Here is a 57,671-nt window from a genome sequence, read left to right as displayed (position 1 = left end):
GGGAGCGTCAATATCATGGGCGACTCTCAGGCCCGACGACAAGGGAGCCTTCTCGTTGACCGACGACACCACGTCCATGACGCTCCTGGATCGCGCCCGAGCCTCGGATTCCGAGGCCTGGTCGCGGCTGGTCTACCTTTACAGCCCGCTCGTCCGGCACTGGTGCGTCCGCTGGGGGTGCCCCGGCGCGGACGTCGACGACCTTGCGCAGGAGATCTTCCTGGCCGTGGCGCAGGGGCTGCCGTCGTTCCGCCGTGATCGAGCCGGCGACGGCTTCCGCGCCTGGCTGCGAACGATCGCCCGGAACAAGCGGCTGGACGCTCTCCGTCGCGGCGGCCGCACCCCGGTCGCCGAGGGGGGCACCCAGGCCGCCGTCCGGATGGCCCAGGCCCCCGATCCCAGCACCGACCTTGACGAGGACGACCCCGCCGATCAGGTCTCCGCCCTCTATCACCGAGCCCTCGAACTGGTCCGCGGCGAGTTTGAGGAGAAGACCTGGAAGACCTTCTGGAGGACGGCCGTCGATGGAATGCCCGTCGACGCCGTCGCACGCGAGATGGGCGTCGGCCCCACCGCCGTCCGTCAGGCGAAGTCGCGGATCCTCCGCCGCCTCAAGCAAGAGATCGGCGACCTGATCGATTAGGCCGCCCATCCCGCCGCGGAAAAAATCTCCTGTCACACTCCCGGAGTTAAGTGGGGAGTCGGTTGCAAACCGGTCTCTCCACACACCAGGGCGATCCGCCGCCGGGAGCGTTTATGATGTCGCCGCTCAAAGGCCTTTTCTCGTCTCCTCGCACCTCGCGTCGAGCTTCCTCGAATCGTCGCGTCCGGCTCGAAATCGAGCCCCTTGGCGAGCGCGTTCTGCTCTCGGTCACGGCGAGCCTCGACCCAACGGGCCGGCTCTCGATCGTCGGCGGCGCCGGCAACGACGACGCCCTGATCTACCCCAGCGGCGGGCTGATCTTCGTCGTCGACCGCTCTGCCGATGCCGCCCCCTACACCCCGTCGTTCTCGAACGTCACGTCGATCGATTTTCAAGGGGGCGTGGGGGACGACGCGTTCCGGAACCTAACGAGTCTCCCCTCGACGTTCACCGGCGGTCCCGGCGCCGACTTCTACATGAGCGGCACGGGCGACAACGTCCTCACCGACCACGACTCTGGCGACACGTTCCAGAACCGGGGCGCGGCCTACGCGATCAACGACCGCACGACCGGGACGCTGACGATCCAGGGCTTCACCGGGAACGACACGGCCGCGGTGAACCTCGCGGGCTGGAACGCCTATCGTCTCGACCTGAACAACGTCCGCGCCGCCGGGCTGTCCGGCTTCAACCGGATCGTCTTCAACGGCGGCGACGGCAACGACTCCTTCACCAACGCGACGAGCCTCCCGGCGACGATGAACGGCGGGCCGGGCGACGACCGGCTGATCGGCGGCGGCGGGAACGACGTCTTCCTGGGGAGCCCCGGCAGTGACGTGTACGACTCCAGCAGCCGGTCGGGCGGCTCCGACGTTTTGATCCGCAACGGCTTCCACGGCGTTCTGAACGGGGCGGGGCAGACGGTGGGGCTGGTCTCGGGGAGCCTCTCGCCGCAGGAGCTGGCGGCGAAGGGGGACTTGACGGTCTCGCGCAGCGGCGATTATCTCACCTTCAACGGACCCAGCGGGGCCGGCTTCCGGATGCGGGCGACCTGGAGTTCGTACACGGTCGGGGGCCAAAACGTCTACTACAGCATTGGACCCGTCTATCTCCAGACGGCGGCGGGGGAGATCCCGATGAGCCCCGGGATGGTCTACGTCGTCACGAACGCCTCGGCCGTGCCGGACGTCGGGGCTTATCAGGCCGCCTGGTGGCCCGGCATGGGGATCGACACGACGAGCCCCTCAAGTCCGCTCCGCACGATCGCCGACGCCACCGGCCTGGGAATCCAGCTCAACCCAGCAGGCGGGTCGATCGTCCTGGGCCTGGGATCGACGCTCAAGGCGAGCGGTCTGGATGCCCCACTCAACGACGCCGTGCCCTACTTCAGCTTCCGCGTGAGCACCGCGGCAGGCGTCCAGTTCGGCGGGACGACCGTCAAGGCGCCCGGGAACAGCATCGGCGTGCAGGCCGCCTTCGATCCCTCCGACCCCTTCCTGTTCGTCCGGATCGATCCCGAGGTCGGCAAGAACCCTCTGGAGGAGGCGGCGTTCGGCTGGTCCTCGGCCGGGCGGATCCCCTTTACTCCGAAGACGGCGGGGAGCACGATCGTCGACCCGATCTTCGGCAACGTCTACGCGATGGCCGGGATCAAGCTGGGGAACTACCCCATCAAGATCCAGGGCGAGACCGTCCTAGACCTGGACGCGAACGACGACGGCCGCATGCTGGAACTCTCCGCCGCCGACCTGGGCCGCGTGCTGCGAGGCGACCTCGACCTGGGGACGATCGCCGGCGCCCTGAGCGACGTCCGCATCGGCCTCAACGGCAAGTCGTCGCTCAGCCTGGCGCCCAAGAACAGCAACGGAAACGAACTGGCGAAGCTCTCGCTGGATCTCTCCCAGGGGTCGGTCGTCGTCACGCCTTACATGATCTACTTCCAGGCCGGCGGGTCCGATTTTTTCAAGGGGACGCCGCTCCAGGGCAAGGTCAACCTGTCGAACTACAGCGTCGAGGGGCGGGTCAACCTCCGGAGCGGCATCTGGTTCTTCGACGCCTCGTCGTCGACGGCCGGGATCAACGGGTACTCCTTCGGCCAGGTCACGCTCTCGGGGGACAGCCTGTCGAACACGATTTCCGCCAGCGCCCGGTTCTCGCCGCCGATGGGCTTGACCACGCTCGCCATGAACGGGTTCATCAACTACACCAACGGCGACTTCAGCCTGTACGCGAAAGCCTCGCTCGACATCGACGCCCAGGTCACGAAGCTGCACGCCTCGATCGAGCTGCTGGTGTGCCAGTCGGCGGGGAACTTCCGCTTCTACGCGGGGCTCTACGCGACGTTCCACCAGGACCTGGGGATCGGCTCGATCGACGGCAGTCTCTCCGCGATCATCGATCTGGGCGTCAGTTCGAGCGGGATCAAGCTCTACGGCAGTGGCTCCGTCGGGGGGTCGGCCGCCATCGACGGCCTGGGCCGCGTGGGGATCGGGTCGAGCTTCACCGTCAGCACGAAGGGCTTCACCGTCGCCCTCCCCGGCAAGCTGCCGTCGCTGTCGGTTAGCTGGTGACCTTCCCGAAGGGCGAGGCCGTCCGGCGGAGCGGCCTCGCCTGCCTTCTTTCGCATCCGGCGGTCCGCTAGACTCGGGCCGAGGCAGACTCGTCGAACCGCCGAGGAGACCGACGCATGGCCCACATCTCGCTCCCCGAGGGCGTCCCGGGCATCCGGGGCCTGATGGCCGCCTATCCCGAGGCCCAGAAGCCGCTCTGCGACATCGCCGAGGCCCTGTTGCGGGGCCCGTCGTCGCTCACGCCCGGCGAGCGCGAGACGATCGCGGCGTACGTCTCGGCCGGCAACCAGTGCAACTACTGCTGCCAGAGCCACGCCGCGGCCGCCCGCGCGCACCTGGGCGACCAGGCGGGGACCGTCGACCAGGTGATCGCCGACGCCGCCTCCGCGGAGGTCTCGCCGAAGCTGAATGCCCTGCTCGCCATCGCCGACAAGGTCCGCCGCGACGGCAAGCTGGTCACCGCCGAGGACGTCGAAAAGGCCCGCGCCGAGGGCGCCGACGACAAGGCGATCCACGACACCGTCCTGATCGCCGCCGCCTTCTGCATGTTCAACCGCTACGTCGACGGCCTGGGAACCTCATCCTCCCGCGATCCGGCCGATTACGTCGAGGGGGGCAAACGCCTCGCCCAGCAAGGTTACCACGCCCTCGACTACGCCAAGATCCGCGGGGACTGGCAGCGGCCGTCGTGACGGGGAAAGCCTGTCGAAAGTCCAACTCCCGATGAGCACCTACTCCGATGGGTGGCATGGCCACGCTCGCGTGGCCATGGATCGGCGAGGCTCATGAAGGGCTGCCGGGCTCTCGCCAGGGAGTGTGATGCAGGCTGTCCAACGGACCGTCGATCGCTTCGTCCGTCGGAATCGGCTGGCAGTCGATGTGGTAGCACTGGAAGGACCATTCCGTGGGCGGGCGGGGCGTATCGCTGTAGTAACGATCGTCGATGTGATCGAACGGAACAATCCACTCATAGCGATATGAGCAGAAATCAAGCGTCGCGACGGCGTTGTACCAGCAGAGGCGGCCCAACAAGGCCTCGAACTTCCTCACCCAGTCCGCTTCAAGGCGATACATGTTCTTGTAATCGCCCGCGAAATGGATCACGTGGTTCTCGTACTGAGCTATGCGTCGGTCCCTGGTCGCCCGAAGCGGCAGAGCCGAGAACATGTCGCGGGTGATGAACGGCCAGTCTGGATCGGACGCGGGCAGGCTCAGGATCGCGCGCCGGTTGGCCCTATAGATCCTCTTGCCCGCCGGCGAGCCCGCGTAGCCGGGCCATTCGATGTAGCCGCAAACGATAACGCCGATGCCCATCTGTGGAACCTTCGTTCGAGGGTGGCTCGGATGGAACGCCAAGCCCACTCCGACGTGGACATGATCCGGTCCCATATGTTCGCGCGGCCGTCGCCGATCGCATGCCCACGCAAGCGTGGGCATGGCACCCAGGATGGGAGTATTCCCGAGGAAGACGCCTTCGCCCGAGGTCCGGATTCAGGGCGCGGGCTTCGTTTCGACAGGCTTCTTGACCGGGTTGGAGAACGTCCAGACGTCGCTGGCGGTCTCCTTAAGGATCATGGTCGTCGAGGGGTCGGTCGGGAGGAGTCCCGACTTGCCGCGGGCGGTCACCTTCAGGGTGTGGGGGCCCGACGAGGTGGGGGTCTTCACCTTGATCGCGCAGAAGTAGCGGCGGGTGTCGCCGATGCGGGTCAGCTTCACGGGGGACTCGGTGAACTGACCGGCGCTCGCCCTGTCGGAGTCTCGGACGAAATCAACGTCGATGCGGTGGGGCGGTTCGGCGCCTTCGAGGATCACAAGACCGACGCGGACGAACATCTCCGTCCCCTTGACGATCCGGTCTCCCGGGTTGGGATCGTTCAGCTTCAGGAAGACTCCCGGAGCGTCTTCAGCCCTGGCCGCAAAGCCGCCGGCGACCGACAGGAGGATGCAGGCGATCATACGCGTCATGGGTGTCTTCCTCCGTCCGACGGATCGAGCTTGCCGATTCACGGAAGATAACTCGAAGGAAGCGCCGTCGGAACGCCGGTCTTTGACAAGTCTTCCACGCTTCGACTCGCCTTGGTTAATCGTCCCAATACATCTTGACGACTCGACGAATTTCACCTGACTTGAAATAGACCCACCGCATCTCAAAGTCGCAAGTGTCGTCGTCCCGATCGCTGTAGGTCCACAGCATCCCGCCATCGGCCTGCGGAACCTTCTGCAAGGGTCGTCCGAGAATCGCCTCCACCTCGTCGGCGCTCATTCCCTCTCGCAGCGAGGCGAATTTGGCCTCGCTGAATCCCGGCGCGTAGTAGGTCGGACCGCAGCGAAGGAAGAGAAACCAGAAGACGAAAAGCGCGGGGAGGAACGGGATCAATGCGACGACCAGAACGAATGAGCTCGACGTCCGAGGGGCAGTCCGAGTCGGCTGCTCAAGGTTCGACATTCCAGCGTCCCCACCCGTGGCCTTGTGCAAGACCGTCGCCGATCGCATATCCACGCAAGCGTGGACTTGACGACCAAACAAGATAACGCGCGGAACCTCGCCGTCGGAACGCCGGTCTTTGACAAGTCAAGGAAATTCGTTACTATGTCGGATTCAATCCGCCGACGAGGGCGTCGCGGCCCGGGTCAGGCAGGGTTTTGGCTAGGTAGGTTGGTTGGGTAAGCGGACGGAACATGGAGATGATGCGGCCATGACTGAGATGATGACCACGGACGTCCGCGCGATCATGGATCGCACGCCATTCGACGTGTCGGCCGTCGCCGACCTGCGCGAGCTGCTCAACCGCGACCCCTCGCGTTACCGGACGCTCCGCGACGCCGTCACCACGATCCGGGACCGCGAGAAGAAGGCCAGCCCCACGCCGGAGGGGAGCCTGCGGCTGGGCGTCGGCGAGGTGCTGCTGGGCCGTTACGCGGCCGGTCTGGACAACCTGAAGCGGGCGGGCGAGCAGGGCATGGCCCTGTATTTCCAGGGGCTCGCCTACGAGAACCTCCAGAAGTACCAGGAAGCGGCCGACGCCTTCGGCCAGTCGGCCAAGCTGGGCTACGACGCCAAGAATTCGGAGCTGCGCCGCGCCGGCGCCCTGCGTCGCCTGGGCCAGCTCGACGAGGCCAACGGCAAGTCCGAGGAAGGTGCCTCCAAGATCGCCGAGGCCAAGAAGCTGCTCGCCGGTCTGGAAAAGACGGTCGGCTCGTCCGCCGAGTACCACTTCCAGCGCGGGGCGATCCTGGCCGCCGAGGGCGAGCTGGAACTGGCCTCCGCCGAACTGGAGAAGGCCCTCAGCCTGGACCGCGACCACAACGGGGCCCTCTTTGAGCTGGCCTACATCAACGACCTGTACGGCAACGACGACGCCGCCGTCGACTTCTACAAGCGATGCACCGAGCGTCCTCCCGTCCCGCTGGCCGCCTGGATCAACCTGGGCGTCCTGTACGAGGACGAGATGAAGTTCCGCGACGCCGAGCAGTGCTACCGGCACGTCCTGGAATACGAGCCCAACCACCCCCGCGCCCGGCTGTTCGTCAAGGACTGCCAGGCCAGCAAGGGGATGTACTACGACGAGGAAGCCGAAAAGGGCTACACCGTCCTCAAGCAGTTGCTGGAGATCCCGGTCACCGACTTCGAGCTGTCGGTCCGCAGCCGCAACTGCCTCCGCAAGATGAACATCCGGACGCTCGGCGACCTCACCCGGACGACCGAGGCGGCGCTGCTGGCCTCCAAGAATTTCGGCGAAACCTCGCTGTCCGAAATCAAGGAGATGATGCGGTCCAAGGGCGTCCGCCTGGGCATGGCCCTGGAAGGCCCCGAGCGCGGCGGCCACGGCGGCGACCCCCGCAACGAGCCCGCCCAGGAAGTCTCGCCCGAACTGCAGGCGATGCTCAACAAACCGATCAGCGAGCTGAGCCTCTCCGTCCGGGCCCGCAAGTGCATGAGCAAGCTGAATCTCCAGACCGTCGGCGATCTCGCCAAGCGGTCCGGCGACGACCTGCTGGAATGCAAGAACTTCGGCGTCACCTCGCTCAACGAGGTCCGCGACAAGCTCTCCGCCCTGGGCCTGAAGCTCAAAAACGACTGACGGAGGCTTTCTGTGGGCTGGGGCCTCGAACCCAGCCCACGTTTCTCCGATTCCGGGGCCGTAACGGCCTTCCCCCCTCGCGGGGGAAGGTGCCCCGAAGGGGCGGATGAGGGGGGAGGTCCAGGGGCCTGCGGCACCCAAACCTCCTCGCCAACCGACGCCGGCCGCCCCTCATTCGGTCTGCGGCTGCCTCCCCGCTCAAGGGGAGGAAAAGGCCGATTCGCATCGACTTCCATGAGCTGTCCGACGACCAGCGCGTCCGACGCCGGTCGCCCCCTCATCCGGCCCTTCGGGCCACCTTCCCCCGCGACGGGGGAAGTCCGTTAAGGTCTCGGATGTGAAACTGCGAGATTCCCCGTTGACCCCCGACCCCGCCCTGCAAGCCCCGCCGCGTCCCGTCCGGTACACGGCGGAAGCGCGCGACGCCGGTTCGGCCGCGAGGGCGGGGAGGCTCGACACGCCACACGGGTCGGTTGAGACGCCCGTCTTCATGCCGGTCGGGACGCTGGCCTCGATCAAGGGGCTCACGCCCGACCAGGTCCGGGCGACGGGCTCACGGATGATCCTCGCCAACACGTACCACCTGGCCCTCCGGCCCGGCGAGGAGACCGTCGCCGCGCTCGGCGGCCTGCACAAGTTCATGGCCTGGGACGGCCCGATTCTGACCGACTCCGGCGGCTTCCAGGTCTTCAGCCTGGCCGACCGCGCCAAGATCACCGACAAGGGCGCCTCGTTCCGATCCCACCTCGACGGCCGCCTGCTGGAACTCACCCCCGAACGCGCCGTGGCCATCCAGGAGGCCCTCGGCGCGGACGTCGCCATGTGCCTCGACCAGTGCCCGGCCCTGCCGGCGGAAAAGGTCGACATCGAGCGGGCCGTGAATCGCACGATCGCCTGGGCCGCCCGCTGCAAGGCGGCGAAGACTCGACCCGATCAGGCGCTCTTCGGCATCGTCCAGGGGGGCTCGCACGAAGACCTGCGGGCCCGATGCGCGGCCGAGCTGGTCGCGATGGACTTCGACGGCTATGCGGTCGGCGGCGTGAGCGTCGGCGAGAGCCGAGATGAGGTCCGCCGGGCGCTCGACGTCTCGGTCCACCGGCTGCCGGAAGACCGCCCTCGCTACCTGATGGGCGTCGGCCGGCCGCAGGACCTGCTGGACGCGGTCCTTGCCGGGATCGACATGTTCGACTGCGTGATGCCGACCCGCAACGGCCGCAACGCCACCTGCTTCACGGACGCCGGGCAGGTCAAGCTCCGCAACGCGGCCCACGCCCGCGACCCCCGGCCGCTGGAGGAAGGGTGCGACTGCCTGGCCTGCACGAAGTTCTCGCGGGCCTACCTGCGGCATCTTTTTTTGGCCAAGGAGATGCTGGGCCCGATCCTGGCCTCGATCCACAACCTGGCCTACTTGCAGCGCCTCACACGCCGGATGCGCGAAGCGATATGCGAGGGGCGATTCGTCCAGTTGCGGTTGGACGTTCTTGAAGCCCTGGGACCCTAGTCGTTAGAGTGCAGGGATTACGCCCGCCGGCCCCGACCCTTTTGGACCCGTTGATGATGTCTGGTTTGTTCGACGCGATCGGCCCTCTTTTGTTCGCCCAGGACGCGGGCGGCCAGGCCAACACCTGGTCGACGATCCTGTTCTTCCTGCCGCTGCCGCTGCTGTTCTATTTCATGATCTACCTTCCCCAGAAGGAGCAGGAAAAGAAGCGGCGGACGATGATCGAGGCTCTGAAGAAGAACGATCGGGTCGTCACGGCCGGAGGGATCTACGGCGCCATCGTCTCGATCGACTCGACGACCGGTCAGGTCGTCCTGCGGATCGACGACGAGAAGGGAGTCCGCATGAAGGTCGACCGGGGGAGCATCGTCCGGGTGGTGGAGTCGGAGTGACGCGTGATCCGCGACCGGACGCCGGCGTTTTTCGTCCCCTCTCCCGCCGGGAGAGGGCAGCCGCGCAGCGGCGGGTGAGGGTCGTGGGATTTCGGAGGGCGCGTTGGTCTCGCGAACCGTAAACCCAGGCTTCGCTTACGGTCCGACGACCCTCACCCGGCCCTCCGGGCCACCCTCTCCCGGCGGGAGAGGGGACCAGGATCAGCTTCACGGCCCGAAAGACAGACTTCCCAGTTTGAATTAACCACGATCCGACACTCGTTTTCGCCGACCATGGACCGCGGTCGGCCGCCGCCTGCGGGGCTTGAGGAACGCCGATGAACAAGTTGTTGAACTGGAAGAGCGCCTTGATCGTGGGATCGACCCTCCTGGGGTTGATCGCATTGTATCCGCCGGAGAAGAAGCTCAAGCTGGGCATCGACCTCTCCGGGGGGACGATCCTGGTGTACGAGGTCGCCAAGGAGAGCGCCTCGGCCAAGAACTTCAACATGCAGGAGCTGATTGCGGCCCTGAAACAGCGGGCGGATCCCCAGGGCGTCAAGGAGACGCCGATCCGCAGCGTCGGCGGCAACCGGATCGAGATCATCCTCCCCAAGGCCAGCCCGGAGGAGGTTGAAGAGGTCAAGAGCATGCTGACGGACGTCGGCTCGCTCGAGTTCCGGATCCTCGCCAACCGCAAGCACGACTCCGAGGCGACCTCCCGCGCCCTGGGCCCCGGCGGCCTGGCCAAGCCCCCCGCCCGGTACAAGTGGGCCCGGCTGGGCGAGGTCTCCAGCGGGACCAACCCCCAGTTCACCGAGAAGTCCATCACCGACGCCAAGCAGAACTGGAAGCGCGACCTCTACGCCGGTGTGGAAGTGGTCGTCTCCGGCAAGGATTCGACCGGGGCCGAGAAGCGGCTGGCGATCCCCATCGAGCGGAACTCGGCCGACACCCTCACCCTGACCGAGCCCCACAACCTGGCGTCGATCGCCTCTTACGAGGTGGCGTACAACCCCAGCCAGATCCGCGGCGGCGACCCGACCCGCCCCATGCCCTCGGACCCGATCATCCGCGAGGAGAAGGTGTCTGAAGGCCGGACCGAGATCTACATCCTCTGCGTCGAGGACCGCCAGGACGTCACCGGCAAGTTCCTCTCCCGCGCCTACGCGGCGCAGGACGAGCGGCTCCAGCCGGCCGTCGGCTTCCAGTTCAACCGGACCGGCGCCCGCAAGTTCGGCCAGTTGACCCGCGAGCACCTCCCCGAAGAAGGCGACGCCTTCCGGTACCAGCTTGCGATTCTGCTCGACAACCTGGTGATGTCCGCGCCGTCGATCAACTCGGAGATCCGCGACTCGGGGATCATCGAAGGGGGCGGCCAGGGCTTCAAGGCCAAGGAAGTCGATCACCTCATCAACATCCTCCAGGCCGGCAGCCTGCCGGCGAGCCTCAACCCGACTCCCCTCCAGGAAGAGAACGTCGGGCCGACGCTCGGCGAAGACTCGATCGCCAAGGGCTGGCGGGCCATCTGGGTCTCGATGCTGATCGTGCCCATCTTCATGATCTGGTATTACCGCTTCGCCGGCGTGGTCGCCGTCATCGCGCTGATCGCCAACATGATCCTGCTGATCGGCTCGATGGCCTTCATCCAGGCCACGTTCTCGCTGCCGGGCCTCGCCGGGCTGGCGCTGACGATCGGCATGGCCGTCGACGCCAACGTGCTCGTCTTCGAGCGCATGCGGGAAGAGAAGGAGAAGGGCGCCAGCCTGTCGCAGCAGATCCGCAACGGCTTCAACCGAGCCTGGGTGACGATCTTCGACTCGCACGTCACCAACCTGCTGGCCGCGATCGTGCTCTACGCCGTGGGGACCGAGGAGGTCAAGGGCTTCGCCCTCACGATGATCCTGGGCATGCTCTGGAACCTGTTCACGGCCGTCTTCATGTCGCGGTTCATCTTTGAGGCCGCCTACTCGCAGGGCTGGCTCAAGGAGTTGCACTTCCGCAAGCTCTGGGACAAGACGAACATCGACTTCGTCGGCCCCCGGTACTACTGCATGGCCGTGTCGATGATCCTGATCCTGCTGGGCCTGGCGGCGTTCTTCGCCCGCGGCCGGACGATGTACAACATCGACTTCACCGGCGGCACCCTGGTCACCATCCGGCTGAACGAGGCCGACGCCACGGTCAAGAGCCTGTCGGACAGCCAGCGGACCGAGTTCGTCCGCGAGAAGGCCGGCGTGCTCCCCGACGTGACGATCGAGAGCCTCCGCGTCAGCCACGAGGGGGCTGAGAAGGCCGCCCGGTTCAACATCCGGACGACCGATCAGGACCCCGTCCAGGTGAAGAACAAGATCATCGAGGCGTTCGGCCCGTCGCTCGCCAAGATCGACATGACCGTCGGCGCCGAGAAGGCGATCGCGGGCGCCCCGGCCGACGCCAAATCGACCACGCCCTCGCTGGCCGCCCGGTTCGCCGGAGGCCGCGAGTACGAGCTGTCGTTCAACACCACGTCGTTCAACAGCACTCAGAAGCCGGCGGAGGTCGTCGCGGCAGAGTTCGCCCGCGTGCTCGACGCCGCCAAGATCGCCAACCCGACCTCGCGGTTCGAGATCGTCCCCCTCGGTTCGGCCGACAAGGCGGCCGTCGGCGGCACCAAGCTGCTGCTCCGTACCGACCTGGAGCCCGACGCCGCCAAGACGCTGCTCGCCTCGCTGAAGGACTCGCTGGCGAACAACCGCGACATGCTCTTCGAGCGGATCGCCAACTTCGGCAGCACGGTCGCCTCGGAAACCCGGACGCTGGCCCTCATCGCCACCGTGGCGAGCTGGGTGATCATCGTCGCCTACCTCTGGTGGCGGTTCCACTCGTTCACCTACGGCCTGGCCGCGGTGCTCGCCGTTGTCCACGACGTGCTGATCACCCTGGGCGCCATCGCCGTCAGCTACTGGCTGGCCTTGATCCCGGGCTTCAACTCGCTGCTCATGATCGACCAGTTCAAGATCGACCTGCCGATCGTCGCGGCGTTCCTGACGCTCATCGGCTTCTCGGTCAACGACACGATCGTCATCTTCGACCGCATCCGGGAGATCAAGGGGAAGACCCCCCACCTGACCCCCAAGCTGGTCAACGACGCCATCAACCAGACCCTCAGCCGCACGATCCTGACGTCGCTGACGGCCTGGCTCGTCGTGCTGGTCCTCTACGTCCTGGGCGGCGAGGGCCTGCACGGCTTCGCCTTCGCCCTGGTCGTCGGCTTCCTCAGCGGCACATACAGCACGGTCTACATCGCCACGCCGATCCTCATCGACTGGATCGGCCACGAGGAAGCGTCCCCCAGCGCCGCTTCCAAGCCCGGCGACAAGTCGGCCGTCGCCTCCCGCCTGAGCTGAGCTGAGGCCGAAGCAACGAGACCGTCGATCGCATCCAAGGGCCCTCCCCATCACCGGGGAGGGCCCTTTTTGCTTTGGCGCCCCGACCGCTGCTTGGGGCTTTGCGTGAGCCTCAGCCCAATTCCTGCGCCGGGACGGCGCCGTCGTCGTCGATGGTGATCAGGGAGGCGGGCTCGCCCGTCTCGGAGAGCCACCGTTGGGTCAACGGACCGACGGTCAGCCCCTGCACGAGGATGGAGAAGATCACCACGACGTACGTGATCACCAGGATCACGTCACGGCCGGGGACCGCATACGGCGAAGCGCCGCCCGGGATCGACAGCGCCAGCGCCACCGAGATGCCCCCCCGCAGGCCGCCCCAGGTCAGAATCCGCACTGTGGAGGGCTCGAACCGAACCCGTCGGCGGAGCACCCGAACCGGCAGGGCGACCGAGACCGCCCGGGCCGCGAGAACGATCGGGACGACCAGCAGCCCCGCGACGAGGGTCTTCGGCGTGAAGCTCAGGAGGAGGACCTCCAGCCCGATCAGCACGAAGAGCACCGCGTTGAGAGCCTCGTCGATCAACTCCCAGAACATGTCGAGGCGCTCGTTCGTGGTCTCCGACATGGCGAAGGTCCGCCCGTGGTTCCCGATCATCAGCCCGGCCACGACCATGGCGATGGGCGCGGAGAGATGCCAGGCGTCCGCCAGCGCGTAGCCGCCGGCGACCAGCCCCAGCGAGAGGAGGACCTCCACCTTGTAGTCGTCGACCGACCGCAGCATCAGGAAGACGAGGAAGCCGGCGATCAGCCCGAACAGAGCGCCGCCGAGCGTCTCCTGGGCGAACAGAGAGGCGACGTGGCCGACGTCGTCGGGAGCGTGGATCCCCGCGGCGATCCCCAGCAAGCCGGTGAAGACGACGACCCCCACGCCGTCGTTGAACAGGGACTCGCCGGCGATCTGGACCTCCAGCGTCTTCGGAACGCCGACTCGCTTGAGCAGTCCGAGCACGGCGATCGGGTCGGTGGGAGAGATCAAGGCGCCGAACAGCAGGCAGTCAATGAACCGGATCGGCAGGCCGATCAAGACCAGCAATCCCCAGGTCAGCACGCCGACGACCGCCGTCGAGATCAGGACCCCGAACGTCGACAGGGCCGCGATCGGCCAACGGTTCCGGGCGAGGTCCCCCAGGTCGACGTGCAACGCGCCGGCGAAAAGGAGAAACCCCAGCATCCCGTGCAAGAGCGCCTCGTTCAGGTCGACCCGACTCATCAGGCCGTCGATCCAGGCCCCGGCCGCCGGCGAGGCGTGGCCGACGATGAACACCGTCACGGAGAACGCCAGCGTCAGCGTCATCAGCCCGATGGCGGAAGGGAGCTTCAGCACCTTGAAGTTGATGTAGCTGAAGAGGGCGGCCACGACGATCAGAATCGCGATCAGGTCGAAGGTCCTCATGGAATCTCCGCATCGAGGTCTCGGCCCGGCGCGATCGGCCCAGAGGGGCGCGTTCGATCCGGAGCGGTTGGAAGCCGACGACCGTGAAGGTCGCCGAGGAGACGCCGACCCCCGCCTCGTTCGTCGCGGCGGGGATCTTGCGGTTCATCACGTCGAGAAGGGCGCGCGCGATGAACCTCATCGTCAATTCCAACCTTTTGTCGGCCCGGCGGAAATAGACCTTCAGCCCGATCCCGGAGCGAGGACCAATCCGTCGAATCTCAATGTCCTGTCGGGGCTGACTCCAGGATTCGCCGGATCAGGGCTTGCGCTCGGCCTGCCGTTTGGCGGCCTCGTCGGGACGGTTGGTGGCGTTGTAGAGTTCGATCAGACGGTTCAGGGCCTCGGGGATGCGCTCGGCAGCCTGGGGAGGGATGGCCTCCCGGCGCTGCTGGAGGCCCTCGTAGCCTTGCACCAGCAGGGGCTCGGCCTCGTCGTACTTCTTTTGACCCAGCAGCGCGCCGCCGAGTTGGGACATGGTGTTGAAGGTGCTCCAGGAGTCGGGCTGGGTGCGGCGACGGATGTCGAGATTCTCGCGGAGCAGGGGCTCGGCCTCAGCGAACTTCCCGATCCGCAGGAGCATCAGACTGCACTCGGCGATCCGCGAGGAGAGCGTCGGGCTGTCCTTGGGGTTGGCGCGACGGGCCTCGGCGAGGATCTCCGGGATCAGCTTGGCGGCCTCGTCGTTCTTGCCCGTGGAGGCGTAGGCGTCGAGCAGGAACGGGCCGGCCCAGGCGAGCGTCGGGTTGGATCGACTGGCGGCGTGAGTCTCTTCCAGCAGCGGGACGGCCTCGGCGGACCGCTTGGTGTAGAGGTAGGCCATGCCCAGATTGCCGATGGCGCTCTGGGTGTAGGGATGATCCCGCCCGCGAGCCTTCTCCAGCAGAGGGATCACCTGCTGGTACAGCGGGATCGCCTTATCGATCTTGCCGCCGTCGCGGTAGACGGTGGCCAGGTTGTTCATGGCGCCGGGGACGTCGGGATGGTCGGGGCCGAGCTTCGCCTTGCGTAGGGCCAGCACCTCCTCGAAGATCGGCTCCGCCTTGTCGAACTGGAGGGCCATCCAGTAATCGCCGGCCAGGTTGTTCATGGCCTGCAAGGTGGTGGGGTGGTCGGGGCCGAACTTGAGGCGCATCAGCCGCAGCGCCTCCTCGTGGATCGGCACGGCTTCAAGGGGCCGGTTGGCGTCGCGCAAGGTGCCGGCCAGGTTGTTCATGGCGACGAGCGAGTCGGGATGGTCGTTGCCGAGGCGGGCCTTGGTCAGCCGAAGCGTCTCCTCCCAGAGCTTCAACGCCTCGTCCCGCCGCCCGACGGCCGCGTAGGCGCCGGCCAGGTTGTCCATCGTGTTGAGAGTGTGGGGGTGGTCGGGGCCGAGCTTCGCCTTGCGGCCCGCCAGGGCCTGCTCCCAGAGCGACGTCGCCTCGGCGAAGCGGCCGAGGTCCATGTAGCCGTTCGCCAGGCTGTTCATGGCGAGAAGGGTCGCCGGATCGTCGGGTCCGAGCTTCGCCTTCCTCGCGGCGAGCGCCGGCTCCCACAACGCGACGGCCTCGGCGAACCGTCCGGCGTCCCGGTACGCCAGCGCGAGGTTGTTCATGCAGGTGAGAGTGTCGGGGTCGTCGGGGCCGAGCTTCGCCTTCATCGTCGCGAGCGTCGCATCCAGAAGCGGCACGGCCTTGTCGAGCCGGCCGGCCGTGCGATGGATCTCGCCCAGAGCGGTGCGACACACGAGCGTCTTGCGATCGTCGGGGCCGAGCTTCTCGGCAAGGTCGGCGGCGGCCTTCTCCAGCAGGGCGGTCGCCGCGTCGTAGTCGCCCAGGCCCATCAGCGAAACGCCGAGCGTTTGCTGCATCTCGGCCACGGCCGAGGGGTCGCCCAGCCCCGCCGCGTCCAGGTCGCGCGCGGCTGTCGCCAGGTTCTCCTTCAGGACGTCCTGCAAGGGCCGATCGGTGATGCGCTCCGGGTTGAGCCCCTCGAAGACGGAGCCAAGGATCGCGTTCCCTTTCCGGGCGTAGTCCAGGTTCGTCTCCGCCTGGTGGAGCGCCTTGTCGGCGGCGTCGCGTTGGCGGCGGGCCTCCATCATGCCGAGCGTCGCGGCCACGGTCCCGGCGGCCAGCGACAGGAAGATCAACGAGGCCGCCGTGACCGCCGCCCGGTTCCGCGCCGCGAACTTGCCAAGCCGATAGCGCAGCGTCGGCGGCCCCGCCGACACCGGCTCGTGGTTGAGGAACCGCTCCAGGTCGGCGCCGAACGCCGCGGCCGAGTCGTACCGCCGCGACCGATCCTTCTCCAACGCCTTCATCACCACCCAGTCCAGATCCCCACGCACGAACCGGCCCAGCCGCACGGGCTCGGCGTCGCGGTTCGCCGCCACCGAGGGGAGGTCGGCCGCCGAGCCGATCCGGCTGGAGGGCGGCGGCGGTTCGTCCTCGCGGATGGCCCGCAGCACCTCGTGCCAGGCGGCGCGACGCAGCGTGTCGCGGCCGATCGGCGGCGTCCCCGTCAGCAGCTCGTAGAGCATCGCCCCCAACGCGTAAACGTCGGCGCGAGTGTCCACGTCGCGGGCCTCGGCCCCCGCCTGCTCGGGCGCCATGTACAAGGGCGTCCCCGCCACCGAACCCGGCGACGAGTCGAGCGTCTGCTCCGTCAACGCCGCGCCCCCCACCGCCTTCGCCAGCCCGAAGTCGATCACCTTGGGCGACGCCGCGCCGTCGCGTTCCTCCACCAGCACGTTCGACGGCTTCAAATCGCGGTGGATCACCCCCTTTTGATGGGCGTGCTGCACGGCCGAGCAGACCTTGCGGAACAGCTCCAGGCGATCGGCCACCGGCAGCCGCTTCGAGTCGCAGTACTCGGTCAGCGGCGCGCCCTTGACCAGCTCCATGACGAAGAACGGCCGGCCGTCGGCGGCGGCGCCGGCGTCGAGGACCTTGGCGATGTTGGGGTGGTCCATCACGGCCAGGGCCTGGCGTTCGGCCTCGAACCGCAGCAGGACGGATCGCGAGTCCATGCCCGGGTTGACCAGCTTGACGGCCACGGGACGCTTCACCGGAGCGACCTGCTCGGCCCGGTAGACGGTCCCCATCCCGCCCCGACCGATCTCGGGACCGACGAGGTACCGCCCCGCCAGCAGTTGACCCGTCGCGCCGGCTGGCGGCTCCGGCGGGACGGGGAACGCGCCGTGCAATTCGGTGGGAGGATCGAACGACGACGCCTCCGCCGCCGGCCGATTCATGAACCCCCTGGTCTCGTGGAGCGCCGCCAGCAACTCGTCGATCCGGGCGCGGAGCGACGCGTCGTCGCGGCAGGCCTCGTCCAGAAAGGCCCGGCGAGCCTCGGGGTCCTCGATCTCCAGCGCCGCCAGGAAGACGGATCGTTCGTTCATGGGGACCGCCGATGTGAAGGGAATTGAATATGGAGCGAGTGTATGCGGACGGAACGGACGAGGCCAGGGCGTGCGATCGACATTCAACGAGGCCGATATGAGATGTCCCTTCTCCCCCCGGGAGAAGGTGGCCGAAGGCCGGATGAGGGTCGTCGCGCTTCGGATTGAGCGAGTCATGACCGACGTGTCCTCCAAAATCCGCTGACCCTCACCCGCCGCTGCGCGGCTTCCCTATCCTGGCGGGCTGACGACCCGATACTTTTTCAGGAGCAGCGACCCTAACGGACTCTCCCCCGCGAGGGGGGAAGGCCGCCAGGGTCTACTCTCATTCGCGCGATTCGCGTTTGAAGCCTCAGGCGCTCAGCGGCGTCGACCACATCCGCGACGTCCAGCCCGCGCCGCGGACGAACCGGGGCTGAACGGCGGGGGTGATGGCGGCCAGCTCGCGGACGGCCTCGGTCGCGGTTCCGCCCGTGGCGGCGGACTTGGTCAGAACCGAGTTCGAGAAGTCGCTCTTGATGGAGGAGGCGAGTTCATAGATCACCCCCTGACGATGGGTTCCGTCCGGCATGGTCCCGCCGTTGACGCCCCAGGGGTTGAACAGGGTGTAGAGCTTCGTCGTCGCGTTGTAGCCGACCACCGCGTACGAGTGGTTAGGGACCAGGTACGAGAGCTTGGTGGCGGCCGTGTCCAGGATCACGGACTTGCCCGCGGCCCAGGCCGAGTCGATGTCCGTCGTGTCGGCGGCCGTCGATCGACCGGTGACGACGGCCAGCGCGTACGAGGCCTTGCCGCTCTCGATCGCGCCGTAGCTGTTCAACCCGAGGGCCGACGTCGCCAGCCATCCCGACTCATTCAACTGGGCGTACGCCTTCTCCGCCAGGGCGACCCAGATCGGCCCGGCCGTCGTCTGGGCGAACGCGCCGCCGCCGCTGGGAAGCTGGCGATCCACCGTCACATACCTCGGCGAGCTGTTCTGAAAGAACCGGACGGTGAACGTCCCGTCGCCATTGTCGATGAACATGTTTTGGATCGACGTCGGGTCGCGGTAGGCCGTCTCCGCCAGCGAGGCCAGCAAGTAGCAGTCGCCGAGGTTCCCCTGATAAACGTCGGTGTAGACGGGCCCGTTGGCGCCGAACAGCGGCCCGGCGACCGCCGAATACGCGCCGCCGTTGACGGTGGTCCAGGTCCCGTCGCTGTTGGTCCGGACGAAGTTCGTGAGCGGACGGTCGGCGCCCTCGAACCACTCCTTCTCCAGCAGGTCCACGGACCTCGCCGGAGCCCCCGCATAGAGGTTGTTCACGTACTGGCCCTGCGAGTAGTAATTCGCCTTGTCGCCGTTGATGACCTTCTGGGTCAGGTAACGGACCCAGTCGGGGATGTAGACGTTGGCGTCGTTGGCGATCGTCTTGAAGTAGCTGAACTCGCCGGCGTCGAGGACTCCGTCGCGCTCGGAGCGCTTCAGGGCGGCGACGACGTCGTTGCGGTTGAAGAGCAGGTGGGCGCCCCCCTTGTCGCCGCGCCACATGATCGTGCCGTACTGGAAGTTGGAGACCCGCCAGCCGTCGGAGCTCTGGTACTCGTCGGAGAGGGGCACGCCCAGCAGGCCGTAGCCGCCGCCGAGCGAGTAATACTTGTCGAGGATCGCGCCGTGGACCTCGTAGACCTGGCCGTTGGGGGCCAGCACGAGCGTCCCCCCCTGGAGGTTGCACCAGTCGCCGCCGGCCAATCGGGGGTCGGCCGTCTGCTGGTCCTGCATCGGCATGCCGAGGAACCCGGCCGGGCCGCCCAGGGCCTGGTACTTGTCGCGGAACGCCCCGTACAGCACCTTCGCGCCGAGGTCGCCCGTCCAGTAGATCGAGCCGTTCTGGAAGTGGCTGACCTTCGCCGAGCCGACCGTCAGCTCGTCGGAGGTGGGGAGGCCCAGCTTGCCGAACCAGCCCTGGAGGGAATAGTACTTGTCCAGGATGGCGCCCTTGACGATGTACGCCGGGCCCCCCTTGGCGGCGAGGATCGTCCCGCCTTCGAACTCGCAGTAGTCATACGTCGGCATCGACTGCTGGGCGTCGTGCGGCAGGCCCAGGCCGCCGACCGGCCCGCCCATGTTGCGATACCTCTGCCAGATCGTCCCGGAGAACGCCAGCGCGCCGGTGCCGTTGTTCCAGAAGATGCCGCCGTTCTTGAACTGGCTGACCCGCCAGGCGGACGTGACCCAGTTGGCCTCGTCGGTCACGGGGAAGCCCAGAGCGCCGGCCGGCCCGCCGAGCGAGTTGTACTTGTCAAGGATCGCCCCGACCACCGAGTGCGCCCCGGTCGACGGCGAGTAGGCGATCCGCCCCCCCTTGAAGTCGATCCACGAGCCGTCGCCGCCGCTCATCTGGCTGCCGGTGGGCTGGCCCATCGAGCCGGCCGAGCCGCCGAGCGCCTGGTACTTGTCCATGATCGCCTTGATCATCTTCACGCCGGCGGTCAGCTTGGGGTCGACGATCAGGTCGGCGTCGATCGTGCCCGTGTAGACGTTGTTCCCAGCGCCGCCGTTGAGGACGTCTCGGCCCGAGCCGGCGACGAGGGTGTCGTCGCCGTCGCCGCCGTTGAGCGTGGCCGCCTTGGTCGACGCGACGACGATCGTGTCCTTGCCTCCCAGCCCGTTGACGACGATCGTCGAAACCGAGGACTTCGCGATCGACTTGCCGTCGACGACGATGTTCGCGCCGCTGTCGGCGACGGTGATCACGTCCGCGTTGTTGGTGCCGGTGACGGTGAGAATCCCCTGCGAGAGCGTGGCCGTCGACATCAACTGGCGGGTCTCCAGCGCGACGGGCCCGAGCGGGGTCGGGACGAAGGCGTTGCGGCGGCGGGGAGCGCTGCGGCGGCCGAAGAGGCGGGCGATGGGGGCGGGGCGTCCGGACATGGCGGGTGTCTCCGGTGCGGGGTGTTGGAGGGGGCGAGGCACTCGGTCTGCCGACCTCATCCACGCGGAGGAGAAGCGGATCACGCCAGCGATTCCGCGATTTGTCCTAGAGCGACGAACGATCGGGTTGCACACGGAGCGGAGGAGTCAACGGGGACTGGCTCCGCAGCGCAGCGGAGGTGCCTGTCCCCCTTGACTCCCAAGGGACAAGGCGCTCGCGCCGGGAGCCAGTCCCCTTTCTCCTCCGCCGTATGCAATCCAAGCGTTCGTCGCTCTCATGCTCGTCGAACTGGAATTTCGAATGCGAAAGACCCCGGCCGGGGCCGAGGTCTTTCGCGAAGACGATGCTGACGGTGGAGGCTCAGGAGTAGACGACGAACGCCCCGGTGTCGCTCCGCCAGTAGATCCGGCCGTGCTGGAAGTTGGAGACCCGGTAGCCGTTCGACCCCTGGTACTCGTCGGACGTCGGCAAACCGAGGGGGCTGTTGATGCCGCTCATGGAGTTGTACTTGTCGCGGATCGCGCCATAGACCACGTAGGCGGGGCCGCCGTACAGCGGGGCGATGAGCGTGCCGCCCGAGAAGGTGAGGACCTCGCCCGTGCTGTAGGTGCGCTGGTCCTGCGTCGGCGCCCCAAGCCATCCAGCCGCCCCGCCGAGAGCCAGGTACTTGTCGCGGATCGACCCGTACATCATGTGCGCTCCGTAGGAGGAGGTCCAATAGATCGAGCCGCCGGCGAAATGGCTCACCCGCGCGGGGCCGTCGGACTTCTCGTCCGCGATCGGTGCGCCCAGCCGGCCGGTTATGCCGCCAAGGGACCGATACTTGTCGAGGATCGCCCCGTAGACCCAGAAGGCCGACCCGCCCGGCACGGCGCCGAGCCGTCCTCCCTGGAAGTCCTCCTCGGATCCCTTGCCGGCGTAGTTGTAGACGTCCGTGGTCGGCGCTCCGAGGGCCCCGGATGGGCCGCCGAGGGCGAGGTAGCGGGTCAAGACGGATCCATTCACCATGTGGGCGCCGGTCGCCGCCGTCCAGTAGATCGATCCGTGCTCGAAGCTGTTCATCCGGGTGGGGCCGACCGACATCTCGTCCGAGGTCGGGAAGCCCAACGGGCCGTCATAAGCCCCGACGGCGTAATACTTGTCCCGAATTGCGCCGTAGATCACGAACGCCCCGCCCCCCGGACGGGCCAGGAGCGTGCCGCCGTTGAACGCGGCGGAGATCCCCCCGTTGCTCTGGGTGACCTGATCGTACTGCGGCAGGCCGAGAAAGCTGGTCGCCCCGCCGAGGGCCGCGTAGCGGTCGCGGATCGCCCCATACAGCAGGTGCGTCCCGGTGTCGTAGGTCCAGTAGATGGAACCCTTCTGGAAGTGGCTCACCCGCGCCGGCCCGTTTTGCAGTTCTTCCGAGGTGGGGAAGCCCAGCATGCCGCCGGGGCCGGCAAGGTCCTGATACCGGGCGCCGATCGCTCCCGAGACGACGTGGACGCCGGTGGTCGTCGAGTAGGCGATGGTCACGCCGTTCGGGAAGAACGTCCAGGACCCCGTCCCGGTCGCGTACTGGTCGCCCTTCGGCGTCCCCAGCGCGGCCGAGCCTCCGAGGGCCTGGTATTTGTCCATGACGGCCTTGGCCATCTTCTTGCCAGCGGTGAGCACCGGATCGACGACCGTGTCCAGGGCCGCCGTGTTGGGATAGGTATTGTTCCCAGAGCCGCCGTTGAGGACGTCCAGGCCCGACGTGGCCGTCAGGGCGTCGTCCCCGTCGCCGCCGTTGAGCGTCGTCGGCTTGGTGGACTTCACAACGATCGTATCCTTGCCGTTGAGACCGTTGACGACGATCGACTTGACCTGCGACGTCGTGAACTTCTTGCCGTCGGCCGTGATGGTCGAGCCGCTCTCCACGACGCTGATCGAGTCCGCGTTGTTGGTCCCCGTGACGGTCAGCACCCCGGAGACGAGCGAGGCGGTGGACATCACCTGGCGGACCTCCAGGGCGGCCGCCCCAACGGCCGTCGGGACGAAGGCGTTGCGGCGACGAGGAGCGCTGCGGCGGCCGAGCGTCGAGGGGCGGCGAAACATGGCGAGATCTCCCTGGCGTTGGTTTTTCGAGGCGTCCATCGGCCTGTCGAAATCACCCACGCGACCCGGGCGCGGATCGCGCCAGGAAATCCCCAGAACATTTTCGAAGGTCTGCGAATGTCACAGGAAGGAGGAGGCTTAGCGTATCTGCTGGGTTAGGATGGGAGCGACACGGCGAGACGGGCAGGGGGGAGCGACGCCGATGACCGACCATGCCGAAGGCGAGCGACAGAAGGCGGCCGACCTCTTCCCGGTCGTCTACGCAGAGCTGCGCCGGCTGGCCGCGGCGCGGATGGCGGGGAGGGCGGCCGGGCAGACGCTGGACGCGACCTCGCTGGTGCACGAGGCCTACGTCCGGCTGGTGGGGCGCGAGGATTCACCCCGCTGGAACGGCCGCGACCACTTCTTCGCCGCCGCGGCCGAGGCCATGCGGCACATCCTCGTCGACCGGGCGCGGCGTCGGCACGCCCTCAAGCGCGGCGGGGGCGCAGCGCGGATCGACCTCCCCGAGGACGCCCTGGCCGCCCCCGACGACCGCACCGACGCCGAATTGCTGGCCGTCGACGAGGCCCTGGGCAAACTCGCCGAGGCCGACCCCCAGGCCGCCGAGCTGGTCAAGCTCCGCTACTTCGCCGGCCTCTCCATCCCCGACGCCGCCGCCGCCCTGGGCATGGCCCCCCGCTCGGCCGACCGCCTCTGGGCCTACGCCCGCGCCTGGCTCCGCACCGCCATCGGCCAGGTCGAATGAAGCCCCTTTCACGATCACGTGAAATCGCTTTCATATGTGGCGCGGTTTACACCCGGACTGCGTGACCGGGATCGGCGGGCCGATGGGCGGCCCGATCGATTCAGGGAGAACGCAGCATGTCCGCAACCTCTTCACACAGCAACAGGTGGAGGAGCCGGCTCAGCCAGGCTTCGTCGCGACGGGCCCGCCGGCGCCGGACCGTCCTGGACGGGATCGGCCCGGACCGCCTGGAGTCGCGCATCGTGCCGGCCGCCTACGTCTCGGGCGGGGTCCTGTACATCGACGGCACCAACGGCAACGACATCGTCAACGTCCGCAGCGAGAACCCCAACGACGTCAACAGCCGGATCAAGGTCGTCATGAACGGCTCGACGTCGTACTTCAACCGCTCAGCGATCACGGCCAACCGGGTCTACTTCCGGGGCTTCAACGGCGACGACAACTTCAACGCGTATTCCTTCGCCGCCACGCCCGTCACGGCCGACGGCGGCCCGGGGAACGACACCCTCTGCGGCGGCGTCCTGGGCGACACGCTCATCGGCGGCACGGAGAATGACTACTTATACGGCCAGGAGGGGGACGACGTCATCTATTGCGGCGCCGGCGACGACTACGTCCTGGCCGGCGACGGCGTCGACCGCGTCTACGGCGGCGACGGCGACGACACCATCGCCGGCGAGGGCCAGGGAGACTTCCTCTACGGCGAGCGCGGGGGCGACCGCATCTACGGCAACTCCGGCAACGACGTCATCGACGGCGGCGACCAGGACGACTGGCTCTACGGCGCCGACGGCAATGACACCATCAGCGGCGGCTTCGGCGACGATCACATCATGGGAGAGTTGGACTCCGACACCCTGTTCGGCGGCCCCGGCCTGGACAGGATCTGGGGCGACAACTGGGGCCGCGAGGCCGCGGATACGATCTACGGCAACGAAGGCGACGACGAGATCTACGGGGAAGGAGGCAACGACGTCCTCATCGGCAACGAGGGCGACGACAAGGTCTACGGCGGCTGGGGCGACGACTGGATCTACGGCGACGAGACCAATCCCGCGTTCGGCTCGGGCCTCGACAAGTTGTACGGCCAGGCCGGCAACGACCACATCTGGGGCGGCGGCGGCCGGGATCAGATCGACGGGGACGACCTCAACGGCCCCTTCGGGAACGACGAGATCTTCGGCGGGGACGGCGCGGACATCCTGTTCGGCCTCGGCGGCTCGGACTCGATCTCCGGCGACCTCGGCGGCGACTACATCCACGGCGGCGACGGCGACGACTCTCTTTGGGGCGACGATCGATTCATCGCCGACAGCGGCTGGGAGCGCGACACGATCTACGGCGGCCTCGGGCGCGACACCCTCGCCGGCCAGGGCGGCGACGACCTCCTCATCGGCGACGACTACACGCTCAACGGCGGCTTCGGCGATGACACGATCTACGGCAACAACGGCGCCGACACGATCTGGGGCGACGCCGAGAACATCTACAACGCCACTGCCGGCGGGACCAACGTCCTCTTCGGCGGCGCCGGGAACGACGTGATGTACGGCGGCGGCGGGTCGGATTACATGTACGGAGAACTGAACTCGGACTACCTCAACGGCCTCGACGGCAACGACACCCTCTACGGCGACAACTGGGGCCACTCATGGGGCTCTGAGGGGAACGACACCCTCCGCGGCGGCAAGGGGAACGACGAGTTGTACGGCGAAGGAGGTTATGACACGCTCTACGGCGAGGAGGGGAACGACACCCTCTACGCCGGCTCGTACGACTATCGCGAAGACCTGACCGGCGGCCCCGGAGCCGACACGTTCATCGTCCAGCTTCGGACCGACGGCCAGTACGAAGATTACATCAAGGATCGGTCGAGCATCGACGTGGTCCGCTGGATCCCGCCCACGTCGCTGGCCGGCTCCGCCTCCACGGCCCGGTCGTCGATCGCGGCGGTTGACGCGGCGCTGGCCGAGTTGGGCTGGCCGTCGACCACCTCCGGACGGAAGGGGGTCGCCTCGTTCTTGACGGCCTGACACGCACGGCGGGGCCTCGGGCGATTCCCGAGGCCCCGCCGATCGCATATGCTGTTCCCACCTCTCCAAATCCAGCCCGCTCCATCCGGACGAATCGATGACCGACCGTTCCATCTTTCTCGCCGCGCTGGAGATCGAAGATCCAGCCGCCCGCGCGGCCTATCTCGACCAGGCCTGCACCGAAGACCCGGAGGCCAGAGCCCGCGTCGACGCGCTGCTCGAAGCCCATCAAGCGGACGGCAGCTTCATGAACCGGCCGGCGGCCGGCGTCTCCTCGTTCGAGCCCCCCACTGAGCTGATCGGCTCGCTTCCTCAGTCGGAAGGCTTGCCGCCAGCCGGCGCGACGGGTCAACTGCTGGCGGGGCGGTACCTCGTCGGTCCCGAGATCGGTCGGGGCGGGATGGGGACGGTCTACCGGGCCGAGCAGGTCGCTCCGGTGAAACGCCCCGTGGCCGTCAAGCTGGTCAACCCGGGGATGGACTCGCGGTCGGTGCTCTTGCGGTTCGAGGCGGAACGCCAGGCCCTGGCCGTGATGGACCATCCCAACATCGCCAAGGTCCTCGACGCCGGCGCCGCCGCCGACGGCCGGCCGTTCTTCGTCATGGAGCTGGTCAAGGGCGCGCCGCTGACCGAGTACTGCGACTCGAAGCGGCTGCCGGTGGCCGATCGATTGGAGCTGTTCCGCAAGGTCTGCTCGGCCGTGCAGCACGCCCATCAAAAGGGGGTGATCCACCGCGATTTGAAGCCGTCGAACGTGCTGGTGGAGGAACTCGACGGCGCGGCGTCGCCCAAGGTGATCGACTTCGGGCTGGCGAAGGCGGTGGGGGGCGCGGCGTTGACGGAGCAGACGCTCGACTCGTCGCCGGGTTCGGTGGCGGGGACGCCCTTGTACATGGCGCCCGAGCAGGCGGGGGCGGAGGCCCGCGACGTGGACACCCGCGCCGACGTTTACGCGTTGGGGGCGATGCTCTACGAGCTGCTGACGGGGACGCCGCCGATCGGCCGCGACACGCTGCGTCGCGCCGCGTGGCACGAGATCCTGCGGGCGATCCGCGAGGACGAACCGCCGCCGCCCTCCAGCCGGATAGGCTCGGCGGCCGACCTCCCCTCGGTGGCGGCGAACCGCGACGCCGAGCCCGTGCGGCTGGGCCGTTTCGTGCGTGGGGATCTGGACTGGGTGGTGATGAAGGCGTTGGAGAAGGATCGGTCGCGGCGGTATGACTCGGCCGCGGCGTTCGGCGCCGACCTGGAGCGGTTCCTCAACCATGAACTGGTCTCGGCCGGCCCGCCGACGGCCCGTTACCGGGCGTTCAAATTCGTCCGTCGCCACCGAGTCGCGGTGTCGGCCGTCGCGGCGGTGCTGTCGTCGCTGGCGGTCGGGACAGTCGCGGCGACGCTCGGCATGATGGAGGCCCGCCGTCAACGCGACGCGGCCGATGAAGCCAGGTTCGCCGAGTCCGCCCAGCGCGAGCGGGCCGACGGCGAGGCGGCGGTCGCCCGCGAAGTGAACTCGATCCTGACCGAGGCCCTGATCGGCCAGGCTGACCCTTCCACCCAGGTGGCGTCCGGCCGGTCGCCCGACCCGGACCTGAAAGTTCGCACGCTGCTGGACGGAGTCGCCGCCGGCCTCGACGGCCGGTTCGCCGGCCGGCCCAGGGTTGAGGCCGCCGTCCGCCGTACGGTCGGCCGGACCTACCAGGGGCTGGGCGCCTATCCGGAGGCCGTCCACCACCTGGAGCGGGCTCTGGAGTTGGCCCGCGCCACTGCGCCGCTCCCCGATCCTGAGACGATCAACGTCGCCGACGACCTGGCCGTCACCTATCGTCGCGGCGGCCTCTACGACAAGGCCGAGAAGCTCGACCGCGACATGATCGCTCAGTTAGAGCCGACCCTCGGGCCCGACAACCCGAGCGTCCTGTTATTCGTCCACAACCTGGGCGTGGTCGCCATGACGCTCGACCGGCCGGAGGAGGCCCGGCGGCTCTTCGAACGCGCCCTTGCGGGCCGCGAGAAGGCGTTCGGACCCGAGAGTTACGAGGCGGCCCAGGTTCTCAACACCCTGGGGCAGATCGTCGCCGATGGGGGCGACCGCGAACGCGGGATGGAGATGAAGCGCCGGGCGCTGGCGGTCTATCGCCGCATCCTCACGGACGAGGCGCCGGAGACCATGATCGTCGCCAACAACGTCGCCGTCGACCTGGCCGGGCTGGGTCGATTCGACGAGGCGGCGGCGGCCTATGAATCGCTGACGGCAGCCGCGCGGCGACGCCTGGGGCCGACCCACGTCGACACGCTGACCTACCTGATGGGGCTTGCGGACGCCAGGCACAGCCAGGGCCGCGACGACCTCGCCGGGCCCATCTACCGCGAGACGGTCGAGGCCGCGCGCGGGGCTCTGCCGCCGGACCATCCCGAGTTAGTGGTTCACATCTACAATCTCGGCTGTTTCTTCGAGGACCTCCGCCAGTACGCCGAGGCTGACCGCGAGCTGGCCGACGCCCTCGCGCGCGCCCGCCGGGGCTTTCCCCCCGGCGCGGGGCAGACGACCCGGATCCTCCAGCACCTGATCGACGTTCGGTTCGCCGACCACCGCGAGAAGGACGCCGAGCCGCTCGTCCGCGAGTTGCTCGCCGGCTTTGAGGCCAAGCAGCCCGACCACTGGATCACCTTCCACCTCAAGGGCCTGCTCGGCCGGGCGATGCTGGCCCAGGGGAAACTCGCCGAGGCCGAGCCCCTCCTGCTGGCCGCCCACCGCGGACTGACCGAGCGTCGGGCGAAGCTCCCGCCCATGTTCGCCGCCAAGCTCGACGAGATCCCCGGCCTGCTGGCCGACCTCTACGACCGCCTCGGTCGGCCCGAGGAAGCCGCCAGGTGGCGGGCCGAACGCGAGAAGCCCAGACCGAAGTCTCCATGATGCCGGCGGCACTGACTCGATTCGCCTGTACCGAAACGCCCGGCGAGCCCTCCGATTCGTCCCCTCTCCCCCCGGGAGAGGGAACTTGGCTGTGGATCGGATTGACGCACTCCTGCTCCGGCCTCGCTCAGCGCTCCACCTTCTTACCGTCCACGACCTGCCGGACTCCGTCGACGACGATCCGCTCGCCCGCTTCGAGGCCCTTCTGGACGACGAACAGTTCGTCCACCTCGGCCCGGACGTCGATCTCGCGGCGATGGGTGACGCCGTCCTTGTCGACGACGTAGACGTAGCGACTGTTGCGGGTTTCACGGGTCGCCCGCTGGGGGATGGTGATCGCGTCGGTTTCGACCCAACTGATCGACACGACGCCGGACTGGCCGTCTCGCAGCAGGCGGTCCGGGTTCGAGAACTCCGCGTAGAAGGGGATGGTTCCGGTCTCGGCGTTGAACCGGGCGTCCTGGGAGACGAGCTTGCCAGGCTGAGGGAACTTGCGGTCGCCGGACAGGAGCAGCTCGATCTTGCGGGCCTCCTTCGCCTCGGCCGTCTCGCGCATTTCCTGGAGGTACCGGGCCTCGGGGACGTTGAAAGCGACCCGGACCCGGCTGTTGTCGAAGAGGCTCGCCAGGGTCTCGCCCTCGCGGACGAAGCTCCCCTGCTGGCGGGGGAGATCGCCGATCATGCCGTCGAACAGGGCCAGGATGGAGACGGCCTTGCTCCCCTTCGCGGCGTCGGGCCTTCCTCCGTTCTCGACCGAGCCGAGTTGAAACAGCAGATCGCCCTGCTTGACCGTCTGGCCCGCCTTGATCGGGATCGCCTCCAGATAGCCTGACTGCGGAGCGCGGACCTCGATGTGATGGTGCGACTCGATCCGACCGACGTATCGCTCGGCGATCGTAACGGGCTTCGACTCGACGACGGCGACGGTGATCGGTTCGCCCCTGGGAGGTTGGGCGGCCTCAGCGGCGTCTTGCGGCCGCTCCGCCATCGCCGTGTACTTCAGGCCGGCCGTTCCGACGAGCGCGGCGGCGACCAGGCCCAGCGCGAGCTTCGCGAGCTTCATGACGGTCGTCTCCCAGGACGCCTCTTCCACCAGGGCGGCGACAGCGGCCGGGACCGTCCCGGCGGCCGTCGCCCCGATCGCCATCTGGACCGTGGCCGAGGCCAGCGCCGGCGGCACGACGGCCGCAGCCTGAGCCCGGCCCGCAGCCGCCAGAATCGCGGCTGAAGGGCCGACGCCTCGCTTCAGGAGCCTCGGCCGGAGCCGGTCGCGCGCCTCGGCCATGCGGCTCCGGACGGTCCCGACCGGCCAGCCGAGCCGGCTCGCGGCCTGCTCGTGCGTGAGGCCCTCGAAGTAGCAGAGCAGGAGCGGGGAGCGGAGCTTCTCCGGAAGCCTTCCGACCTCCTCGTGGACGACGATCGCCTCGTCGGAGCGGTCGACGTCCACCCCGGTCGGCTTCGGCTCCCGAACGGCCGCGGCCTCGTCCCGCTTGCGTCTGCGAGCCGCCCCGTTGCGAGCGCAACGAGCCACGCGAAGGGCCGTGCCGTAGAGCCACGATTCGAGCGCCGATCGCTTGCGGATCTCCCGGGCGCGTCGGGCGAGGATCAGGAACGTCGCCTGGAACGCGTCGTCGGCGTCGTTCGACTCGCGGAGGACGTCGCGACAGACTCGCCAGACCATCGGCCCGTGCCTCTCCACGATCGCCGCGAAGGCCGCCTCGGCGGCCGGCCCGCCCGCCTCGAGGAAGACGTCGAGCAGCTCGGCGTCGGATCGGCCCACGGCGGCCCCGGCCTCGAACAACGTCCGAAGCCCCGCCTCCACCGATCGTTTGCTGCCTTCAGCCAAGATCGACGCTCCTCAATCAATCGCGGGCACGATTTCGACATGTAGTGGCGCTGAAACGACCAGCCAATCCGACTTTTCAGGAAATCCCCCGAAAACGAATCGCATCCGCCGTCGACGCCCAGTCCAGGACGTGCCGGAAAACGTGGGGAGGCGGAAATCCGATCCAATATCGGCCGCGACGACGCTATGTTATTGGATTGGGGCCCGCGCGCACGACCCTCCCCGCCGCGCGGTCGCGGAACGGCACCTTGCAAAGGATCAAAGACATGCGACGCGTCGTCGGGCTGCTGGGAGTTTGGGCGGGGGTCGCGGCGACGGCGGCGACAGGGCAGGGCGGGACGATCGTCCTGACCTTCGGGGGCGGGCCGCCTTCGCACAACCAGATCTCGCTGGAGAAGAACGTCGAATACTTCCGGCGGGTGCTCGCCGGCGTCGGCATGGGGGGCGTTCGCCACGACGTCTACTTCGGCGACGGCGGGGCGCGGAACTCCGTGCAGTTCCGGCTGCGGGAGAGCGAGGACCAGCGGTTCACCAAGGCCCTGGGAATGATCCTCACCGGCAGCAACGACGCCGACATGCGGTATGAGAAGGTCCACCTCCCGGGCATCGTCGGGCCCTCCAGCGTCGCCAACGTCAACGCCTGGTTCGAGCAGGTCGGCCGGTCGCTGCCGCCAGGCGAACAGCTTCTGGTCTACTTCACCGGTCACGGCGGCCCGGACGCGGCCGACCGAAACAACCCGCGAAACACCACCCTGGTCATGCCGGGAGCGCCGAACGCGATCACGATGAAGCAGTTCGTCGCCGACCTGGACAAGGTCAGCCCGGACGTGGACGTGACGCTGGTGATGGTCCAGTGCTACTCGGGCGGGTTCGCCAACGTGATCTACAACGAGGGCGATCCCTCGAAGGGGTTCGCCAAGCACCCCCGCGCCGGGTTCTTCTCCACGGTCGCCTCGCGGACGGCCGCCGGCTGCACGCCGGATATCGACGAGGAGGACTACCATGAGTTCTCCACCTCGTTCTTCGAAGCCCTCCTGGGCGAGACCCGCACCGGCCGGTCCGTCGCCAGGCCCGACTTCGACGGCGACGGCCGAACCTCGTACGCCGAGGCCTTCACCCACGTTTTGCTGACCTCGGACACCGTGGACATCCCGGTCTCCACCTCCGACCGGCTCCTCCGCGACAAGTCCCGGTTCGCCAAGAACGACGACGATCCGGCCACGGGCCTGCTCCCCCAGGACGCCCCCTGGTCGACGGTTCTCGCCGCCGCCTCCCCCATGCAGCGGGCGGCCCTGGAAGGGCTCTCCGCGCTCCTGAAGCTCAACGGCGAGGACCGGCTGACGAAGGCCCGGGCCAAGGCGAAGGAGCTCGATCCGGCCCGCAACTCCTTCCGCAACCGCGGCCAGAATCCGAACCAGCCCCCCGCGCCGGCCGCTCCGCCGGCTCCGGCCGCCGACCACAACGACCACCGCGCGGCGATCCAGGAGCCCCCCACGAACGACCGGCCCGGTCCGGGGCAGGGGCCCGGCGGGACGATGCGGCCCGGCTCCGTGAATGTGGCGAAACTCCGGTCCGTCCTGGCCGACCGCTGGCCCGAATTGACCGTCCCCCTCCACCCCGACGCTTCCCGGATCCTCGCCGAGGAGCACGACGAGATCCGCCGCGTGCTGGAAGCTCAGCCCGAATACCAGTCGCTCATGCAGCGCTTCATCTCCCGCCGCACCGACCCCTCGGTCGCGCGCAGCCCCGAGCGCAACTGGGTGAAATACCAGCGTCTGCTGGAGCGGGCCGACAGCGTGATCCTCGGCGCCAACCTGACGAAGCTCCGGGACGCCGAGGCCCTGGGAGTCTACCGCCGGCTCCTGGACCTGGAAGGCCGCTCGCTGGCCCCGCCGCAACCTCCCGTCGCCAACGGCCAGCCAACCCCCACCGCCGCGCCGACGGGATCGTGACGGATCGAGGACGACCCCGACCTCGTTCAGGGCTTCGCCGCCGGCTCCGGGCTGGCGGCGAGTTCGATCATAAGTTTCCGGAAGTCGTCGCGACGGCGGAGGGGGTCGAGGACGGGGTCGTTCCGGTAGAGGTCGGGCTGGTTCCAGCCCTTGGCTACGGCCTGGCGCAGGGCGGCCACGGCGCGACGGCCGTAGACCTTGCGGCGGGCGCGGTCGGCGGGGGTGAGGCTGGGATCGGCGTCGTCCTCGATTGGCTTGCCCCCTTCCTTGGCCCCGATCAGGGTCAGGCCCAGCGAGAGGTTGCAGGCCAAGGAGTAGGCGTCGGCCGCCTCGCGGTCCTGGTCCTTGAGTCCGTCGAGCAGGTCGGCGGCGCCCTGGAAGGACTTCAGGGCTTCGGGGAGCTTGCCGGCCTGGATCAGCATCCGGCCGCGGACGCCTCGCGAAACGGCCAGCCCCACGACGTACCGACGCTCGGTGGGATGCTCGGCGACCAGGCGGTCGAGCAGAGGGCGGGCCCGGTCGAGGCGGGCCGTCGCCTCGTCGCGAAGGCCCTGGGCGCGGAGGATCTCAGCCTCCATGTTCAGCGCCGTGGCCGCCTCGATGCGGTAGCGGACGTCGTCGGGCGCCTTCACCAGCAGGCCGTCCAGCAGCAACGAGGCGCGGGCGATCGTGGCGGCCGCCGGTTGCACTCCCCCGGCCGACCGCTGAAGCTCGGCCAGGTCGATGAGCCGGCAGGCCGTCTCGAAGGCGATCCGAGGCGACTCCCGCGCCGGCTCCGGGGTCGCGTCCAGCAGCAAGACCGCCCGGTTCAGCGCCTCGTAAGCGCCCCGGAGGCCGTCGTCGCGGTCGCCGAGGATCCGGGCGAGCCGACCGAACGCGGCCGACGCCGCGACGCGGGTCTCAACGTCGCGCGGCCGCGTCCAGGCCAGTTCTTCCAGCAGGCTGACCGCCGATCGCGCCGCGGCCAGCGCCGCGGACGTCTTCCCCAGCCGGCGCTGAAGATCGGCCTCGTCGTACAGGACGCGCGCCAGTCGGCGACGATACAGGGATTCGCTGGGCTGGGAGTCGGCGAGGACCCGGTAGTTCTCGCGGGCCAACTCCAGGGGAGCGAGCGCGGCCTCGGCCGCCGAGCCCTTCGTACCCGCGTCGAGCGCCCGGGAAAGCCCCGCGCGGGCCTCGGCCAGGCGGAAGGCCGGCCCGGGATCGCCCAGGTGCTCGTAGGCGAGGTCGCGCCACATGTCGGCCGCGGTCAGATAGCCGCCGGCGGCCTCCGCCTTGTGATCCAGCGCCAGATCGATCGCCGCGATCCGCGATTTGGCGTCGGCCGCGTCGATCTTCGCTTCGGGAGCCTCGCCGGAGTTCGCGCTGAGGACTCGCTCGTAATGCTCGCGAGCGGCCGTCAGCAGGTCGTGGCGGAGTTCGCCGTCGTCGTCGGTCGGCTCCTCGTCGTCCGTCAGGCGGTCGGTCATCAGGGCCATGACCCGCTGCGTCCCGGCGGCCGCCTCGCCGGCGCGGTCGAGTTGGTCCGTCAAATCCCGCGTCCGGTGGATCATCCACCATCCCCAGCCGATCATCCCCAGCAGCGCCGCCGTGGACACCCCCACAACCCACTTCCGACGCCCAATGAACCGAGCGACCCGGCCCCACTCGGACGTCCTGCCGGCGCGGACGGGGAGGCCGGCGAAGGAGGCGTCGAGGTCGTCCGCCAGCGCCGCGGCCGAGGCGTATCGCCGCTCGGGCTCCTTCCGCAGAGCCTCCAGCACGATCGCATCGAGATCGCGGCCGATGGCCGCTCGCCGATCTCCGGGCGCAGCGCGACTGGGACGCTCCGGGGCCTGTTCGCTGATCGCCTTCGCCGTGGCCGAGGGGTCGGAAGGGTCGACGTCGACCGGTGCCCGGCCGGTCAGCAATTCGTACAGAATCGCGCCCAGTGCGTAAACGTCGGCGGCCGTGGTGAGGGGCTCGCCCAGAACCTGCTCCGGACTGGTGCAGGCGTCAAGGGCTTCCGGGTCGAGGTCGGGCAGGGGGGGAATCTCAGCCGGCTCGTCGTCGGCGGTCAGGCCCAGTCGCGGGGCCGTCAGATCGCCGAGGATCCGCCCCCGCTGGTGCTCGCCGTGGATCATCCGGCAGCACGCCTGGAACAGCCGCAGCCGGGTGGGAACGTCCAGGCTCAATCGCTCGCAACGCTCGACGATCGGCTCGACCGGTCCGGCGTCCTCGGGCTCAGGCGAGACCGCCCCCGGTTCCATCGCCGCGGCGGCGACGGCCTCGATCGCGGCCTCGTCGAGCGGGTCCGGGCGCTCCTCGAAGCTCTCCTCGCGCTCGTCGACCTGGCTCATCGGACTGGCGCACCTCGCACGATGTGGATCTCAGAAAGCTCGGCCGCCCGATTCGAATGGTCAACCGGACGGCGGGCGGATATCATCATAGCGTCTCCATTCATCACGTGCGTGCGCCTGCCGGGGCCTTCGTCCCGGTTGAAGGGCCGAGAGTTGATCCGAATCCGCCGACCATCCCCGAGGCCCGCCGCGGTCATCGTGCTCGTCGCGCTGGCCGTCCTGGGCGCGATCGCGCCCCGATCGGTCCAGGCGGGCTGCTCGTCGCGGGTGCATTCCGGCGGATCTCCGCGGTCGGCCGTCCTGACGGCGCTGGACGATCTGGAAGAATCCGACGCGCCTCCTCCAGGCCGCGTCCCTCCGTGCTCCGGGCCCTCGTGCTCGGGCGGATCCGGCGATCTCCCGGCCCCTCCGCCGGCGGCGCCGTTCCTCGGGCGTGAACTCTGCCTCGGCCTCATGGACGCGTCCCCGCGCGAACCGAAGAGAGGCCGTCTCGTCCCCCTTGAAGGTCCTCCTCAACGGCCCACCCCTGAACTGGCGGGCGTCCAACGACCTCCGCGACGCCCCGTCGCCTGATCGGATCGAGTTACGCACCTCCCGCGCCCTGGGGCGTCGTTCTCACGCGCCCCCGACGACGTTGCGCCGGTCGACCGACCGACCGGCCGCGCCCCGTTGCGCGTTGCGTCTGGGACGAGCGTCGATAGCCCGCATCGAGCGACATTCATCCATAACAGAGGGCGAACGATGAAGGACGACAAGCAGGACGGCCGCCGCCGCATGGGGGTCGCGGCCGCGGCGTTCCTCGGCCTGGCGGCGTTGGGCGCCGTTGCGGCCGGCATGAGGATGATGCACCCGCAGGCGGCCGCGTGGACGATGGAGAAGAGGCCGCTGAATTACCAGAAGCGGCTGCCGATCGACGCCAGCGGATTCGCGCTGATCGTGGCGGCGGCCTCTCCCTGGGAGCCGACGGCCTCTCCGGCGGAAGTTCGCAAGCACTGGCTGGACGTCGCCCGGCGCGAGATCGCGGCGATCGAGAAGGTGGAGGCGTCCGCGAACCTCCCGACTCCGAACCGAATCAACAACGCCCTCACGCGCGCCACCCTGCTGCTGGCCGACGGCGACCCGGCCGCCGCAGGCGAAGCCCTGGCGAAGGCCCGCGCCGCCGCCGAGTCCGATGACGTCCTGGCGGCCCGGATCCTCCCCACTCTGGTTTATCTCCAGGGAGTCGCCGCGCTGCGTAAGGGGGAGAACGACAACTGCGTGATGTGTCGCGGCGAAAGCTCCTGCATCCTGCCGATCTCCGAGGCGGCCAGGCACACCAAGACCGCCGGCTCAAAGGCCGCCGTCGGCTTCTTCAGCGAGCTGCTGGAGCGGTTCCCGGACGACCTGGAGGCCGCCTGGTTGCTGAACATCGCCCACATGACGCTGGGCCAGTATCCCGACAAGGTCGACCCCCGCTTCCTCCTCGACCTGGGTCCGTTCGTCAAATCCGAGTTCGACGTCGGCCGGTTCCGCGACGTCGGCGCCGACGCCGGCGTCAACCGCTTCAACCAGGCCGGCGGGGCGATCATGGAGGACTTCGACGGCGACGGTCTGCTCGACCTGTTCACCACGAGCTTCGACTACAAGCAGTGCGCCGCCTTTTATCACAACAAGGGGGACGGGAGCTTCGAGGATCGCACTGAATCGGTCGGCCTGTCGGAGCAGTACGGCGGCCTCTTCGCCGTCCAGGCGGACTACGACAACGACGGCCGGATGGACGTCTTCATCCCTCGCGGCGCCTGGATCGCCCGGCCCGTGCGGCCTTCGCTCCTGCGCAACACGGGGACCGGCTTCGAGGACGTCACCGAGAAGGCCGGCCTGGCCGCGGCCGTGAACTCGAACTCCGCCGCCTGGGCCGACTACGACAACGACGGCCACGTCGACCTCTTCATCTGCGACGAGCGCCGACCGAACAAGCTCTATCGCAACAAGGGCGACGGCTCGTTCGAGGACGTCACCGCGGCCGTCGGCCTTGAGAACTCTCTGCGCACCTTCTGCAAGGGCGCCTGCTGGACCGACATCGACAACGACGGCGATCCTGATCTGTTCATGAACTACCTCAACGGCCGGGCGATCCTCTACCGCAACGACGGCGGCCGGTTCGTCGACGCCTCTGACGAGATGGGCGTCCGCGGGCCCGTCACCGGCTTCTCCTGCTGGGCGTTCGACTACGACAACGACGGCTGGGAAGACGTCTTCGCCACCAGCTACGACCGCGCGCTGGCCGACGTCGTCAAGGGCCTCCTCGGCCGCCCGCACGGCCGATACCCCAACAAGCTGTACCACAACGAGAGCGGCCGAGGGTTCATCGACCGCGCCCGCGAAGCCGGGCTCGACATGTGCTTCGCCGCGATGGGGAGCAACTTCGCCGACTTCGACGAGGACGGCTTCCTCGACTTCTACCTGGGTACAGGCGAGCCCAGCATCGCCAGCCTCATGCCCAACCGGATGTTCAAGAACGTCGACGGCGCGCGGTTCTCCGAGGTCACCGGCGCGGCGGGCGTGGGCCACCTTCAGAAGGGCCACGCCGTGGCCTGCGGCGACTACGACCGCGACGGCGACGTGGACATCTTCGCCCAGATGGGGGGCGCCGTCGACGGCGACAGCTACCACAACGTCCTCTTCCAGAACCCCGGCCACGGCCGGAAGACGTTGACGCTCCGACTCGTCGGCGCCCGGTCCAACAGGGCGGCCGTCGGAGCCCGGATCAAGGTCGTCACGGCCGGGCCCAAATCGAAGACCCTCTATCGGACGGTATCCTCGGGCAGCAGCTTCGGGGCCAACACGCTGGAGCAGACCATCGGCCTGGCCGACGCCGGAGCCGCCGCGTCGATCGAGGTCTACTGGCCGACGACCAAATCCACCCAGACCTTCCGCGACGTCCCCGCCGGCCGCGTCATCGAGATCACCGAGTTCGCCGACGCCTACAAGACGCTCGACCTGGGGCCGAAGTCGAAGGAGGTCGCCCTCAAGAGGTGAGGACGGATCGCGCCCCGCGCCCCTCGGCCGAAGCCGAGGGGCGAGGCGGATTCAGAAGCTGTCGTTGGAGATCACCTCGCCGCCGTTGATCGAGCCCAGGCCGATCCACGTCACGACGTTGATGCTGTCCTTGATGAACCGGACCGAGCCGTCCAGCATCATCACGTTGACGCCGCCGGAGTGGAACGAGGACGCGGTGATGAAGTGGTCCTGGTAGGCCCACGTCCCACCGTTGGGGTTCATGCAGGACTTCTTGTTGGGCGGCATGACCTCGTAGAACGGCCCGCCGCGGTGGGTGGACTGCTCGGTCCAGTACTCGCCCTTGTAGTCCCAGAGGGCGCTGTTGGACGACTGGCAGACGTTGATGTCGTCGAGGTAGCCCTTGTTGAGCGTCCCGGCGATCAGGTAGCAGAGGTTCGTGCCGGGGATGTTGGCCCCGTTCTTCCCCTTCACGACCTCGCCGTAGGCGATGGTGTTGGACGTGCCGTCGGTGACCGCGGCGATCGTCACGGGGGCGCCGAAGTACGTGCCGGGGTTCATCCAGTAGGCGACGCCGTTGACCACGCCGCCGTTGTTGTTCCAGCGGTTCGGGCCGCCGCTCATGTGGTAGTTGGTCGTGCCGACCTTGTACGTCTGGCTATTGAAGGTGTAGCCGTTGTTGCCCGGGTTCGGGTCGGACGGGCAGTTCAGCGAGGAGACCAACGACGACCAGACCGTCACCTGGGTGATCTGGCTGAAGCTGTAGCCCCGGTCCTGGATGTTGAAGTTGTAGGCGTTGGAGAGCGTCTGCTGCTCCATGAACGGCATCAGACGAACCTTGTCCGAGGCCGTCGTGTAGTAGGTCGGCGGCGTGACGTAGCGGATGTTGTAGCCGTTGGGCGGGACGACCTCGTTCGCCGAGATGTAGTTGTGGATGGCCAGGCCGATCTGCTTCAGGTTGTTCACGCACTGGGCGCGGCGGGCGGCCTCGCGAGCGCTCTGCACGGCCGGCAACAAGAGGGCGATCAACACGGCGATGATGGCGATGACCACAAGCAATTCGATCAGCGTGAAACCGCGGCGGACTTTCATCAGAGGATAATCCTGAAAAGGGAGAAGAGGACTCGTCGGGCGAGCCGAATCAGTGCTTCTTCTTGGAGATCGGCTTGCCGGAGCCGTCGTAGCCGACGCCCGGCTCAAGGGCCGGCGCGTCGTCGCTCTTCTGAGCCTTCGACGTGTCGAGCGGGCCCGCGAAATCCGCCGGGTTGCCCGACGTTCCTTCCGAGCAGCCCGCGATCAGCGCGAGCGTCAGCGCCGCGGTCGCGAAGGCCAGGCCGGGCGCAACGGCGCGCAATGCAGCGACGAGGCGATGCATGGGGAAAAATCCTTGAAGGAAAAGAGGATGACGTGCGCCGGGCGCGCAGGATCGACGACTCCGATCGCCCATGAGCGACGGTTCGAGATCCGCGCGCGGCGGGGCTCGACTTCCGAGAGACGAGATCCAGAACCGCTTCCCGAGAAGCGTCGCCGTTCCTAATGGATGGCCGACGAAGGAGTTCAGGGACGACGGGCTTTGCCGCCCGTGTTGCACGACCCTGATGTCGGCCGCTCCCGGCGATGGCGGAGGCGTCGATCGCGAGGATCCACGCCCCGTCGTCTTGGAGATCGCGCGGCGAGGGTTCGCCGCACGATCAATCCATTTTTATGCCTTCGGCCGAAAACTGTCAACCACCCCGGGTCCGAAATCCATCAGCGAGGCGGCGCCGACGCTCCGCATCATCGCCCCAGCGGAACGGCTCCGTCCTGGTAGCGCCAGTCCTTCAGGAAGGTGAGCAGGTCGGCCATCTGGTCGACGCTGATCTTGGCCTCGAAGCCCTCGGGCATGAGTGATCGGCCGGTGGAGCGGACCTCGTCGATGGCCGAGCGAAGCAGGACCTCGGTCTTCCCCTCGGGGCGCTTGAGGGTCAGGCTGCTGGCGGTCTGGGCGGCGACCACGCCGTCGTACACCGCGCCGTCGGAGGTGGCGACGACGTAGGCGACGTAGTTGGCGTCGATGGCCCGGTCGGGGTCGAGGATGTCGGTGAGCAGGGCGTCGCGGGTGCGGGCGCGGGTGTCGGCGATGTCCGGGCCGACGTCCACGCCGATCCCCGCCACGCGATGGCAGGTGGCGCAGTTGGCCTCGAAGACGGCCTTGCCCCGCCTGGCGTCGCCGGCCGCCGTGATCGCGGGGGCGTACTTCTCGATCGCCTCGCGACGGCCGCCGGGGCGGACGAAGAGCTTGCCGGCGCGTTCGCGAATCGTTGCGTCAGCGTGCGCGAGCAGCCGCTTCGACTGCGCCGCGTCCAGGTCGCTGGGGCCGATCTTCCCCTGTTCGATCGCGTCCAGCAGCCGGTTGATCCGCGCCGGGTCGCGCATCAGCACGTCGGCCGCGGCGCGGCGGACGGCCGGCATGTACGACCGCCAGGGCTCGATCAGACGGTCAAGCGCCTCGGGTCGGTCGAGGCTCCCCAGCGCCCGCGCGGCGGCCTCGCGGACCTCCTGGCTCGGGTCGTCGACCAGCAGCTTCGACAGTACGGGCATGGCGGCGTCATAGCCGGCGAAGGGGAGCAGGCGGATCGCCACCAGCCGCGTCGGGCCGTCGGCCGTGAGGGCGGCGGCCTGGGTCACGATCCGGGCGACCCGCTCTCGCGTGTCCTTTGGAGCATTGTCGGGGAGTTCGTCGATCAGTCGTTCGAGTGACGATCGCGCGCGGGCAGCCCCCTCCGCCAGCCCGTCCAGAGAAGCCAACATCTGCGCGTTGGAGGTGGAGTTCAAGACGGCGCGGAGGACCCTCAAGACTTCTTGCGGATCCTTTCCAGAACCGACCAGCGCGGCCAGTTCGCGGATTAGGGCCAGATGGTCGGCGTCGGTGGTGTCGGCGGGGAGACGTCCGCCGATGGCGGCGAAGACGTCGCCGGCATGGTCCGGCAGCGCGGCGGCGACCGCCAAGCGCGTCCAGCGGTCGTTCACGCCCAGGGCGGCGATCGTCGCCAGCGGCGCGACCTTCCGGTCGTCGTTCCAGCCGCCCAGGGCCAGGGCGACCTGATAGCGGACCTTCGCGTCGGGGTCGGTGGCCAGGGCGAGGAGGCGCCCTCGGACCGACTCGGCCGTCGCCACTCGCGGCCCGGCCAGGAGGACCGCCTGCTCGCGGAGGCGCGGCGAGTCCGCGTGCAGCAGCGTGGCGACGAGGTCGTCGGTCAGCTTGCCCGCGTCTTCCAGCAGCCAGGCCGCCTGAGCCCGCGCCAGGCTGTCGCCGTCGCTGGCGACGAGGGCCTTCAACGCATCAACGGGCAAGGACTTGTCCGAATCCTGCTTGATGAGTCGCCGGGCGACGTCGCGCTGCCAGGAGTTGGGGTGGCCGAGCAGGGCGAGGCGGTCGGCGTCCGGGGCGATCCGCCGGCGCTCGGGGGGGGCGGGTTTGGCGTCGGCGGCGACGACCCGCCAGATCCGGCCGCGATCCTCGCCGAGACGGAGGTCGGGGCGGTTCTTCAGCTCGACGGGCATCCATTCGGGGTGCTCGATCACGGCCCGGTACATGTCCGCGACGTACAGGGCGCCGTCCGGCCCGACGGTCAGGTTCACGGGGCGGAACCACGTGTCGGGCGAGGCCAGGAACTCGACGCCCTCGCGCATCGCCTTCGAGCGGAAGGTTGCGCCGGCGGGCTCCATGATCTCGGCGTGGACGAGGTTGCCGGTCGGCTCGCAGGTGAATGCGGCGATGCGGTAGGCTTCGGGGAGGGCGTCGCCCGTGTAGGGGAGGACGCCGCAGCAGGCCGTGAACTGGCCGGAGTGGAGCGTGGAGGTCACCCAGTACTTGCTGATCGGGTAGACGTGCCCCCCTTCGCCGTCGATGGGGACGTCGTTCAGGACCTGGCGGACGGCCAGCCGAGGGTTGCGCTGGGCGGCCCAATCCGGGAAGACGACGTGCCGCAGGTGGTGGCGGTTGTCGCAGACGAACCGGTTCCCCCAGGCGTCGAACGAGAGCCCGAACTGGGCGGGGCCGGAGACGGCCTCGGCCTTGCCAGTGATCGGGTCGAACCGCAGGTCCTTGCCGGAGAGGTCGATCGCCTCCCCCTTGGCGTCGGCGGCGACGACCTTCCCCCCGCGGAGCCCGTTGGCGACGTACATCCAGCCGTCGAGGGCGAGCGTCGGGTGGCTCACGCGAAGCTGGACGTTGCCGGTGGCGAAGCCCTGGTAGAGCGTCTCGCTGGAGTCGGCCTTGCCGTCCCCGTCGGTGTCGCGGAGGTATACGATCGCGGGCGCCTTGGTGACGATCACGCCGTCGCGCCAGGGGATCAGGCCGTTGGCGAACAGGAGGCCGTCGGCGAAGACGGTCGCCTTGTCGTAGACGCCGTCGTCGTTCACGTCCTCAAGGACCTTGATGCGTCCCAGGGGCTTGCCGCCGTCCGGAGGGCCGTTGGGATAGTCGCGCATCTCGACGACCCACATCCGCCCGCGCTCGTCGAAGGCGATCTCCACAGGGTCGACGACGAGCGGCTCGGCGGCGACCAGCTCGATCTTCAAGCCGGGGTCGACCTTGAAGAGCGCCTGGGCCTCCGCCGGCGAAAGCGGCGACCTGGGCTCGTCCGCGAGGGCGGCGGTCGAGCAGAAGAACGCAAGGGCGAGGGCCGATAGTCGCTGGCGCAAGGGGGGATCTCCTGCTGGTGGGTCCTCCGGGCAGTGGAGACCACTGTAGCGTCGGCGAACGATGATGCAAGCCAGCCGCCTCCGCGACGGCCCGCCCGGGCCATCCGTTCAACGGCCGCTCAGGTCGATGCCATTTCCGAGTAAACCGCTGTAAACTTCGGTAGAGGGTCCAGGGCGGGCGGCCGAAGCCCTCGTCCCAGACTCACGACTCCGTTCAAGAGGCGGCGATGAACCGACGCACCCTGATCCTCACGTTGGCGGTCCTGGCGGGATGCTCAGAGAGGGTGAACCCGATCGCGCCTGCGGAGCCCGGCTCGGCCGTCGCCTCCGATCCCTCCGACCCGGTTCAAATCTCCATTCGGGACCTGATCGTCGAACGACTCGCCGTGGATCGCTCGAAGGTCGACATGAACCGGCCGATCGGCGATCCGCCGCTCAGCGCGGACGACCTGGACCTGGTCGAGTTGATCCTGGACATCGAGGAGCGCTTCGACGTCTCCATCCCCGACGAGGAATTGGAGAAGGTCACCGGCGCGCCGGCCGCCGAACTGCCGAGCCGCATCACCCCGGCCCATCTCGCGACGCTGGCGAAGCAGGCGATGGAGCGAGCCGGCAAGAAGGCGGAGTGAGCCACCAATACGATCAGAGGGCCTGTCACGCGGCATCAAGTTTATCCGCTGAGTGAGAAAGGCAGAGACAGGCCACTGATGGACACAAATGAACACGCATGGGAATCAGGAAGGTGAAGAAGGACGGTGAGGATCTGCTCATCATCGGCGTTCATCCGTGGCCGTTTTCCGGTTGAAGTCACCGGCTGCGAGCGGCCACCGGATTCTCCAGCGCGGCTTCGACATCGCTTGCGGACAAACACGATGCCGCAGGATGGGGCGCGCGAGGATTCTGGGAGACGGGTTCAAGCGGTGGGATTGGCGGGGGTCGGCCGGGTGATCTCGGCGGACCGCTTCTCACCCAGGCATCCGTCCTCGCCCGAGGCGAAATAGAGCGCCGCCCACCCGCCGAGGAACGCCCACAGGAGCGCCTCGATCGCGATGGCGACTCGATCGAGGTCGGCCGGGTTTGGGGCGGCGGCTCCGCCCATCGCTCTGCCTCCGCCTCCACCTCCACCCCCGGCTGCGGCGCCGGCTGCGAGCGGGCCGATGGGAACGCTCTGGAAGCCCCCGCCCCCCGGCGCGGGGGCCTCGGCGTGAATCGCGTCGTAGATGGCCTGGGACAACCTCGAGCCGAACAGGTAGCGGCTGACCTTGACGTCGATGACGGGCGCGTAGATCAGGGCCATGTAGGCCCACCCGAGCGATGCGAAGCCGATCCAGTAGATCCGTCGCTCGTTCCTCCCGAAGGCGACTCCCAGCAACGCGCAGGTCAGCGCGAAGAAGCTGAGCGACAGCATGGCCCCCGCCCAGGGCGGCGAGCCCACCACGAACGCCGCCATCCCGATCGCGGCGACCACGACGACTGCCATCAGGCTGCGAATCGAAAAGGTCCGCACGCGACCTCCTCTATGGTTAGGCTGGCCCTGTCGTCATTCTGCCCGCGCCGAAACCATTAAGCGAGAGCCGACCCCGCCCCTTGAAGCCCGACCGCCGGCCTCCTAGAATCTAATCGTACATCTGTAGCAGGAGCCCGACCATGGAATGTACGGCCTGCGGATATTCGGGCGACATGGACCCAGACGGCCGGGCGTTGCGCTGTCCGGCGTGCGGCGTGGTGGGCCGGTTCGAGTCGAAATTCCTGCGGACCGTCGAGTGCCCGCAATGCCGACGGACCATCGGCGTCTCGATCGAGGACGGCGGCAAGACCGTGCTCTGCCCGGGCTGTTCCTGCTTCCTGGGCACCCCCGTGGCCTCCCCGTCCGCGCAGAAGAAGGCCACCCGCTCCCGATGACCGCCCCCGGCTCGATCCCCACTGACTGCTTCGCCGATCGCGGGGCCATACTGACAGCGGTTGGCTCCGAGGCGGCATACACCTGGGCGGCGGTTGAACGGTTGGTCCGGTCAGCCCGGCCCGGATCACCGGTCACCAGGCTGCGACTCATGAGCAAACCGCTGGAAAGGCCCAGACGAACCCCCATTCGTGGATTCGCGGAGACTCGCCATCCCCTGGAAATGCCTGATTCGCGTCTGTCATGACATCGGTTTTGTCCAAGCCACTTCGAACCGGAAAGGAAGGCGGCAAGGCAATGAGGATCCCTCGCATTCGATTCACGATCGGTCGGATGTTGGCTTTGGTGGCAATCTTAGCCGCACTGATGGCTAATGCGTCTGCACTCTACGCCCTGTTCTCCGCACGAAAACAAATCCCCGACGTCGACCCAGGTATCCTATCGTCAGGTTCAACGTTGGAGCGGGTCCAGGCAATCGAAGGCGAGCCTCTACCAAACCACGCCGAGTGACCTCCCCAGGGGTCGTGCCAGTCGCCATGGCTACTCTTGCATGGCCAAGGACCAATTTGGGGATGCTTGTACGACCATCGCCAATCGCATGGCCCCCGGCGTTAGAGACGGACAGCAAATCGAGTCTGGTCGTATAGTTCCAGTAGAGACGCCGGCTCTTTCTCAATGCGGTCGATTGCGCGGACGAGGCAGGTGTTTGATGGGCCGCTCGCCCAACACCACGGCCCCGCGAGTCGCCATGCGCTGGCGACGGTCTGGCAACCGTCCCACGCCGGTTCATGGCCACCCAAGGGTGTCCACGGCACGCAGGACGATGAACGTTCATGGTCGAACGAAGCCAACCGCGGGAAGCCGAGGCATGGCATCAACTTCTTGGTATTCCTCGCGTTGCGTCAGACGGCTTCGGTCGTCGACCGTGGCGGGCGAAGCCAATCGAAGCGAGGGCTGGGTCGACCAGTTCACGGCCGGTCTCATGTCCTTACGAGCATGGCCATACGATCGGCGACGGTCGTGCTGCGGCCCACGCCGGTTGAAGGCCACGAGCGTGGCCATGGCCCCAGATCCGTCTTTCCTCGGTGGTCGTGTTGAGCGCGGAGCGTCTCAAAAGCGACCGATCGAAGCCAATCGCGGGGAGCCGTGAAACGGACCTCAAACGGTCTTTCGCCAAGCGTTTACGTCCGACGGGTTCGTCACGTCGCCGGCGCGAACGAAGCCGCCCCGGGGTGGCGGATTCGGGGGTGTGAAAGGTACCCTGGCGGTTTGCCTTGTTTCGTGGATCTTCGCATCGCCAGTGCCAGAGACAGAGAGGACGACCAACGTGGCCAGACCCAAGGTTTATTTCGACGTCGCCATCGACGGCAAGCCGGCTGGGCGGATCACCCTGGAGCTGTTCGACGACGTGACCCCCAAGACGGCCGAGAACTTCCGGGCGCTTTGCACCCATGAGAAGGGCTTCGGCTACAAGGGCTCGTCGTTCCACCGGGTCATCCCCGAGTTCATGCTGCAGGGCGGCGACTTCACCAACCACAACGGGACCGGCGGCAAGTCGATCTACGGGGCGAAGTTCGCCGACGAGAACTTCCAGCTCAAGCACGACCGGCCGTTCCTGCTCTCAATGGCCAACGCCGGCCCCAACACCAACGGCTCGCAGTTCTTCATCACCACGATCCCCTGCCCGTGGCTCGACGGCAAGCACGTCGTCTTCGGCGAGGTGACCGAGGGCTCCGATATCGTCAAGAAGATCGAATCCCTGGGCTCCCGCAGCGGCCAGACCGCATCCAAGATCACCATCACCGAAGCCGGCCAGCTTTGATTTGATGGGAGCCCGACGGCCGCGGAGCGGCGGGTGAGGGTCGCCGGATTTCGGAGGGTGCATCGGACGAAATCCGGGACCGTAACGGCCTTCCCCCCTTGAGGGGGAAGGTGGCCCGAAGGGCCGGATGAGGGGTGCAGATCCAGAAGCCTTCGATCGCGGCGCCTTGCTTCAATCCGCCGCCGGTCTTCCCCCTCATCTGACCGCTTCCCGGTCTGTCTTCCCCCTCCAGGGGGGAAGACGTCCCCACCCCCATCGCCATGCTTACAGTCCGACGCCCTCACCCGGCCCCTCGGGCCAGTCGAGTTTGAATGCCATGGGAACTGGTGGGATGAAGGGCCTTCTACTGAGGACGCTCGCAACGGCTTGCCTGGCTTTCGGCCTGACGATCGGCGCCCTCGCCGCCGAGCCCCCCGCGCGGCCGAGGCTCCGCGATCTGGGCGTCTCGCCGGGGGTGTTCGACCCGGGGCCGCTCAACGCGATCACGGACGTCTCGGGCGTGAAGGTGGGGCAGGTCACGCTGGTTGAGGGGGACTCGGTCCGAACCGGGGTCACGGCGATCCTCCCCCACGGCGGCGACCTCTTCCGCGACAAGGCGGCCGGGGCCGTCTTCGTCGGCAACGCCTTCGGCAAGCTGGCCGGCTCGACGCAGGTCGAGGAACTGGGGACGATCGAGACGCCCGTCGTCCTGACCAACACCCTGGCCGTCGGCGAGGCCGTCGCGGCGGTCGTCCGCTACACGCTGGATCAGCCGGGGGATGAGTCCGTCCGGTCGGTCAACGCCCTGGTCGGCGAGACCAATGACGGCGGCCTGAACGACATCCGCTCCATGCCGGTCCGTCGCGAGCACGTCCTGGCCGCGATCCGCAACGCAGCCCCAGGACCGGTCGCCGAGGGGAACGTGGGGGCCGGGACGGGCTGCGAGTGCTTCGGCTGGAAGGGGGGGATCGGCACATCCTCGCGGAAGCTGCCGGCCCGGTTCGGCGGCTGGACGGTCGGCGTGCTGGTGCAGGCGAACTACGGCGGCGTGCTGACGATCGCCGGGGCGCCCGTCGGCAAGGAACTCGGCCGCCACGCCTTCCGCCTGGCCGCCAATGACCTCGGCCTTCCCGAAGGCCCCGAGCGCCGGGGGGACGGGTCGTGCCTGATCGTGGTCGCCACCGACGCCCCGCTCGACGCCCGCGACCTCCGCCGCCTGGCCGCGCGAGCCGTGTTCGGCCTGGCCCGGACCGGCTCGTCGTTCAGCAACGGCAGCGGGGATTACGCCGTCGCCTTCTCCACCGCCCCCGACATGCGGACGACCCACGGCGACGAACGACCCCGCCCCCGATCGCCCCTCCCCACCGAGGCCGTCTCCCCGCTCTTCGAGGCCGCGCTGGAGTCCGTCGAGGAGGCCGTCGGCAACGCCCTCCTCAAGGCCGAGGACATGACCGGCGCCAAGGGCCGGCGCGTCGAGGCGATCCCCGTCGACCGGGTTCGCGAGGTCCTCAGGAAGTATCACATGATCCCATGAGCGACCGTCGACCTACATCCGCGCGACGGCCTGAGGGGTGACCCAGTTGATCTTGCGCCAGCCGGTGGAGAGGCTCCAATCCCAGAGGCCGTTGGGGCCGTAGTCGGCGATGAGGTCGCCGGCCTGGGTGGAGGCGAAGAAGCGCGACGGAGCGAGGTCGTTGATCTTCGACCAGACGTTGCTGGAGTTCCAGGTCCAGAGTTGGCCGGGGACGAACCCCGAACCGTTCTGGACGACCGCGAAGCCGACGTCCTCGCCGAAGGCGGCGCCGACGAGTTCGCCGCCGTGGAGGAAGGCCAGGCCGGAGGCCGTCGCCCGCCAGAGGTTGCCGTCGCCGAAGTCGACGACCACGCCGATCGGGCCGGCGGCGATGGATCGGGGGTCGCGGGGATCGAGCTTCGTCCAGGACGCTCCGGAGAGGCCGTAGCGCCAGAGGCCGGCGGCGCCGTAGTCGGCCACGAGGTCGTCCCCGTCGACGACCATCGCCTCGGGGGAGGTGGGTTGGACGAGCCTGAGGCCGGCTCCCGGCGCCCAGCGCTGGACGCCCTGGGCGCCGAAGTCGACGTAGAGGCCGACGCTCGCGGTGGTCGCCATCTTGACCGGGTTGAGCGTGCTGATCCGGACCCATCCCCCGGCGTCGCTCCAGCGCCAGAGGCCGCCCGAACCGTAATCGGCGTAGAGGACCTTCCCCGTCCCGTAGACCATGGCCTCGGGAGCCTGGTCGTTGAGCTTCCGCCAGCCGCGGCGGCCGTCCCAGATCCAGAGGCCGTCGGCACCGAAGTCCGCGAACAGCGAGCGGTCGGGCGTGGCGAGCATCGCGACGGGGTCGCGAGTTGAGATGTGGGCCCAGCCCTTGACCTCATTCCACGTCCAGATCCCGGACGGGCCGAAGTCGAAGAAGCTCAGGTCGTAGGCCGAGTACGGGTCGTCGTCGAGGATGCGGACGTCCAGCGTGGGATTGTCGAGCATGGCCGCCCCCTGGGGGTCGGAGAAGTCGACGGAGAAGACCTTCTGGCCGTTGGGGAAAGTGTCGCCCGGATCCACGTAGCCGGTCGGGACGCTGTCGTTGATGATCGGGACCAGGAGGATCGCGTCGGACCGACCGGGGGGAAACGTCAGGACGCCGGAGACCGGCGTGTAATCGTAGCCGGGGACCGCCGCCGTGCCGGCGCGCGTCGAGTAGCGGATCGTCGCGGTCGAGGAGAGGTCGCCGGTGCGATAGACGGCGATGGCCGCGACCCCGTCCGCCTCCCCGACCGTCAGCACGCCGGGGGATGCGCCGGCCGGCCTGGCGCCGAAGGCGAAGTGGAACTCGGGTGCGTCCGTCGTGAAGAACCGCCGGGCGTGCAGGCCGGGCGACGCACTCGCGTCGCTCCAGAGGGTCCAGAACTCCTGGCCGACCGTCGGCACGATCCGGACCGAGTCGTACCCGCCCGAGGCGGGGGCGTCGACCGGGATTGGATCGCCGTTGAGCTGCCAGACCCAGGGCGAGCCCGTCGAGGGATTCCACGGGTCGCCGGACTTCCAGATGCGGACGTAGCTCGAACCGGACCGGGCGTAGTGGACGGCGATCGTGGTAGTGTTCAGAGACTCGATGGCCGTGGGAACGGCGTCGCCGACGCCGTCGTAGAAGCCGACCTCGGTGCTCCCCGACTCGTTGGTGTAGGTCCGCGACTTGAACTCGGGGTGGCCGTCGGCGTCGACGTCGCGCCAGACGACCAGCGGAGAGCTGGCCGTCACAATCCGCGGCGAGAGGTTCTCGGCGAGCGAGGCGTCCGTCAGTCCGACCTCGTCGAGGAGCAGGTAGGCCGCCGAAGGCGCATAGGGGCCGATGACCATCGACCGGATCTGGGCGTCGTAGACCGTGTCCGAGCCGACCGTCCGAGGCTTGATCACCGACCAGGTCACGAGGAGCTGGTACGACGAAAGCCGAACGGCGCGGGCGGGGTCGTCGGGCTCGATGATCGTCCAGCCCTTCTGGGCCGTGATCCCGGCGTCCGACTCCGAGCGAGTGAGCGTCCCGCCCAGGTCGTACCAGCGGAACTGGAAGCCGTCGCCGTAGACGACGAAGCCGGTCGCGTCGTAGCCGAAGACCTCGAACTCCTGCGAGAAGCCCTGCGTGCCGCCCAGCGGCTGCGCACTCCCCTGCGGCACGCCGCCGCGGTCGTACCGCTGGAAGTACACCTGGGAATCCGACCACCAGCAGACCACGAACCCGCCCGAAGGCGTCGCCGAGATCCGGGGCGTGATCTGGTCGCCGGCCGTCGCCCCCGCGTTAACCAGGAAGGCCGGCCCCAGCGGCGACCCGCCAGAGTCGTATCGCCTCGCGAAGACGTCCAGGTCCCCGCCCGCCCCCGGCGCATCCCAGACGACCGTCACCCGCCCTCGATCGTCCACCGCCGACCGGAACTCCGTCCCGTCCGCCAGCCCTGCGCCGAGATCGAACGGGGCGCCCGGCGTCGCGTAGGTCAGCAGCGCCCGTTCTTCAAGCGATTCGAGAACCAGCGACCTCGCGCACGACCGACCGCTTCTTCGAGGCATGAGGGGCGTTCCGCCTGATGCGTAAGGGAAATGCTCCGCATCTATCAACGTGGAGAATCCGGTTTTCTTACAAATATAAAATATGTTTAACATCACGCCGGGAGTGATTCCCGCGTCCGACGTTCAGAGCCTCTTCACCCGGTGGCAGGCGAGAATCCCCGCCGGCCGAGTCTACTGGTTACGGGGCGGCCCCCTGAGCCCCGGAAGGCGGGCGGGATGGACATGACGCAATCGAAACGAATCACCGTTTCAACCGCGGTCCTCGGCGCATCGCTCCTCGTCGCGGCGATCGCGTCCAACTTCGCGCCGGCGGGGTCGCGGGCGTTCGTCGCGCTCGGCCTGATGACGGCGTCATCGATGGTCGGGGCGGCGTTCGTCAGGGCCCCGCTGCTCCCAAAGATCGCGGCGATCGTCGCGGCGACTTCGGCGGCGATGACGGCTGTCTACGGTTGGCGGCGGCTCGATCCGACGGCGGTCGTCGGGCCGGTCCCGTCGTCGTTGGAGCCCGCCGCGCTGGGGGCGCTCGGCGTCGTCGTCATGACGGCGGGCGGGGTGGTCGCTGCGGCGTTCGCCGAGAGCAGCCGCGCGTATCGGTTCCGTTGGATCGCGTTCGGCGCGACGGCGGCGGGCCTGCTCGCCTTCTGCAGCCTGCTCGTCAGCCGAGCGGGCGAGGCGAATTCTCCCCGGGGATTGATGCGGCGCATCGTCCTGCTGGAGCAAGCGGCCGATCGCAACGACTGGGCCGAACGGCAGGAGTTGAGCACCTCCCTGGCGATCCTCGGCCGCCCGCGCGAGGCCCGCGAGATCCCGACACGCCCCGACGCCGTGCTCCAGGATCTGGTCGACCCGTCCGACGTCTCCGACTCGCCCCCGACCCTCGTCGCGACCCCGTGGCGAGAAGCCGTCGCCCGGATCGCGGCGGAACGGCGACTGGTCCTGATCATGGAGGCCCACAACATCAGCGAGCATCGCGCGTGGATCGAACAGACGCTCGGACCGTTGCGCGAGGCCGGGTTCAGCCGCTATTGCGCCGAAGCTCTCGCCGAGCCCGGGACAGCGCTGAAAGCTCGCGGGTATTCGACCTCGCGGACGGGGGTCTACTCGCTCGACCCGCGATTCGGGAACCTGCTGCGGACGGCCTTGCGCCTGGGTTACGAGGTCGACGGCTACGACTTCGCAGGCGGGGATTTCGACACCCGGGAAGAGTACCAGGCCGACGAACTCGCCCGACGATTCGCCTCGCCGCCGGACGTGAAAATGGTGGTGCACGCCGGACACGGGCACGTCTTCAAGCACGAAGTCCGCAACGTCGGCCGGTACATGGCCGCGAGGCTGTGGAGCAAGACGGGCGTCGAGCCGTTCACGATCTGGCAACTGTCCAACGAATCGCCGAACGACGTGTATCGCGGGCTGATCCGCCGGCTCGGCCCGATCGTCGAGCCCGTGGTGCTGGCGCCGCCTCCTCGGGACGTATCGGAGGCGCTCTTCCCGGAGTCGTCGGTCCACCCGGCCGTCGACGCCGTCGTGGTCCATCCACCCCGGATCGGGCGAGAGCCGACCGATCGCCGCGGGGCGTTCGCCAACCAGGCGACGAGGGTGGCCGGCGTCTGGCGCGGCGGCCGTTGGCCCGTCGTGATCGCCGTCGTTCCCGCAGGAGAGCCCGACGACGCCGTCGCCCTCGACCAGGTCATGCTGCGTCCCGGCGAGACCGACTTCGAGCTGTGGATCCCTCAGGCTTCCTACACGCTCCGCGCCTGGGGCCTCGAAGGACCGCTCGACGCCGGAGCCGTGAGCGTCGTGGATTCGCCCCCGAAGCCGGAGGCGACCGGCCTTCCGTAGGGAGCGATTGGCCTTTTGCGCCTCAAGGGGGACTTGCCGGAGGACCACTCCACAATGCCGCCGGCGCGGCGCTGCGGCCCCGGAGGTTACTCGGGGCCGCAGCTTGCCGGGCGGTCGATCACTTGGTGGTGTCGGGCGGGATGATGCTGGGGAGTTCCAGGCGGTGGCCGGAGCCCGACTGGTTGAGGAGTTGGTGCTTGGCCTGGGTGGTCTGGCCGAGGCCGTGGATCTTGATGAAGCCCATGGCGGCGGAGGCGTCGTACTGGTCGCCTTCTTCGTAGGTGGCCAGTTCGTGGCGATAGAGGCTCTTGGGGCTCTTGCGGCCGACGACGATCATGCCCCCCTTGTACAGCTTCATCCGGACGTCGCCCGAGACGTGCTGCTGGTTGGAGACGGTGAACGCCATCAGGTCCTGGTGGAGCTGGCTGAACCAGAGGCCGTTGTAGATCAGGTCGGCGTAGGCCTGGCTGACCAGCGTCTTGAAGCGGTCCGACTCCTTGGAGAGCGTGAGCGTCTCAAGTTCCTTGTGGGCGTGGTGGAGCAGGATCGCGCCGGGGGCCTCGTAGATCTCGCGCGACTTGATGCCGACGAGCCGGTTCTCGATGTGGTCGATCCGGCCGACGCCGTGCTTGCCGGCGATCTTGTTGGCCGTCTCGATCAGCTCGACGCCGTCCATCTCCTTGCCGTTGATGGCGACGGGGCGGCCGGACTCGAAGGCGATGGTCACCTCTTCGGGCTCATTCGGCGCGTCGACGGGGTCGACGGTCCACTGGAACGTCTCGGCGGGGGGCGCGACCCAGGGGTCTTCCAGGATGCCGGCCTCGATCGAGCGTCCCCAGATGTTCTGGTCGGTGGAGAAGATCGACTTCTTGGTCGCCTCGACCTCGATGCCGTGCTTGGCGGCGAACTCGAGTTCCTGGGTGCGGGTCCACTTCCACTCGCGGACCGGGGCGACGATCTTCAGGTCGGGAGCGAGCGTCTGGAAGGTGACGTCGAAGCGGACCTGGTCGTTCCCCTTGCCCGTGCAGCCGTGGGCGACGGCCGTCGCGCCGTGCTCGCGGGCGACGCGCACCATCAACTGGGCGATCAGCGGCCGACCGAGCGCGGTGGCCAGCGGGTACTTGCCCTCGTACAGGGCGCCGGCCATCAGCGAGGGCCAGACGAAGTAGTCGATGAAGAGGTTCCGCGCGTCTTCGGCGACGGCCTCGACGGCGCCGGTCCTCAGCGCCTTGTCGCGGATCGCGTGGATGTCCTGCCCCTGCCCGAGGTCGCAGGTGTAGGCGATGACGTCCATGTCGTACGTTTCATTGATCCACTTGACGGCCACCGACGTATCGAGGCCGCCGCTGTAGGCGAGGACGATCTTCTCACGCGCCACGGCTGTTGGTTCTTTCTCTGGGGGCTAAGATGCGCTGATATACCCGTCGCGAGGCCAATCCTTTTCGGCGCGACCTGGATACGAGCACGTCGGAGGCGCCCGTCCTTGCTTCTCCCCTTGTGGGAGAAGAGAGGTTTCCGTCGCTCTTTCCGAGGCTCAAAACCCGCGCCGAATAGGATTGTATGCGAGGTTCCAGACTGGAGCCTCTTTCGCCCCCATTATTTCCGCCCGGAGCCCGGTTTGACAAACCCGTTCCGGAGATGCCGGCGGCGGGCCTTCCGTCCTGCCCCGTCCAGGTTTTCCCTCCCGATTCCGTCCGCTCCGCCTTCGAACGGTGATAGCCCCTCGTGAGGGCCGACGAACGGCCTTCGAACCACGAAGGGGAAGACCGATGCTGTACCGATTCGTGATGGTCGTGGGCGTGCTGGCGCTGGCGTGGAGTGGGATCTGGTTCTACCGAGTGCTCACCGGGATCGAGCACCTCCACCAGGCCGACATCCTGCCGATGATCTTCGGCGGGATCTCGGGGGGGCTCGCGGCCTTCTACTTCGTTCCCTGGCTGCAGAAGCGCGAGGCGGCCCGGCGGCAGTCGAAGTGACGGCGAGGCCCTTTCGCGAGCCCTCGGCGCAGGGTACGATGCCGCCCCGTGCGGGCGATTCGTCCCTCGGGGATACCGACATGGGCGACAATCCGGCGGTCGGCGTGATCGGCGTGGGCCTGATGGGCTCGGCGGTCGCGCTCCGGCTGCTGGAGCAGGGGCGTCCCGTCCGGGTCTGGAGCCGGTTCCGCGAGGAAGCCGCCGCCGCGATCGACCAGGGCGCGACCTGGAGCGACGACACAGCAGTCGACTGCGACCGCGTCGTCGTCTGCCTCTACTCGGGCGACGTCGTCGCGGACGTCCTCGGCCCGCTGGTCCCGAGGCTCCGCGCCGGCCAGGTCTTCATCGACGTCACGACCTGCCCGCCCGAGAAATCCGAGGCCATGGGCGCGCGGCTGGCGGCCGTCGGCGTGCGTTACCTGGCGTCGCCCGTCTCGGGGAACAGCGAGCAGACCCGTCGCGGCGAGGCCACGTGGATCGTCGGCGGCGATCGCTCGGCGTTCGACGCCTGCGCGGATCTGTGGTCGGCGCTGGCCCGCAACGTCTTCCACGTCGGCGGCTGGGGAGACGCGGCCAGGATGAAGCTGGCGAGCAACCTCGTGCTGGGGCTCAACCGCGCGGTGCTCGCCGAGGGCCTGGCGTTCGCCGAGGCCATCGGCCTCGACCCGGCGACGACCCTGGAAGTCTTCCGGGGGAGCATGGCTTACTCGAAGGCGATCGACGTCAAGGGCCGCAAGATGATCGACCACGACTACACCGTGCAGGCGAGGCTCTCCCAGCACCTCCGCGACGTCCGGTTGATGCTCGAAGCCGCCTCCGCCGCCGGCCTCCCCCTCCCGCTGGCCGACGCCCACCGCCGCCTGCTGGAAGCGGCCGAAGCCCAGGGCTGGGGCGACCTGGACAACAGCGCGGTGATCGACGTTTACCGCACGAGGAAGCCATGTTGACGGTCTTCCCCCGCCGTCGGATGCCTGACCGATCGTATGCGACCGCGTGGAGGTCCCCGATCCTCCCTTCTCCCCTGGTGGGAGAAGGTGCCCCGCAGGGGCGGATGAGGGGGGTCTTCACCGGCGGCGGGCTCGTTGGACGTTGGGGTCCCCCTCATCCGGCCTTCGGCCACCTTCTCCCACCAGGGGAGAAGGGAGGTCTCGACATACTCCGTGACGGTCGGAAAACATGAGCATCAATCCGCTTTCCCCCTCGGCCCGCCTCGCCGTGCTGGCGGCCGCGTTCACGGGCCTGGTCTTCGACGGCGTCGAACTGGGGCTGATGCCGATCGCCTCGCTGTCGGTGTCGAAGGGGCTGATGGGCGAGGCTTACACGGCGACTCTCGGCGGCGAGTGGTTCGCCAGGTTCACGGCCGCCCTGATGCTGGGGGCGGCGGTCGGGGGGATCGCGCTGGGGAACCTGGGGGACCGCATCGGCCGGACGCGGGCGATGGGGATCAGCATCCTCTTCTACTCGTTCTTCGCCGCGCTCGGGGCCTTGGCGACCTCGCAGGAGCAGATGCTCTTGCTCCGATTCCTGGTCGGCCTGGGCGTAGGCGGGATGTGGCCGAACGGCGTCGCGCTGGTGGCCGAGTGCTGGCCGGAGGCGTCTCGGCCGCTGGTCTCGGGCGTGACCTCCGCCGGGCTGAACGCGGGGATCCTGCTCCTCTCGCAACTGGCGAGGATCTGGCCGATCACGGCCGAGTCCTGGCGATGGGTGTTCAAGCTCTCGGGCGTCCCGGCGGCGCTCGGGATCGTTGTCCTGCTGGCCTTGCCCGAGTCGCCCAAATGGCTGGCCTCGCGAGGCGAGGAAGGGGGGCCGACAAGCTCGCCGAGGCTCCGCGAACTCTTCCGCCCGGACCTCCTTCGGGCCACGCTGACGGGGATCCTGCTCAGCTCGATCCCGATGGTCGGCGCGTGGGCGGCGAGCAAGTGGATGATCCCCTGGGCGGACAAGGTCGCGGGGGCGTCGAACGTGGGCTACAAGGCGGCGACGCAGGGCTGGTGGGCCCTCGGCGCGACGCTCGGCTGCCTGGCCGGCGCGTGGCTGGCGAGCCGGCTGGGGAGGCGGGCGAGCTACCTGCTGATAAGCGTGGGATCGGCGGCCATGACGTTCGCGATGTTCCAGCTCACCGCCCCGCTGCGGCCTTCGTTCCACCCAGTCGTCTTCACCCAGGGCTTCGTGGCGACGCTCTTCTTCGGCTGGCTGGCCGTGTTCCTCCCCGAACTCTTCCCGACCCGCGTGCGAGCCTCCGGCGCGGGCCTCGCCTACAACTCCGGCCGATTCGCCACCGCCGCCGGCGTCCTCCTCGCCGGCATCCTCTTCGCCGCCCTCGGCGGCGACTACCCCCGCGTCGGCGCCGTCTGCTCCCTCATCTACGCCCTGGGCGTCCCCGTCATCTGGCTCGCGCCCGCAACGGTCGATGAGTCGCTGAGGGGATAACAAGCCCCCTCCACCCAGGCTTGCCGCCAATCCATCGCCTGATGTACCATGCTGCCAGGCGATGTGGGCCGCGATGAAGAGAGTTGGATATGATCGACAATTCGGCAATCACCGAGGCGATTCAGCGGGCGCGCGACCCCCAGGGGTCGATTGAGGAAGTGGGCGAAGCGCTCCGGACCGCTTTCAGCCGCCGAGAAGCCAGCGACCGGCGGGCCGTCGAGAAGGCGATGGGTCGTCTCGCCGACAAGATCATCGACGCCCCCACCCGAACCGACGCCGCCGCGACGGCCGCCCTCTACTGCGGAGGCCTCGTCGAGCGCGGGCTCGACCCAACGATCGCCGTTGAAGCCGTCCTGAACCGCATCGAACGCCAGATCGGCCCTGAGGCGCTCGCCTTCGCTTCCGCATGCAAGAAGGCCGCACCGAAGAAGCGGAAACGGTCGGCCGACGCGGAAGACCAGATGGACCCCGTCGAGGAGTTTGGCGACCAGGTCGCCCAGCGGATGCCGGCCGAGACCGGCTCATTCCAGATGCTCGAGCCGTTCTCGCTGGCGGCCGTCGCCATGCTGGGCCGGTCGCCCGACGCACGCAGGGCGTCGCGGTCGCGAACCGCCCTGCGGCAGACGCTCAACGACCTGGGCGGCCAGTACGGCTATGCCGGCCTGCTCTGGATGATGATGCAGGTCCTCGACGACGAGCCGCTCCTGGTGCTCCACCCCGGCGAAGGCAAGGGCTACCGGGTGCAGATCTCCGGCCTGGGGGACAATTTCCAGCTCCACACCTTGCTGGCCGACGCGCTCGTCGGCGAGCCGTCGCAAGGCTGGCTCCCAGGCCGACATCCCACCCCGGCCGAAGCCGCCGCCGCTCGCGACGCCGAGGTCGGCGAGGACAGCCCGCCCGCCAAGGGCTCCTTCAACCTCTGGACCTGGCGCGGAATCCGCCGCGACGGGAAGCTCGATAAGTCCAAGGACCAGTCGGACCACTGGATCTGGAATGAAGGCGTGCCCGCCGACATCCCCCGTTTCCAGGGCGTCCGCATCGTCCTCCTCAGCCCTCCTCCCTACGATCGCGGCTGGTCCGCCGGCCGCAAGTTCCCCTTCATGCCCGGCGAGTTGACCCTCGTCGGCCGCCTCATGGACGACCAGGTCCGCGACCTCCTCCGCCGCTTCGCCGAGGCCTCGGAATAGCCGAGCAGATTACCGAGGCGTGACAACGAGCCTGTAGCGGCTCCCCACCAAGGCGAGGATGACTGAGAGCAGGGCGGGCGGGCCGGACATGAGGAGGCCGACGACGACCCCGATCAGGCTGTCCTTGAGAGGAGAGGGGGCTTCTGGGATGAACGCCTCCAAGTAGGTCTTGAAGCAGAAGCCCAACAACTCCAGGATCAGCGTGGGGACCAACACGCAGAGCGCGATCCCCAGGAGCAGGAAGCCGAAGCTCCAGGCCGCGAGCCGAGGCATGACGCCGACCGGCTCCTCGCGGCTCACCAGGGTGAAGGCGTATCGCTTCGTGACAGCCAGGTAGCACGACAGGATGAAGAGGTCCAGCAGCGGCATCAGACCGATGAGCAGGACCACCTCTTCTCCCGACTTTTGCAGGAGGTCGAGATACCTGTACGCGACCAGGTTGAGTGCGGCCAGGACGACGACCCAGATCAGAAAGCTGATGCGGAACATGGCCCCTCCCCAGTCGGATGGTTGTTGCCCGGCCTGCCGGATTCAACCCCCACGCGGGC

The 57,671-nt window shown here is 68.3% G+C and carries 37 protein-coding genes; 21 read left to right on the top strand and 16 right to left on the bottom strand.

Features of this window, described 5'->3' with window-relative positions; translation table 11 throughout:
* The first annotated feature begins 55 nt into the window (after positions 1 to 55).
* From G5C50_RS25325 to G5C50_RS25315, 3 genes are all read left to right on the top strand, one after another.
* A complete protein-coding gene (locus G5C50_RS25325; RefSeq protein ID WP_240907359.1) occupies positions 56 to 643 on the top strand; it encodes an RNA polymerase sigma factor in 588 nt (195 codons plus the stop codon).
* Positions 644 to 759: 116 nt separating this feature from the next.
* Positions 760 to 3,213, top strand: coding sequence for a calcium-binding protein (locus tag G5C50_RS25320; protein WP_165073765.1), 2,454 nt, complete (start codon positions 760 to 762; stop codon positions 3,211 to 3,213).
* A gap of 116 nt (positions 3,214 to 3,329) precedes the next feature.
* Complete coding sequence (locus G5C50_RS25315) at positions 3,330 to 3,905, top strand: carboxymuconolactone decarboxylase family protein (protein WP_165073764.1); 576 nt, start codon at positions 3,330 to 3,332, stop codon at positions 3,903 to 3,905.
* 91 nt (positions 3,906 to 3,996) lie between these two features.
* Here the strand turns inward: G5C50_RS25315 and G5C50_RS25310 are convergent, their stop codons facing one another.
* The 3 genes from G5C50_RS25310 to G5C50_RS25300 all read right to left on the bottom strand — a co-directional run bounded on the left by G5C50_RS25310 (position 3,997) and on the right by G5C50_RS25300 (position 5,659).
* Positions 3,997 to 4,527: a hypothetical protein gene (locus G5C50_RS25310; protein WP_165073763.1), complete on the bottom strand. Its 531-nt coding sequence runs from the start codon at positions 4,525 to 4,527 to the stop codon at positions 3,997 to 3,999.
* A 177-nt stretch (positions 4,528 to 4,704) separates the two neighbouring features.
* The gene (locus G5C50_RS25305; protein WP_165073762.1) at positions 4,705 to 5,178 is read right to left on the bottom strand and encodes a hypothetical protein; all 474 of its coding nucleotides are present in this window, start codon (positions 5,176 to 5,178) and stop codon (positions 4,705 to 4,707) included.
* Between the two features lie 115 nt (positions 5,179 to 5,293).
* Positions 5,294 to 5,659, bottom strand: a complete 366-nt coding sequence (locus G5C50_RS25300) for a hypothetical protein (protein ID WP_165073761.1) — start codon at positions 5,657 to 5,659, stop codon at positions 5,294 to 5,296.
* 250 nt (positions 5,660 to 5,909) lie between these two features.
* On the opposite strand from G5C50_RS25300, the gene G5C50_RS25295 reads away from it, so the two are divergent.
* The 4 genes from G5C50_RS25295 to secD all read left to right on the top strand — a co-directional run bounded on the left by G5C50_RS25295 (position 5,910) and on the right by secD (position 12,556).
* Complete coding sequence (locus G5C50_RS25295) at positions 5,910 to 7,295, top strand: DNA-directed RNA polymerase subunit alpha C-terminal domain-containing protein (RefSeq protein WP_165073760.1); 1,386 nt, start codon at positions 5,910 to 5,912, stop codon at positions 7,293 to 7,295.
* Positions 7,296 to 7,653: 358 nt separating this feature from the next.
* Positions 7,654 to 8,796: a tRNA guanosine(34) transglycosylase Tgt gene (tgt, locus tag G5C50_RS25290; protein ID WP_240907358.1), complete on the top strand. Its 1,143-nt coding sequence runs from the start codon at positions 7,654 to 7,656 to the stop codon at positions 8,794 to 8,796.
* Positions 8,797 to 8,852: 56 nt separating this feature from the next.
* Positions 8,853 to 9,188, top strand: coding sequence for a preprotein translocase subunit YajC (yajC, locus tag G5C50_RS25285; RefSeq protein ID WP_206107848.1), 336 nt, complete (start codon positions 8,853 to 8,855; stop codon positions 9,186 to 9,188).
* Between the two features lie 317 nt (positions 9,189 to 9,505).
* The gene (gene secD, locus G5C50_RS25280; protein WP_165073758.1) at positions 9,506 to 12,556 is read left to right on the top strand and encodes a protein translocase subunit SecD; all 3,051 of its coding nucleotides are present in this window, start codon (positions 9,506 to 9,508) and stop codon (positions 12,554 to 12,556) included.
* A gap of 112 nt (positions 12,557 to 12,668) precedes the next feature.
* Here the strand turns inward: secD and G5C50_RS25275 are convergent, their stop codons facing one another.
* The 4 genes from G5C50_RS25275 to G5C50_RS25260 form a co-directional block, all read right to left on the bottom strand.
* Positions 12,669 to 13,991: a cation:proton antiporter gene (locus G5C50_RS25275; protein WP_165073757.1), complete on the bottom strand. Its 1,323-nt coding sequence runs from the start codon at positions 13,989 to 13,991 to the stop codon at positions 12,669 to 12,671.
* 298 nt (positions 13,992 to 14,289) lie between these two features.
* Positions 14,290 to 17,412 (bottom strand): serine/threonine-protein kinase, encoded by a 3,123-nt coding sequence (locus tag G5C50_RS25270; protein WP_165073756.1) that lies wholly within the window; start codon positions 17,410 to 17,412, stop codon positions 14,290 to 14,292.
* Positions 17,413 to 17,764: 352 nt separating this feature from the next.
* Positions 17,765 to 20,323 (bottom strand): C2 family cysteine protease, encoded by a 2,559-nt coding sequence (locus G5C50_RS25265; RefSeq protein ID WP_165073755.1) that lies wholly within the window; start codon positions 20,321 to 20,323, stop codon positions 17,765 to 17,767.
* A 361-nt stretch (positions 20,324 to 20,684) separates the two neighbouring features.
* A complete protein-coding gene (locus G5C50_RS25260) occupies positions 20,685 to 22,400 on the bottom strand; it encodes an LGFP repeat-containing protein (protein WP_165073754.1) in 1,716 nt (571 codons plus the stop codon).
* A 202-nt stretch (positions 22,401 to 22,602) separates the two neighbouring features.
* Between G5C50_RS25260 and G5C50_RS25255 the strand changes: the two genes are divergently transcribed.
* The 3 genes from G5C50_RS25255 (at position 22,603) to G5C50_RS25245 (ending at position 28,095) form a co-directional block, all read left to right on the top strand.
* The gene (locus G5C50_RS25255; RefSeq protein WP_165073753.1) at positions 22,603 to 23,148 is read left to right on the top strand and encodes an ECF-type sigma factor; all 546 of its coding nucleotides are present in this window, start codon (positions 22,603 to 22,605) and stop codon (positions 23,146 to 23,148) included.
* Positions 23,149 to 23,264: 116 nt separating this feature from the next.
* Complete coding sequence (locus tag G5C50_RS25250; RefSeq protein ID WP_165073752.1) at positions 23,265 to 25,181, top strand: calcium-binding protein; 1,917 nt, start codon at positions 23,265 to 23,267, stop codon at positions 25,179 to 25,181.
* A gap of 97 nt (positions 25,182 to 25,278) precedes the next feature.
* A complete protein-coding gene (locus G5C50_RS25245) occupies positions 25,279 to 28,095 on the top strand; it encodes a serine/threonine-protein kinase (RefSeq protein WP_165073751.1) in 2,817 nt (938 codons plus the stop codon).
* A gap of 127 nt (positions 28,096 to 28,222) precedes the next feature.
* Here the strand turns inward: G5C50_RS25245 and G5C50_RS25240 are convergent, their stop codons facing one another.
* Positions 28,223 to 29,941 (bottom strand): efflux RND transporter periplasmic adaptor subunit, encoded by a 1,719-nt coding sequence (locus G5C50_RS25240; protein WP_165073750.1) that lies wholly within the window; start codon positions 29,939 to 29,941, stop codon positions 28,223 to 28,225.
* A gap of 266 nt (positions 29,942 to 30,207) precedes the next feature.
* Between G5C50_RS25240 and G5C50_RS25235 the strand changes: the two genes are divergently transcribed.
* Positions 30,208 to 31,893, top strand: a complete 1,686-nt coding sequence (locus G5C50_RS25235; protein WP_165073749.1) for a hypothetical protein — start codon at positions 30,208 to 30,210, stop codon at positions 31,891 to 31,893.
* Between the two features lie 26 nt (positions 31,894 to 31,919).
* Here G5C50_RS25235 and G5C50_RS25230 read toward each other — a convergent pair whose 3' ends face one another.
* Positions 31,920 to 34,232, bottom strand: coding sequence for a protein kinase family protein (locus G5C50_RS25230; RefSeq protein ID WP_165073748.1), 2,313 nt, complete (start codon positions 34,230 to 34,232; stop codon positions 31,920 to 31,922).
* Positions 34,233 to 34,973: 741 nt separating this feature from the next.
* Between G5C50_RS25230 and G5C50_RS25225 the strand changes: the two genes are divergently transcribed.
* Positions 34,974 to 37,250 (top strand): CRTAC1 family protein, encoded by a 2,277-nt coding sequence (locus tag G5C50_RS25225; protein WP_165073747.1) that lies wholly within the window; start codon positions 34,974 to 34,976, stop codon positions 37,248 to 37,250.
* 51 nt (positions 37,251 to 37,301) lie between these two features.
* On the opposite strand, the gene G5C50_RS25220 is transcribed toward G5C50_RS25225, so the two are convergent.
* The 3 genes from G5C50_RS25220 to G5C50_RS25210 all read right to left on the bottom strand — a co-directional run bounded on the left by G5C50_RS25220 (position 37,302) and on the right by G5C50_RS25210 (position 41,915).
* On the bottom strand, positions 37,302 to 38,321 hold the full coding sequence (locus G5C50_RS25220) for a DUF1559 family PulG-like putative transporter (RefSeq protein WP_165073746.1): 1,020 nt from the start codon (positions 38,319 to 38,321) through the stop codon (positions 37,302 to 37,304).
* A gap of 49 nt (positions 38,322 to 38,370) precedes the next feature.
* Positions 38,371 to 38,604, bottom strand: coding sequence for a hypothetical protein (locus G5C50_RS25215; protein ID WP_165073745.1), 234 nt, complete (start codon positions 38,602 to 38,604; stop codon positions 38,371 to 38,373).
* A 401-nt stretch (positions 38,605 to 39,005) separates the two neighbouring features.
* A complete protein-coding gene (locus tag G5C50_RS25210; protein ID WP_165073744.1) occupies positions 39,006 to 41,915 on the bottom strand; it encodes a PVC-type heme-binding CxxCH protein in 2,910 nt (969 codons plus the stop codon).
* Between the two features lie 227 nt (positions 41,916 to 42,142).
* Here G5C50_RS25210 and G5C50_RS32410 point away from each other — a divergent pair, with 227 nt between their 5' ends.
* Positions 42,143 to 42,544, top strand: coding sequence for an acyl carrier protein (locus G5C50_RS32410; protein WP_206107847.1), 402 nt, complete (start codon positions 42,143 to 42,145; stop codon positions 42,542 to 42,544).
* Positions 42,545 to 42,828: 284 nt separating this feature from the next.
* Here G5C50_RS32410 and G5C50_RS25200 read toward each other — a convergent pair whose 3' ends face one another.
* On the bottom strand, positions 42,829 to 43,422 hold the full coding sequence (locus tag G5C50_RS25200; RefSeq protein ID WP_165073743.1) for a hypothetical protein: 594 nt from the start codon (positions 43,420 to 43,422) through the stop codon (positions 42,829 to 42,831).
* 140 nt (positions 43,423 to 43,562) lie between these two features.
* On the opposite strand from G5C50_RS25200, the gene G5C50_RS25195 reads away from it, so the two are divergent.
* The 3 genes from G5C50_RS25195 (at position 43,563) to G5C50_RS25185 (ending at position 47,150) form a co-directional block, all read left to right on the top strand.
* Entirely contained in the window at positions 43,563 to 43,817 is a 255-nt protein-coding gene (locus G5C50_RS25195) for a hypothetical protein (RefSeq protein WP_165073742.1), read from the top strand.
* 1,325 nt (positions 43,818 to 45,142) lie between these two features.
* On the top strand, positions 45,143 to 45,637 hold the full coding sequence (locus G5C50_RS25190; RefSeq protein WP_165073741.1) for a peptidylprolyl isomerase: 495 nt from the start codon (positions 45,143 to 45,145) through the stop codon (positions 45,635 to 45,637).
* 331 nt (positions 45,638 to 45,968) lie between these two features.
* Complete coding sequence (locus tag G5C50_RS25185) at positions 45,969 to 47,150, top strand: DmpA family aminopeptidase (protein ID WP_165073740.1); 1,182 nt, start codon at positions 45,969 to 45,971, stop codon at positions 47,148 to 47,150.
* Positions 47,151 to 47,162: 12 nt separating this feature from the next.
* Here G5C50_RS25185 and G5C50_RS25180 read toward each other — a convergent pair whose 3' ends face one another.
* Complete coding sequence (locus G5C50_RS25180; protein ID WP_165073739.1) at positions 47,163 to 49,691, bottom strand: Calx-beta domain-containing protein; 2,529 nt, start codon at positions 49,689 to 49,691, stop codon at positions 47,163 to 47,165.
* A 216-nt stretch (positions 49,692 to 49,907) separates the two neighbouring features.
* Here G5C50_RS25180 and G5C50_RS25175 point away from each other — a divergent pair, with 216 nt between their 5' ends.
* Positions 49,908 to 51,530 (top strand): hypothetical protein, encoded by a 1,623-nt coding sequence (locus tag G5C50_RS25175; protein WP_206107846.1) that lies wholly within the window; start codon positions 49,908 to 49,910, stop codon positions 51,528 to 51,530.
* Positions 51,531 to 51,648: 118 nt separating this feature from the next.
* On the opposite strand, the gene G5C50_RS25170 is transcribed toward G5C50_RS25175, so the two are convergent.
* Complete coding sequence (locus G5C50_RS25170; protein WP_165073737.1) at positions 51,649 to 52,908, bottom strand: argininosuccinate synthase; 1,260 nt, start codon at positions 52,906 to 52,908, stop codon at positions 51,649 to 51,651.
* A 391-nt stretch (positions 52,909 to 53,299) separates the two neighbouring features.
* Here G5C50_RS25170 and G5C50_RS25165 point away from each other — a divergent pair, with 391 nt between their 5' ends.
* The 4 genes from G5C50_RS25165 to G5C50_RS25150 all read left to right on the top strand — a co-directional run bounded on the left by G5C50_RS25165 (position 53,300) and on the right by G5C50_RS25150 (position 57,123).
* On the top strand, positions 53,300 to 53,506 hold the full coding sequence (locus G5C50_RS25165; RefSeq protein WP_165073736.1) for a hypothetical protein: 207 nt from the start codon (positions 53,300 to 53,302) through the stop codon (positions 53,504 to 53,506).
* Between the two features lie 80 nt (positions 53,507 to 53,586).
* Positions 53,587 to 54,453 carry an NAD(P)-dependent oxidoreductase gene (locus tag G5C50_RS25160; protein ID WP_165073735.1) on the top strand — a complete coding sequence of 289 codons (867 nt, stop codon included), beginning with the start codon at positions 53,587 to 53,589 and terminating at the stop codon, positions 54,451 to 54,453.
* A gap of 229 nt (positions 54,454 to 54,682) precedes the next feature.
* The gene (locus tag G5C50_RS25155; RefSeq protein WP_165073734.1) at positions 54,683 to 55,936 is read left to right on the top strand and encodes an MFS transporter; all 1,254 of its coding nucleotides are present in this window, start codon (positions 54,683 to 54,685) and stop codon (positions 55,934 to 55,936) included.
* Positions 55,937 to 56,025: 89 nt separating this feature from the next.
* Positions 56,026 to 57,123 carry a hypothetical protein gene (locus G5C50_RS25150; RefSeq protein ID WP_165073733.1) on the top strand — a complete coding sequence of 366 codons (1,098 nt, stop codon included), beginning with the start codon at positions 56,026 to 56,028 and terminating at the stop codon, positions 57,121 to 57,123.
* A gap of 9 nt (positions 57,124 to 57,132) precedes the next feature.
* Here G5C50_RS25150 and G5C50_RS25145 read toward each other — a convergent pair whose 3' ends face one another.
* Complete coding sequence (locus G5C50_RS25145) at positions 57,133 to 57,612, bottom strand: hypothetical protein (protein ID WP_165073732.1); 480 nt, start codon at positions 57,610 to 57,612, stop codon at positions 57,133 to 57,135.
* Positions 57,613 to 57,671 lie beyond the last annotated feature (59 nt).

The sequence above is a fragment of the Paludisphaera rhizosphaerae genome, from assembly GCF_011065895.1.
Classification (GTDB): domain Bacteria; phylum Planctomycetota; class Planctomycetia; order Isosphaerales; family Isosphaeraceae; genus Paludisphaera; species Paludisphaera rhizosphaerae.
Note: the sequence above shows the minus strand (reverse complement) of the source record. Positions and strands in the feature narration are given on the sequence as shown.

What these genes read in the sequence shown, in the direction of transcription:
- G5C50_RS25275 (WP_165073757.1), bottom strand. Translation starts at nt 13,991, where the DNA reads ATGAGGACCTTCGACCTGATCGCGATTCTGATCGTCGTGGCCGCCCTC.
- G5C50_RS32410 (WP_206107847.1), top strand. Translation starts at nt 42,143, where the DNA reads ATGAACCGACGCACCCTGATCCTCACGTTGGCGGTCCTGGCGGGATGC.
- G5C50_RS25195 (WP_165073742.1), top strand. Translation starts at nt 43,563, where the DNA reads ATGGAATGTACGGCCTGCGGATATTCGGGCGACATGGACCCAGACGGC.
- G5C50_RS25260 (WP_165073754.1), bottom strand. Translation starts at nt 22,400, where the DNA reads ATGTTTCGCCGCCCCTCGACGCTCGGCCGCCGCAGCGCTCCTCGTCGC.
- G5C50_RS25175 (WP_206107846.1), top strand. Translation starts at nt 49,908, where the DNA reads ATGGACATGACGCAATCGAAACGAATCACCGTTTCAACCGCGGTCCTC.
- G5C50_RS25255 (WP_165073753.1), top strand. Translation starts at nt 22,603, where the DNA reads ATGACCGACCATGCCGAAGGCGAGCGACAGAAGGCGGCCGACCTCTTC.
- G5C50_RS25310 (WP_165073763.1), bottom strand. Translation starts at nt 4,527, where the DNA reads ATGGGCATCGGCGTTATCGTTTGCGGCTACATCGAATGGCCCGGCTAC.
- G5C50_RS25180 (WP_165073739.1), bottom strand. Translation starts at nt 49,691, where the DNA reads ATGCCTCGAAGAAGCGGTCGGTCGTGCGCGAGGTCGCTGGTTCTCGAA.
- G5C50_RS25315 (WP_165073764.1), top strand. Translation starts at nt 3,330, where the DNA reads ATGGCCCACATCTCGCTCCCCGAGGGCGTCCCGGGCATCCGGGGCCTG.
- secD (WP_165073758.1), top strand. Translation starts at nt 9,506, where the DNA reads ATGAACAAGTTGTTGAACTGGAAGAGCGCCTTGATCGTGGGATCGACC.
- G5C50_RS25155 (WP_165073734.1), top strand. Translation starts at nt 54,683, where the DNA reads ATGAGCATCAATCCGCTTTCCCCCTCGGCCCGCCTCGCCGTGCTGGCG.
- yajC (WP_206107848.1), top strand. Translation starts at nt 8,853, where the DNA reads ATGTCTGGTTTGTTCGACGCGATCGGCCCTCTTTTGTTCGCCCAGGAC.
- G5C50_RS25305 (WP_165073762.1), bottom strand. Translation starts at nt 5,178, where the DNA reads ATGACGCGTATGATCGCCTGCATCCTCCTGTCGGTCGCCGGCGGCTTT.
- G5C50_RS25150 (WP_165073733.1), top strand. Translation starts at nt 56,026, where the DNA reads ATGATCGACAATTCGGCAATCACCGAGGCGATTCAGCGGGCGCGCGAC.
- G5C50_RS25270 (WP_165073756.1), bottom strand. Translation starts at nt 17,412, where the DNA reads ATGAACGAACGATCCGTCTTCCTGGCGGCGCTGGAGATCGAGGACCCC.
- G5C50_RS25250 (WP_165073752.1), top strand. Translation starts at nt 23,265, where the DNA reads ATGTCCGCAACCTCTTCACACAGCAACAGGTGGAGGAGCCGGCTCAGC.
- G5C50_RS25265 (WP_165073755.1), bottom strand. Translation starts at nt 20,323, where the DNA reads ATGTCCGGACGCCCCGCCCCCATCGCCCGCCTCTTCGGCCGCCGCAGC.
- G5C50_RS25220 (WP_165073746.1), bottom strand. Translation starts at nt 38,321, where the DNA reads ATGAAAGTCCGCCGCGGTTTCACGCTGATCGAATTGCTTGTGGTCATC.
- G5C50_RS25165 (WP_165073736.1), top strand. Translation starts at nt 53,300, where the DNA reads ATGCTGTACCGATTCGTGATGGTCGTGGGCGTGCTGGCGCTGGCGTGG.
- G5C50_RS25295 (WP_165073760.1), top strand. Translation starts at nt 5,910, where the DNA reads ATGACTGAGATGATGACCACGGACGTCCGCGCGATCATGGATCGCACG.
- G5C50_RS25215 (WP_165073745.1), bottom strand. Translation starts at nt 38,604, where the DNA reads ATGCATCGCCTCGTCGCTGCATTGCGCGCCGTTGCGCCCGGCCTGGCC.
- G5C50_RS25185 (WP_165073740.1), top strand. Translation starts at nt 45,969, where the DNA reads ATGAAGGGCCTTCTACTGAGGACGCTCGCAACGGCTTGCCTGGCTTTC.
- G5C50_RS25320 (WP_165073765.1), top strand. Translation starts at nt 760, where the DNA reads ATGTCGCCGCTCAAAGGCCTTTTCTCGTCTCCTCGCACCTCGCGTCGA.
- G5C50_RS25160 (WP_165073735.1), top strand. Translation starts at nt 53,587, where the DNA reads ATGGGCGACAATCCGGCGGTCGGCGTGATCGGCGTGGGCCTGATGGGC.
- G5C50_RS25225 (WP_165073747.1), top strand. Translation starts at nt 34,974, where the DNA reads ATGAAGGACGACAAGCAGGACGGCCGCCGCCGCATGGGGGTCGCGGCC.
- G5C50_RS25245 (WP_165073751.1), top strand. Translation starts at nt 25,279, where the DNA reads ATGACCGACCGTTCCATCTTTCTCGCCGCGCTGGAGATCGAAGATCCA.
- G5C50_RS25145 (WP_165073732.1), bottom strand. Translation starts at nt 57,612, where the DNA reads ATGTTCCGCATCAGCTTTCTGATCTGGGTCGTCGTCCTGGCCGCACTC.
- G5C50_RS25300 (WP_165073761.1), bottom strand. Translation starts at nt 5,659, where the DNA reads ATGTCGAACCTTGAGCAGCCGACTCGGACTGCCCCTCGGACGTCGAGC.
- G5C50_RS25230 (WP_165073748.1), bottom strand. Translation starts at nt 34,232, where the DNA reads ATGAGCCAGGTCGACGAGCGCGAGGAGAGCTTCGAGGAGCGCCCGGAC.
- G5C50_RS25235 (WP_165073749.1), top strand. Translation starts at nt 30,208, where the DNA reads ATGCGACGCGTCGTCGGGCTGCTGGGAGTTTGGGCGGGGGTCGCGGCG.